General features: G+C 71.3%; 56 protein-coding genes (1 of these 56 only partly in view). 37 read left to right on the plus strand and 19 right to left on the minus strand.

Annotation, left to right across the window (positions count from 1 at the left end; all coding sequences use genetic code 11):
* Nucleotides 1-49 precede the first annotated feature (49 nt).
* The 3 genes from ACFQ58_RS13620 to ACFQ58_RS13630 all read left to right on the plus strand — a co-directional run bounded on the left by ACFQ58_RS13620 (nt 50) and on the right by ACFQ58_RS13630 (nt 3,216).
* Complete coding sequence (locus tag ACFQ58_RS13620; protein ID WP_376951688.1) at nt 50-502, plus strand: Lrp/AsnC family transcriptional regulator; 453 nt, start codon at nt 50-52, stop codon at nt 500-502.
* A 92-nt stretch (nt 503-594) separates the two neighbouring features.
* Nucleotides 595-2,586 (plus strand): acyl-CoA dehydrogenase family protein, encoded by a 1,992-nt coding sequence (locus ACFQ58_RS13625; RefSeq protein ID WP_376952026.1) that lies wholly within the window; start codon nt 595-597, stop codon nt 2,584-2,586.
* Nucleotides 2,587-2,595: 9 nt separating this feature from the next.
* Nucleotides 2,596-3,216, plus strand: a complete 621-nt coding sequence (locus tag ACFQ58_RS13630) for an HD domain-containing protein (protein WP_376951689.1) — start codon at nt 2,596-2,598, stop codon at nt 3,214-3,216.
* A gap of 10 nt (nt 3,217-3,226) precedes the next feature.
* Here ACFQ58_RS13630 and ACFQ58_RS13635 read toward each other — a convergent pair whose 3' ends face one another.
* Nucleotides 3,227-4,309 (minus strand): winged helix DNA-binding domain-containing protein, encoded by a 1,083-nt coding sequence (locus tag ACFQ58_RS13635; protein ID WP_376951690.1) that lies wholly within the window; start codon nt 4,307-4,309, stop codon nt 3,227-3,229.
* Nucleotides 4,306-4,785 carry a dehydrogenase gene (locus tag ACFQ58_RS13640; RefSeq protein ID WP_376951691.1) on the minus strand — a complete coding sequence of 160 codons (480 nt, stop codon included), beginning with the start codon at nt 4,783-4,785 and terminating at the stop codon, nt 4,306-4,308. Before ACFQ58_RS13640 ends, ACFQ58_RS13635 begins: the two co-directional genes overlap by 4 nt.
* 106 nt (nt 4,786-4,891) lie before the next feature.
* Here ACFQ58_RS13640 and ACFQ58_RS13645 point away from each other — a divergent pair, with 106 nt between their 5' ends.
* A complete protein-coding gene (locus ACFQ58_RS13645) occupies nt 4,892-5,779 on the plus strand; it encodes a CPBP family intramembrane glutamic endopeptidase (RefSeq protein ID WP_376951692.1) in 888 nt (295 codons plus the stop codon).
* Here the strand turns inward: ACFQ58_RS13645 and ACFQ58_RS13650 are convergent, their stop codons facing one another.
* The gene (locus ACFQ58_RS13650; protein WP_376951693.1) at nt 5,780-6,808 is read right to left on the minus strand and encodes an NAD(P)-dependent alcohol dehydrogenase; all 1,029 of its coding nucleotides are present in this window, start codon (nt 6,806-6,808) and stop codon (nt 5,780-5,782) included.
* A 103-nt stretch (nt 6,809-6,911) separates the two neighbouring features.
* On the opposite strand from ACFQ58_RS13650, the gene ACFQ58_RS13655 reads away from it, so the two are divergent.
* Nucleotides 6,912-7,616 (plus strand): TetR/AcrR family transcriptional regulator, encoded by a 705-nt coding sequence (locus ACFQ58_RS13655; protein WP_376951694.1) that lies wholly within the window; start codon nt 6,912-6,914, stop codon nt 7,614-7,616.
* Here the strand turns inward: ACFQ58_RS13655 and ACFQ58_RS13660 are convergent.
* Nucleotides 7,606-8,481, minus strand: coding sequence for an RNA polymerase sigma-70 factor (locus ACFQ58_RS13660; protein WP_376951695.1), 876 nt, complete (start codon nt 8,479-8,481; stop codon nt 7,606-7,608). The two genes, ACFQ58_RS13655 and ACFQ58_RS13660, sit on opposite strands and share 11 nt — an antisense overlap.
* Before the next feature lie 10 nt (nt 8,482-8,491).
* Nucleotides 8,492-9,091, minus strand: coding sequence for a carboxymuconolactone decarboxylase family protein (locus ACFQ58_RS13665; protein ID WP_376951696.1), 600 nt, complete (start codon nt 9,089-9,091; stop codon nt 8,492-8,494).
* Between the two features lie 273 nt (nt 9,092-9,364).
* Between ACFQ58_RS13665 and ACFQ58_RS13670 the strand changes: the two genes are divergently transcribed.
* The 10 genes from ACFQ58_RS13670 (at nt 9,365) to ACFQ58_RS13715 (ending at nt 18,696) form a co-directional block, all read left to right on the plus strand.
* Entirely contained in the window at nt 9,365-9,943 is a 579-nt protein-coding gene (locus tag ACFQ58_RS13670) for a dihydrofolate reductase family protein (protein WP_376951697.1), read from the plus strand.
* 12 nt (nt 9,944-9,955) lie between these two features.
* Nucleotides 9,956-10,336 (plus strand): YciI family protein, encoded by a 381-nt coding sequence (locus ACFQ58_RS13675; RefSeq protein WP_376951698.1) that lies wholly within the window; start codon nt 9,956-9,958, stop codon nt 10,334-10,336.
* Nucleotides 10,318-11,574 (plus strand): RNA polymerase sigma factor, encoded by a 1,257-nt coding sequence (locus ACFQ58_RS13680; protein WP_376951699.1) that lies wholly within the window; start codon nt 10,318-10,320, stop codon nt 11,572-11,574. Before ACFQ58_RS13675 ends, ACFQ58_RS13680 begins: the two co-directional genes overlap by 19 nt.
* A 171-nt stretch (nt 11,575-11,745) precedes the next feature.
* Nucleotides 11,746-14,034, plus strand: a complete 2,289-nt coding sequence (locus ACFQ58_RS13685; protein WP_376951700.1) for a carbon starvation CstA family protein — start codon at nt 11,746-11,748, stop codon at nt 14,032-14,034.
* A complete protein-coding gene (locus ACFQ58_RS13690; protein ID WP_376951701.1) occupies nt 14,034-14,306 on the plus strand; it encodes a YbdD/YjiX family protein in 273 nt (90 codons plus the stop codon). Before ACFQ58_RS13685 ends, ACFQ58_RS13690 begins: the two co-directional genes overlap by 1 nt.
* 18 nt (nt 14,307-14,324) lie before the next feature.
* On the plus strand, nt 14,325-15,503 hold the full coding sequence (locus tag ACFQ58_RS13695; protein ID WP_376951702.1) for a sensor histidine kinase: 1,179 nt from the start codon (nt 14,325-14,327) through the stop codon (nt 15,501-15,503).
* On the plus strand, nt 15,500-16,273 hold the full coding sequence (locus ACFQ58_RS13700; RefSeq protein ID WP_376951703.1) for a LytR/AlgR family response regulator transcription factor: 774 nt from the start codon (nt 15,500-15,502) through the stop codon (nt 16,271-16,273). The genes ACFQ58_RS13695 and ACFQ58_RS13700 overlap by 4 nt, the downstream gene beginning before the upstream one ends.
* Nucleotides 16,270-16,650, plus strand: coding sequence for a heavy metal transporter (locus ACFQ58_RS13705; RefSeq protein WP_376951704.1), 381 nt, complete (start codon nt 16,270-16,272; stop codon nt 16,648-16,650). The genes ACFQ58_RS13700 and ACFQ58_RS13705 overlap by 4 nt, the downstream gene beginning before the upstream one ends.
* On the plus strand, nt 16,647-18,149 hold the full coding sequence (locus ACFQ58_RS13710; RefSeq protein ID WP_376951705.1) for a cation acetate symporter: 1,503 nt from the start codon (nt 16,647-16,649) through the stop codon (nt 18,147-18,149). The genes ACFQ58_RS13705 and ACFQ58_RS13710 overlap by 4 nt, the downstream gene beginning before the upstream one ends.
* A gap of 79 nt (nt 18,150-18,228) precedes the next feature.
* Complete coding sequence (locus ACFQ58_RS13715; protein WP_376951706.1) at nt 18,229-18,696, plus strand: VOC family protein; 468 nt, start codon at nt 18,229-18,231, stop codon at nt 18,694-18,696.
* Nucleotides 18,697-18,720: 24 nt separating this feature from the next.
* Here the strand turns inward: ACFQ58_RS13715 and ACFQ58_RS13720 are convergent, their stop codons facing one another.
* Together ACFQ58_RS13720 and ACFQ58_RS13725 are read right to left on the minus strand one after the other, a co-directional pair.
* Nucleotides 18,721-19,038: an ArsR/SmtB family transcription factor gene (locus tag ACFQ58_RS13720; RefSeq protein ID WP_376951707.1), complete on the minus strand. Its 318-nt coding sequence runs from the start codon at nt 19,036-19,038 to the stop codon at nt 18,721-18,723.
* Nucleotides 19,035-19,520: an SRPBCC domain-containing protein gene (locus ACFQ58_RS13725; RefSeq protein WP_376951708.1), complete on the minus strand. Its 486-nt coding sequence runs from the start codon at nt 19,518-19,520 to the stop codon at nt 19,035-19,037. Before ACFQ58_RS13725 ends, ACFQ58_RS13720 begins: the two co-directional genes overlap by 4 nt.
* A gap of 145 nt (nt 19,521-19,665) precedes the next feature.
* Between ACFQ58_RS13725 and ACFQ58_RS13730 the strand changes: the two genes are divergently transcribed.
* The 3 genes from ACFQ58_RS13730 to ACFQ58_RS13740 all read left to right on the plus strand — a co-directional run bounded on the left by ACFQ58_RS13730 (nt 19,666) and on the right by ACFQ58_RS13740 (nt 21,423).
* Nucleotides 19,666-20,049: a YciI family protein gene (locus ACFQ58_RS13730; protein WP_376951709.1), complete on the plus strand. Its 384-nt coding sequence runs from the start codon at nt 19,666-19,668 to the stop codon at nt 20,047-20,049.
* 73 nt (nt 20,050-20,122) lie between these two features.
* Entirely contained in the window at nt 20,123-20,527 is a 405-nt protein-coding gene (locus tag ACFQ58_RS13735; protein ID WP_376951710.1) for a hypothetical protein, read from the plus strand.
* Nucleotides 20,528-20,598: 71 nt separating this feature from the next.
* The gene (locus ACFQ58_RS13740; protein WP_376951711.1) at nt 20,599-21,423 is read left to right on the plus strand and encodes an aminoglycoside phosphotransferase family protein; all 825 of its coding nucleotides are present in this window, start codon (nt 20,599-20,601) and stop codon (nt 21,421-21,423) included.
* Here ACFQ58_RS13740 and ACFQ58_RS13745 read toward each other — a convergent pair.
* Nucleotides 21,407-21,895 (minus strand): GNAT family N-acetyltransferase, encoded by a 489-nt coding sequence (locus ACFQ58_RS13745; RefSeq protein WP_376951712.1) that lies wholly within the window; start codon nt 21,893-21,895, stop codon nt 21,407-21,409. The two genes, ACFQ58_RS13740 and ACFQ58_RS13745, sit on opposite strands and share 17 nt — an antisense overlap.
* A gap of 88 nt (nt 21,896-21,983) precedes the next feature.
* Entirely contained in the window at nt 21,984-23,021 is a 1,038-nt protein-coding gene (locus ACFQ58_RS13750) for a DUF222 domain-containing protein (protein WP_376951713.1), read from the minus strand.
* Nucleotides 23,022-23,177: 156 nt separating this feature from the next.
* On the opposite strand from ACFQ58_RS13750, the gene ectB reads away from it, so the two are divergent.
* The 4 genes from ectB to ACFQ58_RS13770 all read left to right on the plus strand — a co-directional run bounded on the left by ectB (nt 23,178) and on the right by ACFQ58_RS13770 (nt 25,954).
* Nucleotides 23,178-24,455, plus strand: coding sequence for a diaminobutyrate--2-oxoglutarate transaminase (gene ectB, locus ACFQ58_RS13755; RefSeq protein WP_376951714.1), 1,278 nt, complete (start codon nt 23,178-23,180; stop codon nt 24,453-24,455).
* Nucleotides 24,456-24,689: 234 nt separating this feature from the next.
* The gene (locus ACFQ58_RS13760; RefSeq protein WP_376951715.1) at nt 24,690-25,196 is read left to right on the plus strand and encodes a hypothetical protein; all 507 of its coding nucleotides are present in this window, start codon (nt 24,690-24,692) and stop codon (nt 25,194-25,196) included.
* Nucleotides 25,197-25,255: 59 nt separating this feature from the next.
* A complete protein-coding gene (locus ACFQ58_RS13765; protein ID WP_376951716.1) occupies nt 25,256-25,648 on the plus strand; it encodes a cupin domain-containing protein in 393 nt (130 codons plus the stop codon).
* A 15-nt stretch (nt 25,649-25,663) separates the two neighbouring features.
* The gene (locus ACFQ58_RS13770) at nt 25,664-25,954 is read left to right on the plus strand and encodes a DUF4287 domain-containing protein (protein WP_376951717.1); all 291 of its coding nucleotides are present in this window, start codon (nt 25,664-25,666) and stop codon (nt 25,952-25,954) included.
* A 15-nt stretch (nt 25,955-25,969) separates the two neighbouring features.
* Here the strand turns inward: ACFQ58_RS13770 and ACFQ58_RS13775 are convergent, their stop codons facing one another.
* Nucleotides 25,970-26,656 (minus strand): response regulator, encoded by a 687-nt coding sequence (locus ACFQ58_RS13775; protein WP_376951718.1) that lies wholly within the window; start codon nt 26,654-26,656, stop codon nt 25,970-25,972.
* Nucleotides 26,649-28,700 carry an ATP-binding protein gene (locus ACFQ58_RS13780; protein ID WP_376951719.1) on the minus strand — a complete coding sequence of 684 codons (2,052 nt, stop codon included), beginning with the start codon at nt 28,698-28,700 and terminating at the stop codon, nt 26,649-26,651. The genes ACFQ58_RS13775 and ACFQ58_RS13780 overlap by 8 nt, the downstream gene beginning before the upstream one ends.
* A gap of 195 nt (nt 28,701-28,895) precedes the next feature.
* Between ACFQ58_RS13780 and ACFQ58_RS13785 the strand changes: the two genes are divergently transcribed.
* The 6 genes from ACFQ58_RS13785 to ACFQ58_RS13810 all read left to right on the plus strand — a co-directional run bounded on the left by ACFQ58_RS13785 (nt 28,896) and on the right by ACFQ58_RS13810 (nt 34,960).
* Nucleotides 28,896-29,366, plus strand: a complete 471-nt coding sequence (locus tag ACFQ58_RS13785) for a hypothetical protein (protein ID WP_376951720.1) — start codon at nt 28,896-28,898, stop codon at nt 29,364-29,366.
* On the plus strand, nt 29,350-30,879 hold the full coding sequence (locus ACFQ58_RS13790; protein ID WP_376951721.1) for a multicopper oxidase family protein: 1,530 nt from the start codon (nt 29,350-29,352) through the stop codon (nt 30,877-30,879). Before ACFQ58_RS13785 ends, ACFQ58_RS13790 begins: the two co-directional genes overlap by 17 nt.
* A gap of 59 nt (nt 30,880-30,938) precedes the next feature.
* A complete protein-coding gene (locus ACFQ58_RS13795; RefSeq protein WP_376951722.1) occupies nt 30,939-31,514 on the plus strand; it encodes a GNAT family N-acetyltransferase in 576 nt (191 codons plus the stop codon).
* Between the two features lie 27 nt (nt 31,515-31,541).
* A complete protein-coding gene (locus tag ACFQ58_RS13800; RefSeq protein ID WP_376951724.1) occupies nt 31,542-32,471 on the plus strand; it encodes an ROK family protein in 930 nt (309 codons plus the stop codon).
* Entirely contained in the window at nt 32,468-33,457 is a 990-nt protein-coding gene (locus ACFQ58_RS13805) for a hypothetical protein (protein ID WP_376951725.1), read from the plus strand. Before ACFQ58_RS13800 ends, ACFQ58_RS13805 begins: the two co-directional genes overlap by 4 nt.
* Nucleotides 33,458-33,637: 180 nt before the next feature.
* Complete coding sequence (locus tag ACFQ58_RS13810) at nt 33,638-34,960, plus strand: MFS transporter (RefSeq protein WP_376951726.1); 1,323 nt, start codon at nt 33,638-33,640, stop codon at nt 34,958-34,960.
* 78 nt (nt 34,961-35,038) lie between these two features.
* On the opposite strand, the gene nhaA is transcribed toward ACFQ58_RS13810, so the two are convergent.
* Both nhaA and ACFQ58_RS13820 read right to left on the minus strand, forming a co-directional pair.
* Complete coding sequence (nhaA, locus tag ACFQ58_RS13815) at nt 35,039-36,904, minus strand: Na+/H+ antiporter NhaA (protein WP_376951727.1); 1,866 nt, start codon at nt 36,902-36,904, stop codon at nt 35,039-35,041.
* 45 nt (nt 36,905-36,949) lie between these two features.
* Nucleotides 36,950-37,522: an NADPH-dependent FMN reductase gene (locus ACFQ58_RS13820; protein WP_376951728.1), complete on the minus strand. Its 573-nt coding sequence runs from the start codon at nt 37,520-37,522 to the stop codon at nt 36,950-36,952.
* 346 nt (nt 37,523-37,868) lie between these two features.
* On the opposite strand from ACFQ58_RS13820, the gene ACFQ58_RS13825 reads away from it, so the two are divergent.
* Nucleotides 37,869-38,012 (plus strand): hypothetical protein, encoded by a 144-nt coding sequence (locus tag ACFQ58_RS13825; RefSeq protein WP_376951729.1) that lies wholly within the window; start codon nt 37,869-37,871, stop codon nt 38,010-38,012.
* Nucleotides 38,013-38,057: 45 nt separating this feature from the next.
* Here the strand turns inward: ACFQ58_RS13825 and ACFQ58_RS13830 are convergent, their stop codons facing one another.
* Both ACFQ58_RS13830 and ACFQ58_RS13835 read right to left on the minus strand, forming a co-directional pair.
* A complete protein-coding gene (locus ACFQ58_RS13830; RefSeq protein ID WP_376951730.1) occupies nt 38,058-39,647 on the minus strand; it encodes a Na+/H+ antiporter in 1,590 nt (529 codons plus the stop codon).
* Between the two features lie 27 nt (nt 39,648-39,674).
* On the minus strand, nt 39,675-40,004 hold the full coding sequence (locus ACFQ58_RS13835; protein ID WP_376951731.1) for a nuclear transport factor 2 family protein: 330 nt from the start codon (nt 40,002-40,004) through the stop codon (nt 39,675-39,677).
* Nucleotides 40,005-40,084: 80 nt separating this feature from the next.
* Between ACFQ58_RS13835 and ACFQ58_RS13840 the strand changes: the two genes are divergently transcribed.
* The 3 genes from ACFQ58_RS13840 to ACFQ58_RS13850 are packed head-to-tail and all read left to right on the plus strand — an operon-like array spanning nt 40,085 to nt 42,395.
* On the plus strand, nt 40,085-40,432 hold the full coding sequence (locus ACFQ58_RS13840) for a CHY zinc finger protein (protein WP_376951732.1): 348 nt from the start codon (nt 40,085-40,087) through the stop codon (nt 40,430-40,432).
* A 23-nt stretch (nt 40,433-40,455) separates the two neighbouring features.
* Nucleotides 40,456-41,640, plus strand: a complete 1,185-nt coding sequence (locus ACFQ58_RS13845) for an adenosylhomocysteinase (RefSeq protein ID WP_376951733.1) — start codon at nt 40,456-40,458, stop codon at nt 41,638-41,640.
* Nucleotides 41,641-41,690: 50 nt separating this feature from the next.
* Nucleotides 41,691-42,395, plus strand: a complete 705-nt coding sequence (locus ACFQ58_RS13850; RefSeq protein WP_376951734.1) for an ion transporter — start codon at nt 41,691-41,693, stop codon at nt 42,393-42,395.
* 6 nt (nt 42,396-42,401) lie between these two features.
* Here the strand turns inward: ACFQ58_RS13850 and ACFQ58_RS13855 are convergent, their stop codons facing one another.
* Nucleotides 42,402-43,211, minus strand: a complete 810-nt coding sequence (locus ACFQ58_RS13855) for an alpha/beta fold hydrolase (protein ID WP_376951735.1) — start codon at nt 43,209-43,211, stop codon at nt 42,402-42,404.
* Between the two features lie 97 nt (nt 43,212-43,308).
* On the opposite strand from ACFQ58_RS13855, the gene ACFQ58_RS13860 reads away from it, so the two are divergent.
* The 5 genes from ACFQ58_RS13860 to ACFQ58_RS13880 all read left to right on the plus strand — a co-directional run bounded on the left by ACFQ58_RS13860 (nt 43,309) and on the right by ACFQ58_RS13880 (nt 51,385).
* Nucleotides 43,309-47,010: a nitrate reductase subunit alpha gene (locus ACFQ58_RS13860; protein WP_376951736.1), complete on the plus strand. Its 3,702-nt coding sequence runs from the start codon at nt 43,309-43,311 to the stop codon at nt 47,008-47,010.
* Between the two features lie 61 nt (nt 47,011-47,071).
* On the plus strand, nt 47,072-48,748 hold the full coding sequence (gene narH / locus ACFQ58_RS13865; protein WP_376951737.1) for a nitrate reductase subunit beta: 1,677 nt from the start codon (nt 47,072-47,074) through the stop codon (nt 48,746-48,748).
* A complete protein-coding gene (gene narJ, locus ACFQ58_RS13870; protein ID WP_376951738.1) occupies nt 48,745-49,377 on the plus strand; it encodes a nitrate reductase molybdenum cofactor assembly chaperone in 633 nt (210 codons plus the stop codon). The genes narH and narJ overlap by 4 nt, the downstream gene beginning before the upstream one ends.
* Complete coding sequence (gene narI, locus ACFQ58_RS13875) at nt 49,374-50,165, plus strand: respiratory nitrate reductase subunit gamma (protein ID WP_376951739.1); 792 nt, start codon at nt 49,374-49,376, stop codon at nt 50,163-50,165. Before narJ ends, narI begins: the two co-directional genes overlap by 4 nt.
* Nucleotides 50,165-51,385: a nitrate/nitrite transporter gene (locus ACFQ58_RS13880; protein ID WP_376951740.1), complete on the plus strand. Its 1,221-nt coding sequence runs from the start codon at nt 50,165-50,167 to the stop codon at nt 51,383-51,385. The genes narI and ACFQ58_RS13880 overlap by 1 nt, the downstream gene beginning before the upstream one ends.
* A gap of 2 nt (nt 51,386-51,387) precedes the next feature.
* Here the strand turns inward: ACFQ58_RS13880 and ACFQ58_RS13885 are convergent, their stop codons facing one another.
* The 3 genes from ACFQ58_RS13885 to ACFQ58_RS13895 all read right to left on the minus strand — a co-directional run.
* Nucleotides 51,388-52,311, minus strand: a complete 924-nt coding sequence (locus ACFQ58_RS13885; protein WP_376951741.1) for a potassium channel family protein — start codon at nt 52,309-52,311, stop codon at nt 51,388-51,390.
* Between the two features lie 66 nt (nt 52,312-52,377).
* Entirely contained in the window at nt 52,378-52,878 is a 501-nt protein-coding gene (locus ACFQ58_RS13890) for a bifunctional nuclease family protein (protein ID WP_376951742.1), read from the minus strand.
* A 171-nt stretch (nt 52,879-53,049) separates the two neighbouring features.
* Nucleotides 53,050-54,905: the 3' portion of a M14 family metallopeptidase gene (locus ACFQ58_RS13895; protein WP_376951743.1), read on the minus strand. 565 nt of this gene lie beyond the right edge of the window; the window shows 1,856 of its 2,421 coding nt (coding positions 566-2,421); the start codon falls outside the window, past its right edge; it ends in the stop codon at nt 53,050-53,052.

The following is a 54,905-nucleotide window of genomic DNA, read 5'->3' on the forward strand; positions in this document are numbered from 1 at the left end:
GCTTGCCAATTCATCCCGTCCGGCACGTCGCAGTGGAAGAATTCACCCCATGGATGCCACCGACCGACGAATCCTTGCCGAGCTTCAACAGGACGGGCGGCTGAGCCTCACCGACCTCGCCGATCGGGTGCAGTTGAGCATGTCGCCGACCCATCGCCGCCTGCGCGCGCTCGAGGCATCCGGCGCCATCACCGGGTACCGCGCGGTGATCGATCCCGAGGCGGTCGGACTGGGGTTCGGCGCGCTCGTCTTCGTCACGATGGACCAGGCGAATCGCGCGACCGTGCCCGCGTTCGACGCGGCGGTCGCCGAGATCCCGGACGTGATCCAGGCCCTGCGGCTGTTCGGCGACCCCGACTACCTGCTGCGCGTCGCCGTGCCCGACCTTCCCGCGTACCAGCGGCTGTGGGACGACAAGCTCTCGGCGCTGCCGGGCGTGCGGCGTGTCGAGTCGACCCTCGTGATGAAGACCATCGTCGACGACCGGCCCCTGCCGATGTGAGCAGGATGCGGCGTAGATTGGCGCTGAACGAGGAGGTTCGCGTGAGCACGACCGAGTCCACCGAGTCCACCGTCTCCGAGCCCGAGCCGCAGGTGCCCGCCGAGCACGCCGCGCCCGCCGCAGAGTCCGCGCCATCCGCATCCCCGCACGTCGACGAGCAGCAGTCACGCGCCGTCGCGGAGGCTGCACGCGAGCAGGAGTGGCGCAGGCCCAGCTTCGCCAAGGGGCTCTACCTCGGCCAGTTCGACCTCTCGCTGATCCATCCGCACCCACGGCCCACGCCCGAGCGCGTCGAACGCGGCGAGCAGTTCCTCGCCGACCTCGAGGCGTTCCTGCGCACGATCGACGCCCCCGCCATCGAGCGCGAGGCGCGCATCCCCGACGAGGTCTTCCAGGGGCTCGCCGACCTCGGATGCTTCGGCATGAAGATCCCAGTCGAGTACGGCGGGCTCGGTCTCGGCCAGTACTACTACAACCACGCGCTGAAGCTGATCGGGTCGGTCAACGCCGGCATGGTCGCGCTGCTCTCGGCGCACCAGTCGGTCGGCGTGCCCGAGCCGCTCGTGCTCGCGGGCACCGAGGAGCAGAAGCGGCGCTTCCTGCCGCGCTGCACGACCGGCGCGATCAGCGCGTTCCTGCTGACCGAGCCCGAGGTCGGCTCCGACCCGGCGCGGCTGCGCGCGACCGCGGTGCCGAGCGACGACGGATCCGAGTACGTGCTGGATGGCACCAAGCTCTGGACCACCAACGGCGTCGTCGCCGAGCTGCTCGTCGTCATGGCCCGCGTGCCACGGTCGGATGAGGATCGGGCCGACGGGCACCGCGGCGGCATCTCGGCCTTCGTCGTCGAGGCCGACTCCCCCGGCATCACCGTGCACCGCCGCAACGCCTTCATGGGCCTGCGCGGACTCGAGAACGGCCTCACGACCCTGCGCGAGGTGCGCGTGCCGGCCGAGAACCTGATCGGCCGAGAGGGCGAGGGCCTCAAGATCGCGCTCACCACGCTCAACGCGGGGCGGCTCGCGATCCCCGCCATCTGCGCAGGCGCAGGCAAGTGGAGCCTCAAGATCGCTCGGGAATGGTCGAAGGCGCGCGTGCAGTGGGGCAGGCCGGTCGGCGAGCACGCCGCCATGGCGCACAAGATCTCGTTCATCGCTGCGACGACGTTCGCGCTCGACGCGGTCGTCGACCTGTCGGGCGTGCTCGCCGACGAGGACCGCAAGGACATCCGCATCGAGGCCGCGCTCGCGAAGATGTGGGCCTCCGAGATGGGATGGCGCATCGGCGACGAGCTCGTGCAGATCCGCGGCGGTCGCGGCTTCGAGACCGCGGCATCCCTCGCCGCCCGTGGCGAGCGCGCCGTCCCCGCCGAGCAGATGCTCCGCGACCTCCGTATCAACCGCATCTTCGAGGGCTCGACCGAGATCATGCGGCTGCTCATCGCGCGCGAGGCGGTCGACGCGCACCTCAAGGCGGCGGGCGACCTCATCGACCCCGAGCAGGATCTGGCCGGCAAGCTCCGGGCCGCCGTCTCGGCGAGCGGCTTCTACGCGAAGTGGCTGCCGCAGCTCGTCGCGGGCAAGGGCGACCTGCCCACGTCGTACGACGAGTTCGGCGCCCTCGCGCCGCACCTGCGGTACGTGGAGCGAACGAGTCGCAAGCTGGCGCGCGAGACGTTCTACGGGATGGCGCGGTGGCAGGGCGGCCTCGAGAGGAAGCAGGGCTTCCTCGCCCGCATCGTCGACATCGGCGCCGAGCTGTTCGCCGTCGCGGCGTCGTGCGTGCGCGCCGCGATGATCGCCGAGGACACCCCCGAGCGCGGCAAGGCGGCGTACCAGCTCGCCGACACCTTCGCCGAGCAGTCACGTCATCGCACCGAGCGGCTGCTCGACGAGCTCTGGCGCAACACGGATGTCGCGGACGAACGCCTGGCCGAGCGCGTCCTCGACGACCGCTACACCTGGCTCGAGCAGGGCGTCCTCGACATCAGCGAGGGCACCGGCCCGTGGATCACCGAGGAGGTGCCCGACGCCGCCGAGAACGTGTCGCGTCGCGTCATCCGCCCGGCCGGCGAGGAGGCGTAGCCACCCGGCATGACTCAGGACCAACGGAAGGTCGGTGCCGCGCTGCTCGAGGTGGCGCGGCACGCGGACGTGCCGTCGCAGGCGCTGGACGACGACGGCCTGATCGACGCGATCCCCGAGCTGACGGCGCTCGGCGAAACGCCCCAGGATCGGCGCTGGCATCCCGAGGGGGACGTGCTCGTGCACTCGCTGTGGGCCGCCGACCTCGCGGCATCCCACGCCCTCGAATACGACCTCGACGGCGAACGGCGCGAGCTCCTCGTGATGGCCTCGCTCTTCCACGACGTCGGCAAGCCGCAGACCACCCGCCGCCTGAACGGGCGGATCTCCTCGCACGGGCATGCCGAGCGCGGGGGTGAGATCTTCCGCGCCACGGGTCGGCGGCTCGCGCTGCCGCGCCCCCTCGTCGACGCGGTCGTTGCCATCGTCGAGACCCACATGGCGCACCTCTCCGTGCACGGGGACCCGTCGCCCAGGGCCGTCCGTCGGCTGCAGCACCGGCTCGCGGCGGCCGGCACCTCGCTCGACGACTGGGGCATCGTCGTCCGGTGCGACGGCGAGGCGCGCGGTCCGGCGGCGCGGCCGGATGCCTCGGTGCCGTGGCGGCGCGTGGCCGCGCGGCTGCAGTGAGCGCGCCCCCTCAGCCCTCCGCGACCTTCACGCGCGGCTCGAGGTCGAGGTAGTCGCCGTAGCGATCGGCGGCGTCCCGGATCGCCCCGAGCTCGGGCTTCCGAAGGGCGCGATACGGCCGGATCTCGAAGGTGACGGCCTTCGCACTGAGCGTGCGCTTCATGCCCGCGACCAGCTGCCCCTCGACGAGCGCCATGCCGATCGCCGGCGCGCGAGCGCCACGGCCCACGAGGCCATCCGCATCGAGCACCCAGCGCGAGTCCTGGTACCCGCGGTACATCTCGTCGAGCATCTGCAGCAGGTGACCCGCCGGTTCGGCTGATGAGGGGATGTCGCGGGGTGCGTGCCAGAACGTGCGGCCGTCGTGCTCGAACGAGTCGAGGTGGTCGCCGGCCGCGGCGAGCTCGCGACCGCGCCGCGCGTCGGTCAGCGTGAGCGTCGCCCAGTACGCGAGGTCCCGGTCGGTCGCCGGCCCATGCGAGGTGAAGTACCGCAGCGCAAGCTCGGCCAGCGCCTCGTCGCGGTCGAGGCGCCGTGGGTCGGGCACCCGGTCGGCGAACAGGGCGTACGTGTGCTCGCCGTCGCGCGGCACGCCGCTGCACACGATCGCGTGCATCTCGAGGTGCGCCATCAGCAGCATGAGCTGGAAGCCGGTGAGTGCGGTCCCGCGCTCACGTTCGGCGACGATGTCGGCGAGGTCGCTGCGGGTGCGGCCGGGGTGCTCCGCAAGCGTGGTGGTGAGGAGGTCGATGAGCGGCGACATCCGCTCGCCCAGCCCTTGCACCTGTTGGTCGATGACCGGCAGCACCCGCGGCGCGGTCAGGTCGAGCAGCCACTTCGCGTCGTCGGCGTGGACGTAGTGCCACGTGGGCCGGAGGACGTGCGTGCGCAGCACGCGTCCGCTCGCGATCGCCCCGCCGAGATCATCCTGATCGGACGCCGCAGTGCGGGTGGCCACCGCCCACGCGGATTGCGACGGGTTCTCGGCCTGCACGCCCAGGAGCGTGCGGACGACCTGCTCGGCGTCCGCGACGGGCGCCGCCAGCAGCTGCGAGTGCAGCCGCCAGCGGGCGAGGTCGCGGTCGGTGGTCACACCTGCGCGTCCTCGAGGTGCGGGGCACCGTGACTGAGCACCTTCACGACGAGGTTGTGGCGGCGCAGCGTGCGGATGGTGCGGGCGACCTCGTCGGGCGTGCGGCCGAGCGCGCGCTCGTTCACGACGACGAGGACATCGCCCGCGCGGAGCGTCTCGAACAGGCGGGCGAGGCGCTGCTCCCACGACTCGGGCGCCTCGGGCGTGGGATACCGGAAGTCGAGGATCTGCACGCCGAACCGCGTCAGGTCGCCCCGCTGCTCGACGATGGGCGGCATGTCGTCGCGCGGCACCACGAGGCCCACGAGGCGCGATCCCTCGGGGCGCGCCTTCCACCAGTCGCGGTTGCGCTGCAGCTCCTCGAAGCACTCGGGGCAGCCGATCGCGTGATGGCCCGGCCCGTGGGCGCCACCCGGTGCGTCGATCATCGCCCGCCCCGCGGCATCCGTCGTCGAACCGGTCGTGTCGCTGCCCATGTCGGAACCCCTTCGTGTCGGTTCCATTCTCGCCGACGTGGGGCGGAACGACCGTGCCGCACGCCCGATACGGTGACGAGACGACATCGCGGGGCACGGGGGGATCATGGCCGAGCGGACGAACCTGGAGGCGAACGGCTGGACGGCGTTCTGGAACCGCGGCGGGTGGTGGAGGGCCGTCGGCGTCGCGGTCGCGTACCTCGCCGTGTACCAGCTGCTCCCGTTGATCGTGCAGCCGCTCTCGAACGGCGTCGTCGACCCCGAGGACCTGTTCGCGACACCGGGCAGCGTCTTCTTCGGGCTCGCGCTGCCGGTGATCCTCGGCTCGATCGTGCTCGTCGTGTTCGCCTGGTCGATCGGATGGTTCCCGCGGCCCTTGTTCTCACGCCAGCCCGTGCGGGGGAGCTGGTGGATGTGGATCGCCCCGGTGCTCGTGGTCATCCCGATCGTGCTGCGGCTCATCGGCATCGACTACGGGGCGTACTCGCCCGGCGTGATCGCGATGACATTCGTGGCCGGCGCCTTCATCGGGCTCTCGGAGGAACTGCTGACGCGCGGCATCGCCGTCACGCTGCTGCGCCGCTGCGGCTACCGGGAATGGGCCGTGGCCCTGCTCTCGACGCTGATCTTCGCGCTGCTGCACAGCACCAACCTGTTCACCGGCCAGCCGCTCACGACGGTGGGCTTCACGCTGCTCTACACGTTCGCGTTCGGCATCCTCATGTACCTGACGCTGCGTGCGACGGGGAACCTGATCTGGCCGATCATCCTGCACGCCCTCACCGACCCGACGACCTTCCTCGCGACGGGCGGGATCGACCAGGCGAGCGCCGCGGCGGAGAACCCCGCGCTCATCCTGGCGGGCCCGGCGACGTTCCTCCTCATCGCCGGGGCCCTGGTGCTGCTCATCTTCATCCGGGGCGACGCGCAGGGGCGCGCCGCGGCAGGCGAGGCGGATGAGGCAGACGACGCGCCGGCGCCACGCACGGCCTGATCACGCGATCCGCAGCACCACGCTCCCGCGCTTGCGCCCGGTGTCGACGTAGCGGTGCGCCTCGACGATGTCGTCGAGCGCATACGTGCGGTCGATGATGGGTCGCAGCGCGCCGGACTCGGCGAGCACGGCGAGGCGTGCCATCCCGTCGGCGCCCATCTCGCCGCCGCGATGGTCGACCCGGATGCCGCTGCGCCGGGTCTGCCGGCCGGCGGCGAGCATGCCGCGCAGGTCGGCGATCACCAGCAGCAGCGCGCCGCCGGGACGGATGAGGTGCGCGACCCGTTCGAACGGCGCGTTGCCGACGCAGTCCACGACCACGTCGTACCGGGCGTCGGAGCCGGCCGCGGCGAAGTCGTCGCGCGTGTAGTCGACGACGTGTGCGGCGCCGAGCGAGCGGACGAGCTCGGCGTTGCGGCCGCTCGTCACCGCGGTGACCGCCGCGCCGCGCTGGGACGCGAGCTGCACGACGGCCGAGCCGACCGCGCCCGAGGCGCCGTTCACGAGCACCTCGGTGCCCGGGCGGATCTCGACCTGGGCGAGGTAGCGGATGGCGGTGTGCCCGCCGAAGATCACGGCCGCGGCCTCGTCGAACGACAGGTTCGCGGGCTTGTGCGCGACCTCGCCGCTCTCGGCGATCGTGACGTACTCGGCGTGGCCGCCGAAGCTCGCGCCGCGCATGAGGAACACCTCGTCGCCCGGCGCGAAGCGCGTGACGTCGGCGCCGACCGCCTCGACGACGCCCGCCGCTTCCATGCCGAGGACGCGCATGCGGGGACGGAAGAACCCGATCGTCGGTCCCACGACGAGGCCGAGGCCGCGCGGCACCTCGCGGGTGCGGAGGCGGTGGTCGGCGATGCTCACGGTCGAGGCGTGCACGCGCACGAGCAGTTCGTTCGGTTCGGCCTCCGGCCTCGGCACGTCGGCGACGCGCACCACCTCGGGGGCGCCGAAGCGGTCGGCGACCGCGGCGCGCATCGTCGTCTGCCGGCGAGCGGATGTCTCGGATTCGCGGTGCGCGGTGGTCATGATCTGCTCCCTTACCTTGTAAGTCTTACGTCGTAAGATACGCCTGCGGCGCGCCCATGTCCAGAGGTGCGTCGAAATTTCCCTGACGACGTAAGGTGGAGGCATGCCGGCCTCGAGGAACGCCACGCGCACGCGGCTCAGCCGCGACGGCGTGCTGCGCACCGCGCTCGCGCTGGCCGACCGCAACGGTCTCGACGGGCTCACGATGCGGGCGCTCGCCGACGAGCTCGGCGTCGAGGCGATGTCGATCTACTACCACTTGCCGAACAAGGACGCGATCCTCGACGGCGTCGTCGAGGAGGTCTTCGCCGAGGTCGAGGCCGAGGTGGGCGGCTTCGAGGTACCCGAGGCGACGGATGGCGCGCGCTGGGCGACCGCGCTGCGGGAACGCATCCTCGGGGCGAGGCGCGTGCTGCTGCGCCATCCGTGGGCCCCGTGGATCATGAACGCGCGCGGCGCCTCGGGACCGAATGCGATGCGCCACGTCGACGGCATCGTCGGCATCATGCGCGCCGGCGGCATGTCGTACGACCTCATCCACCACGCGCTGCACGCGATCGGCAGCCGGGTCTACGGCTACGTGCAGGAGCTCAGCGACGACAAGGCCGCGCCAGCGCCGGTCGAGCTCGAGCAGCTCGCCGCCCTCGCGCCGAACCTCGCCGGCATGCTCGGCGAGGTCGCGCACGACGATCCCGACTCGACCCTCGGCTGGTGCGACGACCAGACCGAGTTCGAGTTCGGTCTCGACCTGCTGCTCGAGGGCCTCGAGCGACGGCGGGTCGCCGGGGTGCAGCCGCTCAGCGGCTGAGCGACGCCTCGGCGTCGAGCCGCGCGAGCTTGTCGGGGTTCGCGACCGAGTAGATCCGCGTGATGAGCCCGTGCTCGACGGTGACGCTCAACACCGCGGCGAGCTGCCCGTCGACCTCGACCCGGAGGCCGGGCGCGCCGTTGACCCACACGAGGCTCGCGACCGGATGCACGGCCCACTTCGCGAGTCCGCCGCGCAGGTAGGCCACCAGCTTGTCGGCACCGCGGATGGGGCGCCGGGCCGCGCCGCGCACCTTGCCGCCGCCGTCGGCGATGGCGACCACGTCGGGCGCGAGCACGTCCATGAGTTCCTGGACCTGGCCGGTGTTGAACGCGACCATGAGCCGCTCGAGCACGCGCTCCTGTTCGCTCGGCTCGACGTGGACCCGGGGCTGGCGGGCCGCGACGTGCTCCTTCGCCCGATGCCCGATCTGGCGCACGGCTGCCGGCGTCTTGCCGACGGCCTCCGCGATCTCGTCGTACGGAAGGTCGAACACCTCGCGCAGCACGAACACGGCGCGTTCGGCCGGGCCGAGCGTCTCGAGCACGGTGAGCATCGCCATCGACACCGACTCGGCGAGCGCGACGTCGTCCGCGACATCCGGGCTGGTCATCACCGGTTCGGGCAACCACTCCCCCACGTAGTCCTCGCGGCGTCGCGCCAGAGTGCGCAGGTGGTTGAGGGATTGCCGCGTGACGATGCGCACGAGGTAGGCGCGCGGCTCGCGCACCTCGGACCGGTCCACGGCCGCCCAGCGCAGCCAGGACTCCTGCAGCACGTCCTCCGCGTCGGCGGCCGAACCCAGCAGCTCGTAGGCGACCGTGAACAGCAGGTTGCGATGGGTGACGAACGGGTCGGTGGTCATCACGGCCACCCTACGCGGCACCGGCGACGCCGGCGCCGGCGGCCGAACGGGTCGCGAGTGGCGGCAGGCCACAGGCGTCCGCGAAGTGCTCCGAGCGGATGCCGAGCGCGATGTTGCCCCGCGCGGTCGCGTTCATGAGGCCCACCTTCGCGCTCAGCTCGACCATCGCGGCCGGCCCGAGCTCGGCGAGCAGCGCGTCCGACAGCTCGTCGGTGACGGCGACCGGGGTCTGGCACATCGCCTCCGCGTACTCCATCACGCGGCGCTCGAGGGGCGTGAAGGCGGATGACTCGCGCCACCGCGGCACCTCGCGCGCCTTCGCCTCGTCGAGGCCGTGGTCGTGCGCCATGAAGTAGTGGAAGTCGAGGCACCAACTGCACCCGATCGCCGCGGCCGCGGCCATCGTGGCGAACGAGCCCAGGCTCCGGTCGAGGGCGCTCCACTTCTCGGACCTGCGGCCGATGCGCATGAGGTCCATGAGCACGGGCCTGTTGTGCCACATCACGCCGACCGAGTCGGGCACGCGGCCCAGCATCCGGCGAGCGCCGAACTTCGCGAGCGCGCCGATCGGGCCGGTGAGCTCGGCGGCGGGGATTCGTGCGGTGGTCATGGTCTCCTCCAACGTCTCGGATCGTTCGTCGACATGGAGACACCGCCCGGACTGCGGTTGTGACATCCGGAGGCCTCGGCACCTCGCTCGGGCCCCACCCGGACCGGCGAGAGTATGCCATTCGCACCGTTCGCGGGGCCGTATCGGTGCGATTGGCATACTCTCGCGCCACAAGAGGGGCGGCGGATGTCGCGACGGGTGTCGATTCGGGGGCTGCTCGCTCGTTCAACAGATGTGGGGCCCGCACGGTGCAGCCCCGGAACGGAGCAGACGATGGGCACCATCACCGTGTTCGCGAGCGTCACCCTCGACGGCGTCATGCAGGCTCCGGGCCGACCCGACGAGGATCCGCGGGGCGGGTTCACGCACGGAGGCTGGGCGTTGCCGTACCAGGACGAGGTCGCCGGGCGGTTCGCGGCCGAGGGGATGTCGCAGGGCGGCGCCATCCTGTTCGGACACCGGACGTACGACGACCTCATGGGCTTCTGGACGAGCACGCCCGAGCCGAACCCGTTCACCGAGGCGCTGGTCGCCGCCGACAAGTTCGTGGCCACGCGGCGTCGCGACATCCGGCTCGATCACCCGAACTCGACCGCGCTGGTGGGCGAGGCGAGCGACACGGTCGCGCGCCTGCGCGCCGAGCGCGACGGCGGCATCACGGTGCTCGGCAGCGGCGAGCTCGTGCGTGCGCTGATCGCCGCGGGCCTCGTCGACGACCTCGTGCTGCTGCAGCATCCGCTCGTGCTCGGCACCGGCACGAAGCTGTTCGACACGACGCCGGTCGCGCTCGAGCTCCAGCGCTCGCTGACCACCACGACCGGCGTGATCATCGGCCAGTACGCTGTGCGGTGAACGGGGGTCGACATGCGGTACACCCTGCTGTTGCACTATTCCGAGCCGGCCGAGAGCGACCTCGACGACGCGGCGATCGCCGAGGGCATGCGACGGATGTCGGCGTATGCGGCCGCGCTGCACGCCGCCGGGGTGCTGCTGGCTGCCGAGGTGCTGCAGCCGTCGGAGCTCACGACCACCCTGCGACGCGAGGCGGATGCGCTGCGCGTGCAGGACGGGCCGCTCATCGACAGCAAGGAGCAGCTCGGCGGCACCCTCGTGATCGACGTGCCCGACCTCGACGCGGCGCTCGGGTGGGCGTCGCAGGCGCCGGCGCTCGAGTGGGGCGGCGCGGTCGAGATCCGGCCGGGCGCCACGCACACCATCGACGGGGTATGGACGACGGGCGGCTGAGCGACGCCGCGCAGGCCGCCGCCCGCGCCGCGGCCGCCCACGCGGCCCGCGACTCGTACGGTCGCCTGATCGCCGTGCTCGCCGCCGGCACGGGTGACCTCGCGCTCGCCGAGGACGCGCTCGGCGACGCATTCGCCGAAGCGCTCGAGCGGTGGCCGGCGAGCGGCATCCCCCAGAACCCGGAAGGCTGGCTGATCACGGTGGCCCGCAATCGGCAGCGCGATGCCTGGAAGTCGGCCGCGGCGCGGACGAGCGTGTCGCTCGAGACCGTCGACCCGGCCGGCGCCGATCCCTTCGACGGCATCGATCCACTGCGCATCCCCGACCGCCGGCTCGAGCTGTGCTTCGCGTGCGCGCACCCGGCGATCGACGCGAGCGTGCGCACACCGCTCATCCTGCAGGCGGTACTCGGATTCGAGGCGGCGCAGATCGCCGCGGCGTACGCCGTGCCGACCGCGACCATGGCGCAACGGCTCGTGCGTGCGAAGCGCCGCATCGCGCGTGCGGGCATCCCGTTCGCGATCCCCGACCGGCGCGCGATGCCCGAGCGGCTCCCCGCCGTGCTCGAGGCGGTGTACGGCTGCGCGGCGATCACGTGGCGCGACGATCGCGACTCGCTCGCGGGCGAGGCCCGCTACCTCGCGGTCACCTTGGCCGCGCTCCTCGAGCGCGAGCCCGAGGCCTGGGCGCTAGCGGCGCTCATCAGGCTCTCGCTCGCACGCCCGCGCGGCGGTCGGTACATCCCCGTCGAGGAGCAGGACCCTGCGACGTGGGATGCCCGCGCCATCGCCGAGGGCGAGTCGTACCTGCGCCGCGCGGCGGACCTGCGGGAGCGGGCGCACAAGGCCGGAACCGGAATCGCCGGCGTCGCACCGGGCCCAGGCCGCTTCGAGCTCGAGGCCGCGATCCAGGCCGTGCACCTGGACCGCCACCGCACGGGCGAGACCGGCTGGCCGGCCCTCCGCGAGCTCTACGCGGCGCTGCTGGTCGTCGCTCCGAGCCTCGGCGCCGAGGTCGCCGCCGCGGCGGTGATCGGCAGGGCGGATGGCATGGCCGCCGGCCTCGCCGCGTTGCCGGCCCCGGCACGGGGCGGGTCCTTCCAGCCGTGGTGGGCGACGCGCGCCGACCTGCTCCGCCGCGCCGGGCGCGACGCCGAGGCCGACGCCGCATACGCTCGCGCGATCGAGCTGACGCCCGACCCGGACGTCCGGGCGTTCCTCGAGCGCCGACGCGGCTGAGGAACCCTGTCCCCGGGCCCCGGTGGTCGCCGCCACGCACGCCGTTCGTCGCGGCGATCGACCGTTCGTCGCGCCGACGCACCGCCCGCCGCGACGGGCCTCCGGCGGGCAGCGCGCCAACCGTAGCGTGACCACGTCCCACGCAACGAGGCGACCCCTAGGAGGAGCACAATGACGTCGCAGCCCCCACAGTCGACGCTCGACGCCGAACCCGGCGACGAGCTCCGGCCCCACCCCGACCTTCCCCACACGGCCGTCCCCGAGGCCGAGCTCGAGCGCGAGCGCAAGTGGACCCTGCCGAAGATCCTGCTGTGGGGCGCCATCGCGCTCCTCGGCGGCGTCGCCTGGACGATGATCGCCATCATCCGCGGCGAGACGGTCAACGCGATGTGGTTCGTCTTCGCCGCCGTCTGCAGCTACCTCATCGGCTACCGGTTCTACGCGAAGGTCATCGAGCGCTACATCGTGCGCCCCGACGACCGCCGCGCGACCCCCGCCGAGACGAAGGCCGACGGCAAGGACTTCCACGCGACCGACCGCCGCGTGCTGTTCGGCCACCACTTCGCCGCGATCGCCGGCGCCGGTCCGCTCGTCGGGCCCGTGCTCGCCGCGCAGATGGGCTACCTGCCCGGCACGGTCTGGATCATCGTCGGCGTCATCCTGGCCGGCGCGGTCCAGGACTACCTGGTGCTGTTCTTCTCGATGCGGCGCGGCGGCCGCACCATCGGCCAGATGGCCCGCGACGAGCTCGGCAAGATCGGCGGCACCGCAGCGATCGTCGCCTCGCTGCTCATCATGCTGATCATCATCGCGATCCTCGCGCTGGTCGTCGTGAACGCCCTCGGCGAGAGCCCGTGGGGCGTGTTCAGCGTGTCGATGACGATCCCGATCGCGCTGCTCATGGGCGTGTACCTCCGATACATCCGGCCGGGTCGCATCACCGAAGTGTCGATCATCGGCTTCGTGCTGCTCATCGCCGCCATCGTCGCGGGCGGATGGGTCGCCTCGACGCCGGGGGGTGCGGAGATGTTCCACCTCGACCGCACCACCATCGCGTGGGGCATCATCGTCTACGGCTTCATCGCCGCGGTCCTTCCGGTCTGGCTGCTGCTCGCGCCGCGCGACTACCTGTCGACGTTCATGAAGATCGGCGTCATCGTGATGCTCGCCGGCGCGATCGTGCTGGTGCGCCCCGAGATCTCGGTGCCCGCGTTCAGCGAGTTCGCCGGCGGTGAGCTCGGCCCGGTGTTCTCGGGCGCACTGTTCCCGTTCCTGTTCGTCACCATCGCGTGCGGCGCACTGTCGGGCTTCCATGCCCTCATCGCGTCGGGCACGACGCCGAAGCTCATCGAGAAGGAGCGCCAGACGCGCTTCATCGGCTACGGCGGCATGCTCATGGAGTCGTTCGTCGCGATCATGGCGCTGGTCGCCGCGATCTCGCTCGACCGGGGCATCTACTTCGCGATGAACTCGTCGGCGGCCGCGACGGGCGGCACGATCGAGGGCGCGGTCGCGTTCGTGAACTCGCTCGGCCTCACGGGCGTGAACCTCACGCCCGACATGCTGTCGTCCACGGCCGCGGCGGTCGGCGAGGAGTCGATCGTCTCCCGCACCGGCGGTGCGCCGACGCTCGCGCTCGGACTCGCGAACATCATGCAGCAGGCCTTCGGCGGCGCCGCGATGGCCGGGTTCTGGTACCACTTCGCGATCATGTTCGAGGCGCTGTTCATCCTGACCGCGGTCGACGCGGGCACACGCGTGGCGCGGTTCATGCTGCAGGACTCGATCGGCAACGTCATCCCGAAGTTCAAGGACACCGGATGGCGCCCGGGCGTGTGGATCACGACGGCGATCATGGTCGCCGGCTGGGGCTACATCCTGATCCTCGGCGTGACCGACCCGCTCGGCGGAATCAACACGTTCTTCCCGCTGTTCGGCATCGCGAACCAGCTGCTCGCGGTCATCGCGCTCGCGGTCGTGCTCGCGATCGTCGCCAAGCGCGGGCGGAGCTACTTCAAGTGGCTCTGGATCATCGCGCTGCCGCTCGCGTTCGCGGCGGTCGTCACGATCACGGCGTCGATCTTCAAGATCTTCTCGCCGGTGCCGCAGGTGGGCTACTGGGCCAACCACATCGCGTTCCGCAACGCGCTCGACGCGGGCGAGACGTCGTTCGGCACGGCGGGAACCGTCGAGGCGATGGAGGCGGTCGTGCGCAACACCGCGGTCCAGGGCACGCTGTCGATCATCTTCGTGACGCTCGCGATCGTCGTGCTGGTGACCTCGCTGATCACGACGGCCCGGGCGCTGCGCAACGGCGGCGGTGAGAACCACGAGGACGCCCCCGTGGCATCCCGTCGCTTCGCCCCCGCGGGCGTGTTCGCCACGAAGGCCGAGAAGGCGCTCGAGCGCGAGTGGGCCGACCTGCCCGCCGAGCGGCAGCCGGAGACGGCGCGCCACTGATGGCCGACGCCACCGTGCGGCGACCCGCCCGGACCCCTGCGGTCCGGGCGGGCGCCGCCGCCTCCTTCGCGGTCGCCGCCGACGTCGTGCTCCGCGGATGCCGCGGCGTCGCGTGGTACGTCCGCGACCTCATGGGCGACAACGCGTACCGGGTCTACCTCGAGCACCACGCCGCCCATCACGGTCCCGAGCACCCGCCGTTGAGCGAGCGGGCGTTCTGGCGGCAGAGAATGGATGAGCAGGACCGCAACCCCGGGGCCCGCTGCTGCTGACGTGACGAGGGAGCGCACATGATCGACGCCGTGTGGCTCCTCGTCGCCGCGCTCGTCGGGGTCGCGTTCACGCTCCTCGCGCAGTGGGTGTGGCGGATGGCGCGTGGCGCGCGCGACCTCGGCAGCGATGCCGAGCGCGCGGCGTTCCGCACCCTCTCGCTCGCGTCGCGCGCGGCCGTGCACCTCCGCGGCGGCCTCGAGGCGGGCGACGTGCCCCGAGCGGCGCGGACGCTGCGCGCCCTGCTCGGCAGCGAGGCGATCGCGATCGCCGACCGTGAGGGGATCGTCTCGATCGACGGCCGGCTGGACCTCGGCCAGGCGGCGTGGCAGGTCGCGGAGAGCGTGCTGCAGACCGGCCAGCGTCAACTCCTGCGCGGGTCGCCCGACGCCGTCGGCGCGCCGATCGTCGTCGACGGGCGGACCGTCGGGGTCATCGTCGCGTTCGCGGCGAAGGTGCGGGCTCCGCTCGTGCGGGCCACGACCGAGGTCGCGACGTGGTGTGGCGCGCAGATCGAGCTCGGCGGGCTCGAGACATCCCGCACCGCGCTGGCCGAGGCCGAGCTGCGCGCACTGCGCGCCCAGATCAGCCCGCACTTCGTCTACAACGCGCTCAGCGTGATCGCGTCGTACATCAGCACCGACCCCGAGCGCGCGCGGGACCTGCTGCTCGACTTCGCCGACTTCATCCGGTACTCGTTCCGTCGCCAGGGCGAGTTCACGACGCTGGCCGACGAGCTGCAGAGCGTGCACTCCTACGTCGAGTTGGAGCGTGCCCGGTTCGAGGACCGGCTGAGCGTGACCCTGCGCATCGAGCCAGAGACGCTCGCCACCGTCATCCCGTTCCTCAGCCTGCAGCCGCTCGTCGAGAACGCGATCCGGCACGGGCTCGAACCGCGCGAGCGGGGCGGCACGGTCGTGATCTCGTCGCACGACGACGGCACGCACACCGAGATCACGGTCGACGACGACGGCGTGGGCATGGACCCGGCAGCCCTGCGCGAGCTGTTCGCCGAGCGCAGCCCCGCCGATCGCGTCGCGCACATCGGCCTGCGCAACGTCGACTCCCGAGTGCGCGGCATCTACGGCGACGACCACGCCCTCGTCGTCGAGACCAACCCAGGAGCGGGCACGATGGTGCGCATGCGCATTCCCAAGTCGCAGCCCTTCCACGAGACCGAGCGGGCGGTGGGCGGATGACGCGCGCCGACGCCGCCACGGGCCCCGACCGCATCGACGTGCTCATCGCCGACGACGAGCGGCCCGTGCTCGACGAGCTCGAAGCGCTGCTGCGACGGGATGAGCGCGTCCGCGACATCCGCCGCGCCTCGTCGGGTTCGGAGGCGATCCGCCTGCTCTCCGAGCACGCGGTCGATGCGGCGTTCCTCGACATCCACATGCCCGGGCTCTCGGGCTTCGACCTTGCGCGGGCGCTGTCGCGGTTCGGCAGTGCCCCGGCGATCGTGTTCGTGACGGCCGACGAGGCCGGCGCGGTCGAGGCGTTCGACTTCCAGGCGGTCGACTTCATCCTGAAGCCGATCCGGCGCGAACGGCTGCAGCGCGCGGTCTCCCGGATCCTCGCGGGGCGCGAAGCCCCGCGCGGGCACGAGGCCGACAGCGACGCGCTGCCCGACGAGAGCATCCCGGTGCGCGTGGGCAACGTCATGCGCGTGGTCCTGCGCAGCGACGTGCGCTGGGTGCAGGCGCAGGGCGACTACTCGCGCCTCGTGACCGACTCCGACAGCCACCTGATCCGCGAGCCGATCTCCGACCTCGAGGAGCGGTGGGCCGCGGCCGGATTCATCCGCGTGCACCGCTCGTACCTCGTCGACCGCGCCGCGATCACGACCGTCCGGCTCGTCGGCGCGCATCCGACGCTCACGGTCGCCGGCGAGGAGATCCCCGTGAGCCGCCGTTCGATCTCGATCGTGCGCGAGGCGATCCTGCAGCCCCGGGGCGACGCCCGATGAGCGGTCGCCCGGCGCGCGAGCGCGTGACGTCGGTCGACCGGCCGACCGGGCGCACCGAGCCGATCGCCCGTCCGGGCGGGGGCGCCGCCGCCGCACAGGTGAGCGAGGCCGAGTCGCTGTTCACGCGAGGGCTCATGCGCGCCCAGGTGCGGCTCGCGCTCGCGTTCGTCCTCGCGTTCGTCGCGGTCGTCGCCGGCCTGACGTTCGTGATCAGCCAGGTCGAGGCGCTGCACCACGTGGTCGTGGCTGGGGTGCCACTGCCGTGGCTCGTGCAGGCGTACGGCTACTACCCGATCATCGCGGCCTTCGCCGTGCTGTACACGATCGCGGCGATCCGGGCCGAGCACCGGTTCCGCGCCCTCGTGGAGCACGAATGAGCCCGCTGCTCGTCGTCGGGGCGATCGCGCTCGTCGTGCTGGTCGCCGCCGCCATCAGCGTGTACGGGCTGCGGATCTCGCGGACGACCAGCGACTTCTTCGTGGCGTCCCGGACCGTGCGCCCGATCTGGAACGCCTCCGCGATCAGCGGCGAGTACCTCTCGGCGGGCACGTTCCTCGGGCTCTCGGGGCTCGTGCTGCTGTCGGGCTCCGACGCGTTCTGGTTCCCCATCGGCTACGCGGCGGGGTACTTCCTCGTGCTGGTGTTCGCCGCCGCGCCGCTCCGCCGCAGTGGCGCGTACACGATCCCCGACTTCATCCACGCCCGGCTCGACTCGCTCGCCGCGCGACGCGTCACGAGCGTCCTGGTGATGGGGATCGGATGGCTCTACATCGTGCCGCAGTTCCAGGGCGCCGCGCTGGCGCTCAACGTCGTGGCCGACGTCCCGCCGTGGGTCGGCGCCGTGACCGTCGCGATCGTCGTCAGCGGATCGGTCGCGGCGGGCGGCATGCGCTCGATCACGTTCGTGCAGGCGTTCCTGTTCTGGCTCAAGCTCGCCGCGCTCGCGGTGCCGGTCATCTTCTTCGTCATCGCGCTCGGTCCGCACGAGCCGGCGATCGATCCCGATTTGGTCTTCCCCGCCGAGCACGGGCCGGGCGGGCTCGACATGTACGCCACGGCGTCGCTGCTGGTCGCGCTCCTGCTCGGCACGATCGGCCTGCCGCACGTGCTCGTGCGCTTCTACACGAGCCCGACCGGCACCTCCGCGCGGTGGACGACCGTGATCGTGATCGCACTCGTGAGCGTGTTCTACATGGTGTCGGGCACGATCGGCCTGGTCGCCCGAGCGACCGCCCCCGACCTCGCGCAACCCGGCGTCGCCGACACGGTCGCGCTGCTCCTGCCGTCGCGACTGATTCCCGGGGTGGCCGGCGACCTGCTGACCGCGCTCGTCATCGCGGGTGCCCTCGCGGCGTTCCTCGGCACGTCGTCGGGGCTCGTCGTGTCGCTGTCGAGCGTCGTGAGCCAGGACCTGTTCCACGGCACGGTGCGCTCGTTCCGGTGGGCGGCCGTGTTCACGACCGTCATCCCGCTGCTCGTCGCGCTCGCGACCGTGCCGCAGGCGCTGGTCTCCTCGGTCGGCAACGTGTTCGTCTTCGCCGCCTCGGCGCTGTCCCCCGTCATCGTGCTCGGCATCTGGTGGCGCCGCCTCACCGCGCGCGGCGCCATCGCGGGCATGCTCGTGGGCTCGATCCTCTGCGCGGCGGCGCTCGGCGCGTCATCCGCCCTGCGAATCTCGGGAGTCGAGGCCGGCGTCGCCTCGACGCTGCTCGCGCAACCGGGCGCCTGGACGATCCCGGCCGCGACGCTCGCCTGCATCGTCGTCTCGCTGCTCGACCGCCGCGGGCGGCCCGCGAGCACCGAGCGCATGCTCGGGCGGCTGCACACGCCCGAGCAGCGCCGAGGCGCTCCGCCCGAGCGAGTCGCGTCGGACTGATCCGCCCGGGTGGCCCCTGTCGCGCCGCTCGGCGGCGGCGTAGCGTGGGCGCGAGCGCCACCGAACGAGGGGGTTCACCATGGCCGAGCTCGCACCCATCCACCCGTGTCTCTGGTTCGACAGCCAGGCGCGCGAGGCGATGGAGTACTACGTCAGCGTCTTCCCCGACTCGCGCATCGACCGGATCGACGAGTATCCCGACGAGAAGCTCGACGAGCACTTCACCGGGATGTCGGGCAAGGTGCTGAACGGGCAGTTCACGCTGAACGGCGTGCCGTTCACCTGCCTCGACGGCGGGCCGCTGTTCACGTTCAACGAGTCGATCTCGTTCATGGTGTGGTGCGCCGACCAGGACGAGATCGACTACTACTGGTCGAAGCTCTCGCACGTGCCCGAGTCCGAGCAGTGCGGATGGTGCAAGGACCGGTTCGGACTGAGCTGGCAGGTCATCCCGGCGAACATGGGCGAGCTCACGCGCACGCCGGCCCAGGTCCAGGTGATGATGCGCCAGAAGAAGATCGTGATCGCCGAGCTCGAGAACGCCTGAGCGGCGGCGGTCGCAGCCCGGCGGTCACAGCCCCTCGGCGATCTCCTTGATCGTCGCGAGGCGGCGCTCCCACTCGGCGCCGATGGCGTCGAGGCGGCGAGCGGTGTCGCTGAGCTGCGAGCCGATCACGCGGTACCGCACCTCGCGGCCGACGCGGACCGGCTCGACGAGGCCGACCTCCTGCAGCACGGCGAGGTGCTTCGCGATCGCCTGCCGCGTGACGGGCAGCCGCCCGGCGAGGGCGGACGCCGAAGCGTCGCCCTCGCCGAGCGCGGCCAGGATGCTCCACCGCGTCTCGTCGCCGAGTGCGGCGAACACGGGAACCAGCGTCCCGGTGGTCACGCGGCGCCCTCGGCGGGGTCCGCGAAGAGCGCGACGAGCTTGTCGAGCTCGGAGACCCAGCCGTCGCGGTGCGCGGCCATGTTCGCGGCCGGGTCGGACGTGCGGTCGAAGCCGGTCTCGACGACGGTGAGCTGCGTGCCATCCGTCACGGGCTCGAGGGTGAAGGTGAACACCGTCGAAGTGCCGTCGTCGACGGTCTCCTCCAGCTCGCCGCGCGCGTCGTCGTTGCCCCAGCGGTAGGTCACCGCGTGCGGTGCGTCGATCGCCTCGACGCGGATCGGCACAGCGCCGTAGCCCTCGAAGGTCATGGTGCCGGTCGCGCCGGGACCGCTGCCGTCGAGGACGGTGCGCCCGAACCAGCGCGAGATGTGCTCGGGTTCGGTGACGGCGGCCCACACCTTCTCGATGGGGGCGGCGATGCGGATGGTGCGCCGCACCGTGAACGCGGCGTCGTCGATCACGGCTGGCTGGTGGTCGGTCATGGTCACGATGATCAGTCCTTTCGGCGGTTTGCGCAACCCTTGGGTTGCATTTCGTTTGCAACCTTATGATTGCACATCGTCGCCTTGCAATGCAACTCTTTGGTTGCAGGATGTCGCGACGCGCCCGGGCGCGTACCGTGGCGACATGGCACGCGATCCCAACGTCCCCGACGCGTTCGACGTCTACACGGTCGTGATCCTGCGGCGGCCCGCCGATGCGCCAGACCTCCCCGAGGCCGAGCTGGATGCGCTCCAGGCCCGTCACCTGGCGTACCGGGCCGAGTTGGTGCGGAACGGCGTGCTCGTCGCGAACGGGCCGTTCGACGAGCAGAGCGATCCGTCGTACCGCGGCATGTCGGTGTTCGGGTGCGACCCCGCTGAGGCGGCGCGCCTGTCCGACCAGGATCCGTCGGTCGTCGCGGGTCGCCTCGCGTACGACGTGATGGAGTGGTGGGTCAGGGCGGGCTCGCTGGCGTTCCCGTCAGCGACGGGGCCGGTCGGCGACCGCCGTTCGATGCCCGACGACTGAGCCGGGGTCGCATTCGCCGGCGGCGCTCGTTCGGGGGGTTCGGGCGGCGGGCGGACCGACTAGCATTCGGCGCATGGAACCCGATCGTCCCGAGCCTCCGGCGGCTGCGAACCGCGGCGGATGGCTCGCGCGCATCCCGCTGTGGGTGCGCATCGTCGTGCCCGTCGTCGTGCTCGGCGCGCTGGTGGTGGCGGTGATCGTCGGTGTCAGCGCGTCGTCGGGCCCGGATGATTCCGAGGCCGCCGCCGAGGCACTGTGCCGCGAGGCGGTGCTCGAGGAGATGGAGTCGACCGGCCGGACGGCAGGTGACGTCTCGGAGTCCTTCGAGGTCACGGAGGCCGGCGACGACGAGTATCGCGTGCAGGGCACCGGGACCTACGAGGATGAGGACGGGTCCACGCAGTCCGGCAACGTTCGGTGCGTGGTCCGCGAGGAGGACGACGCCCTCGAGGTCGCGAGCGTGCGGTTGGACTTCTGATCGCCTTCCCCACCATCGACGTGCGCCTCGCGCGCGAACTTGTCGATCGCCGGTTCCCGGAGTGGGCCGGGTTGCCGGTTCGACCCATCGAGCCGGGTGGCGTCGACCATCGGTCGTTCCGGCTCGGCGAGGACCTGCTGATCCGCATCCCGAGCGCCCCCGGGTACGTGCCGCAGGTCGCGAAGGAACAGGCGTGGCTGCCCGTACTGGGGCCCCGATTGCCGCTGCCGATCCCGCGGGTCGTCGGCGGCGGCGAGCCATCCGACCGCATCTCGTTCCCCTGGTCGCTGTACGGCTGGATCGACGGCGAGACGGCGATGACCGCACCGATCGACGACGAGGTCCGGTTCGCGGAGGAGCTGGCGGCGTTCCTGGTCGCCTTGCGGTGCATCGACGCGACGGATGGCCCCGGGCCCGGGCTGCACTGCGCCTACCGCGGCGCTCCGGTGTCGCAGTGGGACGACGAGGTGCACGCGTTCCTGCCTCGCATCGGGGACGCGCGTGAGCGGGCGCGCGCTGCGGCGATCTGGCGGGATGCGGTCTCGGAACCCGACCGCAGCGCGCCGGTCTGGTTCCACGGCGACGTGGCCCGGGCGAATCTGCTCGTGCGGGAGGGGCGCCTGTCGGCGGTGATCGATTTCGGATGCGCCGGTGTCGGCGATCCTGCGTGCGACACCGTCATGGCGTGGACGGCATTCAGCGGGGCATCGCGTCGCGCGTTCGTGCACGTCTACGACGTCGACGATGCGACCTGGGCACGCGGACGCGGCTGGGCCCTGTGGAAGGCCCTGATCCAGCTCGATTCGCCGGATCAGGGGTCGGTCGATCTCGCGCGTCGGACGCTCGCGGCGCTGTTCGAGGAGGGTGCTTCCGGAGGGCTCAGAGGAACAGCTTGAAGCCGACGTGCGAGGCGTCGAAGCCGAGCCGGTCGTAGAAGCGGTGCGCGTCGGCGCGCCGGGCGTCGGACGTGAGCTGCACCAGCCGCGCGCCGCGCTCACGCGCTCGATCGATCGCCCACCGGATCATCGCCGATCCCAGGCCGTTGCCTCGCTCCTCATCGGCGACCCGCACGGCCTCGATCTGCATCCGGGTCGCGCCGCCCCGGGAGAGACCTGGGATGAAGGTGAGCTGCATGGTGCCCACGATGCCGCCGTCTGCGCCTTCGACCGCGACCAGCATCTGGGCCGGATCGGCGTCGATCGCCTCGAACGCGCTCACGTAGCCGGCCTGGTCGGCTTCGCTGGATCCGAACTCGGATGCGCGCATCGAGTCGGCGGCGAGCAGCGCGACGATGTCGTGCACGTCTTCCTTGTGGGCACGCCGGACGAGGTAGGTCTCGCCGGAGAGGTCGATTCGATCCGAAGTCACGCCGCAAGGGTCTCACGCGGGGCGTGCAGCCATGGTGGGCCTTCGTGTTCGCCGGGTTCGCATGGCTCAGGCTCGGGTGGGGGCGAGGTCACCGGCGCCGATGGTCGGCTCGCACGTCGGCCGACGGGGGTGAAGGGTCGTTCTGGGATAGTGCGCAGTTCGTGTCCGGCGGGCGAGGACCGAGGGTGAGCACGGGCACGGTCACGACGATCTTGCCCGCGACCCGTCCGGTGGCGGCGGCCAGGTGCCGGTCGGCGGTGTCGAGGGTGCCGGCCAGCAGCAGGTCGCCGGCGATATCGGCGGAGCGCTGCGCTCTGGTGCGCGGGTCAGGCCGTGAGGGGTCGCCAGTGTCGGCGAGGGCGTCGAGGCGGGCCATGATCGCCACGGCCCGGTTGGCCGAGAGGAACAGGCTGAGCCACGCCATCCCATCCGGCGCCGGATCCACCGCCACCCGACGCTCCAACTCGGCACGCACGTGCCGGTCAGACAAGGGTTCGGGGTGCAGCCGCTCGCGGAGCCGGTGCAGCCGACGGCGGAACGCGGCACTGGTCCGGGACCCGGCGTCCTGCAGTGCCACCTGCTCGATCTGATCGGCGGCGTCGGGCGGGAGGGTCGAGGTGACCTCGAGCAGCGACCGGACATGCGCGCCGCTGATCTCCCCGGCGGCGAGCGCGGCCAGGGTCGCGGCGCGGGAGCCGGCGAGCCGGGTCGCGTCGGCGACCAGCCGGCCTGCGGTCGGGTCGGGCACCACCATCGTGGTGGCCAGCTCGGCCACGAATGAGCGCGTCGCGAACTCACGCTCCGTCGACGTCGACGCGCCGGTCACGCCTTCGAGCTCGGCGTGCCGCACCCGCGCGGCCTCGACGAGTCGGAACTGCTCGGCCTGTGCCCACCGGATCGTGCGCTCCAACGACACGATCCGCGCCAACTCCGCGGCCAGCCCGGCCTCGTCGGCCAGCACTGGCTTGTAGGCCAGCGCCGGCTTGTAGGGCAGCGCCGGCTCGTCGGCCGGCGACTGCGCGAACGCCGCCTCCAGCCATCCGTCGTCGACGAACGCCTCATCGATCAGCACGCCCTCGACGACCCCATCAGCCCACCCGAGCAGTGGGGTCGGGGTCGGCGTCATGCGATCAGTCAACCAGCACCCACCGACATCGCCGACCGCGAGAAATCCCAGACGAGATGCGTATTTCGGGGTTGCAGCAAGGCGCCCCACACCTCCCTCCCAACGCGAGGCCGTAGTCTCGATGCACCGCCCCCTTCCGAGAGGAGACCGCCTGCCATGAGCGGCGCCGCTGCAGCACTTGACGTCTTCGACCGCCGCGAGTCGGAGGTCCGCGGATACATCCGCGCCTTCCCGACCGTGTTCGACCGCGCGGTCGGATCGACCCTCGTCGACGCCGACGGCCGCGAGTACCTGGACTTCTTCGCCGGCGCCGGCGTGCTCAACTACGGGCACAACAACCCGGCGTTCACGCGCGCCCTGATCGAGTACCTCGAGCGCGACGGCATCATCCACGGGCTCGACATGGCGACCTCGGCGAAGAAGGCGTTCATCGAGGCCTTCGAGCGCCTCGTGCTCGAACCGCGCGGGCTCGACCACAAGCTCCAGTTCACCGGCCCGACCGGTGCGAACGCGGTCGAGGCCGCGCTCAAGGTCGCACGCCAGGCCACCGGCCGCTCGACGGTCGTCGCGTTCACGAACGCGTTCCACGGCCTGAGCATGGGCGCGCTCGCGGCGACCGGCAACAGCCACTACCGCGGCGCCGCCGGCGTCGGGCTCGACGACATCGCGCGCCTCCCGTACGACGGCTACCTCGGCCCCGACGTCGACACCCTCGACCTCTTCGAGAAGATGCTCGACGACCCGGGCTCCGGCCTCGACCTTCCGGCCGCGGTCATCGTCGAGGCGGTGCAGGGCGAGGGCGGCATCAACGTCGCCAGCGCGCCGTGGCTGCGTCGCCTCCGCGCGATCACCGAGGCCCGCGGCATCCTGCTCATCCTCGACGAGATCCAGGCGGGTATCGGCCGGACCGGCACCTTCTTCGCGTTCGAGCACGCCGGCATCGTCCCCGACATCGTGACGGTGTCGAAGTCGATCTCGGGCTCGGGCCTGCCGATGTCCCTCGTGCTGCTGCGCCCCGACGTGGATGTGTGGAAGCCCGGCGCCCACACCGGCACGTTCCGCGGCAACAACCTCGCCTTCGTGTCCGCACGCGTCGCACTCGAGACGTACTGGGCCGACGGCGCGCTCACCGACGACGTCGCCGCCAAGGGCGAGCTGCTGCGCGGCGAGCTCGAGCGCATCGCCGACGAGTACCCCGAGCTCGGCTTCGTCGTCCGCGGCCGCGGCCTCATGATGGGCATCGCCTGCGACGCCGACCCCACGCTCGCCGGCCGCATCTCGAAGGCGTCGTTCGAGCGCGGACTCGTCATCGAGACATCCGGCGCCTTCGACGAGGTGCTCAAGTTCCTGCCCGCCCTGACGATCACCGAGGACGAGCTGCGACGCGGCCTCACCATCGTTCGCGAGAGCCTCGCGGCGGTGCTCGGCCGCTGAGCCGGCGGCGCACCGAGCCGAAGACGGGAACGGGCTCACGACCGGCGATCGGGTCGGGTCGTGAGCCCACTTCGCACCCGCGGTAGGAACGGGGAACGAATGCAGCGATCGTAGGTCGCGCTTGCGTGCGAGGGAAGGCCTCCGACCGCCGAAGCGGAGATCGTTATCCGGTCGTTTCCCAACGCACCGGCATGGCCGTTGCATCCGAACGGATGCCGCTGCCAGCATATGCGCATGCCACACGCGACCGACCGGGTGACGGATGCCACGCTCTCGAGCCTGCCCGGCGCGGTGATGCTGTGGCATACGCGCCGCCTGCTCATCTGGGCGCTCGGTTCCGGCGTGGTCTACTCGATCGTCACCGGCTCGTCACGAAGCAACTGCCCGGGAGGATTCACGGGCGACGGCGGCTACCTCGACGGGTACGGCCAGCCGACGGATGTCGCGCCCACCTGCACGACCATCAGCCTCCAGCCCAGCCCGGCGGTCTTCATCGCGATCGTGGTGCTGGTGCTGCTGACCCTCACCCGCGTCCTGCAGCGAGCGAGCGCGGAGTCCGAGGCGATCCGCTCGCTGAACCGCGCCCGCATCGCGATCGTCTGGATCGTGATCGCATCGGCGGCCATCGCCCACCTCGGCTTCTGGTCGATCCCCATGACCGAGACCGGCTTCGGGAGTTCCAAGGTGCTGGTGCTCGTCGGCGGCGTCCGGACCGACACCTACCCGATCGACGGCGTCTGAGCCGCAACACCCCGATGAACCGGTGGCGGATGTCGGCGCCGGATGTTTCGATGCAGAGCATGAACGCTGCCGAGATCACCCTCACGCCCACCAGGACGTCGCCCACCGAGCCCACCATCGTTTCCGCCGCATCGCTGATCATCGGCACGGGCCGCACCCGCCGATTCATCGGCCGCGAGCACGGCGCCGGCATCTCGTACTTCTTCGTCGACAACGACCCCGGGCAGGGCCCGGGGCTCCACTGGCACCCCTACACCGAGACCTGGGTCGTGATCGAGGGCACCGCCGAGATCACGATGGGCGACCGTCAACTGGTCGCCCAGGCCGACGACACCGCCACCGTGCCCGCCGGGGTGTGGCACCGCTTCGAGAACATCGGCGAGGGGCGTCTCCGGATGCTGTGCATCCACGCGTCCGACGTGATCATCCAGACGTGGGCCGACGAGGACTGAAAGGGAGACCCCGCGATGTCGTTCCAGGCGTACCTCGACAACATCGAGACGAAGACCGGCCTGACCCCACGCCAGTTCGTCGAGCTCGCGCACGAGAAGGGTTTCGGCCCAGGCACCAAGGCGACCCCGATCCTCGAGTGGCTCGCCGCCGAGTACGGACTCGGCCGGGGTCACGCCATGGCGCTCGTGCACGTCATCACGAAGGGCCCGCAGATCAGCCAGAAGCACGTCGACAGCGGCGGCACGCACTCCGACGAGACCGACACCCTCTGGCTCGACGGCGCGGCGACGAACCCGAACCGCTGACGCGGGCGCCAGGGTTCAGGCCTCGCCGCCGTTCCCGTCTTGCAGGAACGCCAGCACCGCCGCGACCCGACGATGCACCCCGCTCTCGGGCAGCCGCAGCTTCGTGAAGATCGCGTTCACGTGCTTCTCCACGGTCGACGACGACAGGAACAGCGACTGCTCGATCCCGGCGTTCGTGCGCCCGCGCGCCATCTCGCGGAGCACCTCGAGCTCCCGGGGTGACAGCGCCGACAGCGGACTGGACGCGGCCGCACTGCGGCGCCGCACGAGCGTGTCGACGATCTGCGGGTCGATCACCGACCCGCCCGCCCGGACCTCGCGCAGCGCGTGCACGAGGTCCTCGAGGTCGCCGATCCGGTCCTTCAGCAGGTAGCCGAGCCCGGCCGATCCGTCTGCGAACAGCGCCAGCGCGTAGCTCTCGTCGGCGTGCTGCGACAGCACCACGACGCCCGTGTCGGGGTGCGCGCCACGGATGGCACGAGCGGCCTCGATGCCCTCCATGTGGTGACCGGGCGGCATCCGGATGTCGGTGAGCACGGCGTCGGGGGCGAACCGGCGCACCGCGTCGAGCAGTTCCGTCGCGTCCCCTGTGCCCGCGACGACCTCGACCTCGCCCGAATCCTCGAGCAGCCGGCGCACGCCCTCGCGCACGAGGTAGTTGTCCTCGGCGATGACGACGCGCAGCACGCCGGTGTCATCCATCGCGTTCACCGACGGGAAGGTCGACGAGGACGGTCGTGCCGGCCGCCGGAGGCTCGGCCGCCGTGACGCGCACCGTTCCGCGCAGGGCAGCGACGCGGTCGCGGATGTTCGCGAGCCCGCCGTGCGACCCAGCGGTCGCGGCCGGCTCGATGCCGCGGCCGTCGTCGGTGATCGTGATGGTGAGGTGGCCGTTGGACCGCGCGAGGCCGACCGAGGCGTGCGTGGCACGCGAGTGCTTCGCCGTGTTGGCGAGCGCCTCGCGCACGACGTAGTACGCCGTCGTCTCGACCTCCTCGGGGTAGCGTTCGGCGCGCACTGCGGCATCCGCCTCGACCGCGAGCGGGATCGGGAACCGCGCCACGCCCGACTCGACCGCCGCGACGAGCCCGTTGTCGCTGAGCACTGGCGGGTGGATGCCGCGCGCGAGCTCGCGCAGGTCCGTCAGCGTCGCCCGAGCCTGGTCCTGCAGCTCGACCAGCTCGGCCGGCTGGAGCTCACCGCGCTCGAGGCGGTTCCTCGCGAGCCGGAGCCCGGCGATCTGCGCGACGATGTCCTGCTGGATGCCGTCGTGCAGGTCGCGCTCCAGCCGGCGCCGCTCGTCGTCCTGCGCAGCGACCAGCCGCTCGCGTGAGGCGGTGAGCTCGTCGAGCTGCTCGGCGAGCTGCGCGGTCAGGCGCACGTTGGCGACGGATGCCGCGGCCTGTCCGGCGACCGTGCGCAGCAGCGTCCGCTCGGCGAGGCCGTACTCGCCCCGCCGCCGCGGACCGACCTCGATGCGGCCGAGCGTCTCGTCCGCGCGCACCAGGTCGACCGAGCGGGCGGGTTCGGCCGACTCGTCGACCTCGCCGGCGACGCCGACGGGCGCCCCGGCGAGAGCGCCGTCGGCCGACGCGAGGCGGATCCGCACCCACGTGGCATCCAGGCCGTCGCGGACCGCCTCGGCCAGCCGGGTCAGCAGGGCACGTGGCTCGCCGGCCTCCTCGAGGCGCGCCCCGAGCTCGCTGAGCAGCTCGAACTGCCGCTCGCGGTCGCCGAACAGGGCGCGGTGCAGTCGGCGCTGCATCCAGCTGCGCACGGGAAGCAGGAGGACGGCGACCACGGCCGTGAGCAGGATCGCCGGCACGGTCGTCAGCGGGGGCGAGAGCAGCACCGCGGGCGTCGCGAGGGCGGCGGCGTAGATGACGGTGATGAGCAGGTTCGACGAGCGCACCACGTCGCGCCGGCGGTCGCCCGGGGAGATGTCGAACGCACCGTAGCGCAGGATGCCGTGGATCGCCGCGACCGGAAGCGCGATGAGCGACGCGTAGACCAGGAATTGCACCGGCCAGATCTCGGGGAGCAGCCCCCACAGGATGAACGCCACCACCGCGGCCGCCACCGTCAGTGCCATCACCCGTGTCCGTGCGCGGACGGCGGGAGCTCCGAAGAGGGCGCGGTAGCCGAGCACCCCGAGTCCGATCGCGATCGCCGGCCATGACTGCACGACGAGCAGGTTCACGGCCGGGGCCGCCCACTCGAGCCATGGCACGACGAACGGGTTGGGGATCGTCTCGCCGCTGATGCCGATGTAGGGCGACATCACGACGTGCGGGGTGGTGAGCAGGGTCAGCGGGCCGGCGAGCATCGGCATCCACAGGAACGCGACCGCGATCCGCTGCCATCGCTGCTCGACGACCCCGTCGGGGAACGTCGCGAACACGATCAGGAACGACGCGGTCGCGGTCGCATCCGCCGTCAGGCCGATCACGTTGAAGAGCGGGAACCACGGCTCAGCCATGACCTCGACGTTGCGGTACATGAACGTCTCGTACGCCGAGCCGACGAGCAACGCCGTGGCCGCGAGCGCGAGCAGCAGCGCGATGCGCGACGCCGACACCGTGAGCAGCCACATTCCGAACACGAACATCGGCAGGATTCCGAGCACCGGCCAGGCGAGGCGGTGGCCGGCCTCGCCCTCGATGAACCCGAAGACGATCACGACGTACACCAGCGCGGCGACCCCGATCGGGCCGAGCGTCGCGAGGCACACCCACCTGCGGTCCACGATTCCATGGTCCTCCTCCTGCACCGCGAATGGGAGGGGGCCCTCCACGACAGCCCTTGGCGGCTGGCCTCCATCGGGAGTGCGGGAGCCCGCCACGCGACATCCGGTTCACTGCGTTCCGGCGGCCCGCGCGTGCGACGAGCCTGTGGGTCGAGCGGATGCCGCGACCGGGCGCCGCACGAGGGAGAAGGCATCATGCGCAGGCTGTACAGCGGGCTCGCCTGGACTGTCGCCGGGGCAGTCGTCATCCAGGCCGCGGCGATCGCGTTCGCGTTCGGCGGGATGCTCAACCTGATCGCCGAGGGCGGTGTGGTCGACAAGGCGCTGCTCGAGAGCTTCCAGGCGGCCGGTGTCGGCGAGGTCGGATTCCTGATCCACGGCGTCGTAGGCGGCGTGCTGATCCCGCTCATCGCGGTCGCGCTGCTCATCGTGTCATTCCTCGGCCGCACGCGCGGGGCCACGCTGTGGGCCGCGATCGTGCTCGGCCTGGTCGTGCTGCAGGTCACGCTCGGCTTCTCGATCACCGACATGCCCTACCTCGGTCTCATCCACGGCGCGAACGCGCTCGGGGTCGTGGCGACCGCGTCGTACGCGGCCCTCCGCATGCGGCGGCGCAGCGAGCAGGCGGCGCGCGAGGAGGCGACGACCGATGCCGTCACGGCGTGAGCTCGTCAGGCGGGTCGCGCTGGGCGCCGCGGTCGCGACCGCGCTCTGCGCCGGTGCGCTCGCGTGGAGCTCCACGCTGCTGGGCGAGTACTCGGTCATGGACATGGGCGCGGGAACGCCGGAGGCGGCGGGCCACGCCGGACACGCGCATGGTGTGGCCGGCGGGACCGGCGCGGCGGCGCCATCCGGTGCGCTCGACCCAGGGGCCGCCGTCGACGTCACGTCGCTGACGGCCGACCCCGACCGGCCCGCCGACGTGCGGGTCGAGCTCGTCGCCCGCCAGGAGGGATTCGACGTCCCAGGGGGCCGCCACGTCGAGGGCTACACGGTCAACGGCACCTCCCCCGGGCCCGAGGTCCGCGCGACGCAGGGCGACCTCGTCGAGGTGACGTTCGTCAACGAGTCGGTGACGGATGGCGCGACCCTCCACTGGCACGGCATCGACGTGCCGAACGCGGCCGACGGCGTCGCGGGCATCACGCAGGACGCCGTCCCGGTGGGCGGCCGCCACGTGTACCGCTTCGTCGCCGAGGACGCCGGCACGTACTGGTACCACTCGCACCAGGTGTCGCACGCGCAGGTGCTCGGCGGCCTGCTCGGCGCGATCGTCATCGACCCGGCCGAGTCGCCCGAGGTCCGCACCGACGTCGACGTGACGGCACTGCTGCACGTGTACGGCGGGCAGCACAGCCTCAATGGCCGCATCGGCGACGAGCGCGTCGAGGCGCGCCCCGGCGAGACCGTGCGCGTGCGCGTCATCAACGGCGACCAGGGCACCGCGGCAGTGTGGTCCTCCGCGCCCTACCGCGTGCTCGCGATCGACGGTCGCGACGTGCACGCGCCCGGCGAGGTCCGCGACCAGCGGCTGCTCATCCCCGCCGGCGGAAGAGCGGATGTCGCAGTGCGCGCGCCCGCGGACGGAAGCGCCCTGCGGCTCCACGTCGGCGGCGCCCGCAGCGTGGTCCTCGTCGACTCGGCGCACCCCGAGGCATCCGCCCCGCCCGCGCGCCAGCCGAAGGACAAGCTGGACCTGCTCGCGTACGGCACGCCCGCAGCACTCGACTTCGACCCGACTGCGCGCGACCGCACGTTCGAGTACGTGATCGGGCGCCGCTTCGGCGTCATCGACGGGCGCCCCGGCAACTTCTGGACCATCAACGGCCGCATGTTCCCCGACGTGCCGATGTTCCACGTGCGCGAGGGCGACGTCGTCGCGATGCGCATCGAGAACCGCTCGGGCGACGTGCATCCCATGCACCTGCACGGGCACCACGTGGTCGTGCTCTCACGCGACGGCGTCGCGACATCCGGCAGCCCCTGGATCGTCGACTCGCTCGACGTGCACCCCGGTGAGGCCTACGAGATCGGGTTCGTCGCCGACAACCCCGGCATCTGGAGCGACCACTGCCACACGCTGCCGCACGCGGTCGACGGGCTCGTCGCGCACGTCATGTACGAGGGCGTCACGACCGGGTTCACGATCGACGGCGCGGCGGGCAACCGGCCGGAGTGAGCTGGGCCGAGGTCGCGACGCGGGTCGCGGTTGTCGGTGCCCGGTGGCAGGTTGGAGGCATGGCGATCGAGGTGCGCCCGGCCACCGTCTTCAACGATGTCCGCGATGTCGTGGGTCCGAAGCGACCCGACGCGAACGTGTGCTGGTGCCTGAGCTACCGGCTCACCTCGTCGAAGGAGAACCTCGCGCTTCGCGGCCCCGCACGCGGCGAGCGCGTCGCCGAGCTCGTGAAGCTGTCCCCGCCGCCGGGCGTGCTCGCCTATGACGGCGACGAGGTCGTCGGATGGGCCGGGGTGCACCCGCGGGCCGACACGAGTTTCGCGACCAATCGCAAGATCCCGCACGTCGACGACCTCGACGTCTGGTCGGTGTGGTGCATCCGGGTGCGGCCCGGCCATCGCAAGCAGGGCATCTCGCACGCACTCCTGGCCGGAGCGGTCGACTTCGCGCGGTCGCACGGGGCTCCCGCGATCGAGGGCTACCCGGTCGACAACGACGGCGCGAAGGTCGACCTCACGATGGCCTACGTGGGCACGCGAAAGCTGTTCGAGCGGGCCGGGTTCCGCAAGGCGGCCGACACCGACTCGGTGGTCAACGGCTTCCCGCGCGTGCTCATGCGCCTCGACCTGCGCTGATGCCCGACCGCACGCGATGATCGAGGCATGAGCGAGCACGAAGCGGTCGAGGTCGCGCTGGCCGTCGACATCGGCGGCACCAAGGTCGATGCCGCACTCGTCGAGGCGGACGGCCGCATCGTCGCCGGGAGCCGCCGCCGCGCGGCCACCGGGCCCGGCCAGACGTCCGGCACCTTCTCCGCCGCGATCGCGTCGGTCTGCCGGCAGGCGACGGATGCCGCGGGGCCGGCGCTTCGCCTGGTCGGCATCGGCATCGGGGCCGCGGGCCCGCTCCGCGGCGACGGCACGCGGATCTCGCCCATCAACCTCCCGTGGATCCGCGACTTCGCGCTCACCGAGCCGGTCGCCGCCGTGGCCGGCGGCCTGCCCGTGCGAGTCGCGCTCGACGGCACCTGCATCGCGTTGGCCGAGCTCCGGTTCGGAGCGCTCCGCGGCGTCCGCAACGGACTCGCGATGGTGGTGTCGACGGGTATCGGCGGCGGCATCGTGCTCGACGGTCGCGTCATCCGCGGCGACACCGGCAACGCCGGTCACGTCGGCCAGGTGTGGGTGCGGCGGCCCGACGACGCCGACCCGGCGCGGTCGTCGGTCGAGGGTGTGGCCTCCGGTCCGGCCACCGTGCGGTGGGCGAACGCCCACGGCTGGACGGGCGCCGACGGGCTCGAGCTCGCGGCCGCGTATCAGGCGCGCGACCCGGTCGCGGTGCGCGCCGTGCGGCGATCAGCCGAGGCGGTCGGGCAGGCGATCGCCGGGTACGCCGCACTGCTCGACCTGCGCGTCGTCGCCGTCGGAGGCGGGTTCTCGCGCGTGGCCGACGACTACCTCGCGCTGGTCGAAGCGGCAGCCCGCGCCGGAGCGCTGCTGCCTGCCGCCGCCGAGCTGCGCGTGGTGCCGGCCGAGCTCGGCGACGACGCACCGCTCGTCGGCGCCGCGCTGCTCGTGCACGAGGGTGCATGACCGGGCAAGCGTCGGTGGCATCCGGAAGCATGGGGCGCATGGATGTCATCGACTGGATGCTCGACGCCGATCCCGCGATCCGCTGGCAGGTGCGCCGCGACGTGCTCGGCGAGTCCGACGCGCAGGTCGCCGACGACCGCGATCGCGTCGCGGCCGAGGGCGTCGGCGCGAGGATCCTCGCGCTGCAGTCCGACGACGGCTACTGGAACGGGCACGAGTACGGCGAGAACGGCGACCGTCGCAGCGTCATCTGGTCGCTCTCGCTCCTGCGTCGGCTGGGCGCGCGCCCCGACGACCCGCGGGTCCGCACGGCGATCGAGCGCGTGCGCGACGGGGTGACCTGGCGGTATTTCGACGATCGCCCGTTCTTCGCCGGCGAAGTCGAGGAGTGCGTCAACGGCGGCGTGCTCGCCCTCGCGACGTACTTCGGTCAGCTCGACGAGGGCACCGATGCCCTCGTGCGGCGACTGCTCGCTGAGCGGCTGCCCGACGGCGGGTGGAACTGCGAGCCGGCCGACGAGTCGCAGCGCTCGTCGTTCGATTCGACGTTGTGCGTGCTCGAGGGGCTGCTCGCGGTCGAGCGTGACGGTTCGTCCGCAGTGCCCGCGTCCGAGATCGCCGAGGCGCGCCGTGGCGGCGAGGAGTACCTCCTCGAGCGGCACCTGTTCCGGCGCCGCTCGACCGGCGAGGTCGTGAAGGATCGCTACCTCAACTTCACATTCCCGGTCTACTGGTTCTACGACGTGCTGCGGGCGCTCGACCACTTCCGTGAGGTCGGCGGAACGCCCGACGCCCGGCTCGACGAGGCGCTCGAGCTGCTCCGGTCGCGGCGCGGCGACGACGGTCGCTGGCCCGCGGGCCGCCCCTGGCCGCGTGAGGTGTACTTCGCGGTCGATGCCCCCGAGGGCGAGCCGAGCCGCTGGAACACGCTGCGTGCGCTGCGCGTGCTCCGCTGGGCCGAGGGCTCGACCGATCTCGCCGGCTGACGCGGCCGCGAGTCCGACCGTTCGTCGCGCGGCAGGCACCGTTCGTCGCGTGGGGACTACCGTTGAGCGCCCGACGTACGCTATGGTCTGATTTCCGACCGAACGATCGGTCAAGAAACCCCTCGGCGCACCACCCCCGCGCTGGATCACCCGAGTCCCTGCATGAACGACGGAGTTCACATGACCTCAACCATCCATGACGAAGCCGAGCGCACCGGGCGCATGCCGAAGGAGGAACGCAAGGTCCTCGCCGGAACGCTCGTGGGCACGTCCATCGAGTGGTACGACTTCTTCATCTACGCCCAGGCTGCCGGCCTCGTGCTCGCGCCGCTCTTCTTCGCTCCGCTCGCCGAGACGAACCCCGCACTCGCGCAGGTGCTCTCGTTCGCGACGATCGGCATCTCGTTCCTGTTCCGCCCGCTCGGCGCGATCGTCGCCGGATGGCTCGGCGACAAGCTCGGCCGCAAGAAGATGCTCGTCTTCACGCTCATCCTCATGGGCCTGTCGACCTCGCTCATCGGCTTCCTGCCGACCTACGCCGCGATCGGCATCGCCGCTCCGATCCTGCTGATCACGCTCCGCATCCTGCAGGGCTTCTCGGCGGGCGGCGAGTGGGGCGGCGCGGCACTGATGGCCGTCGAGCACGCACCCGACAAGAGGCGCGGCTTCTTCGGCGCGTTCCCGCAGATCGGCGTGCCGGTCGGCATGATCCTCGCGACCTTCACGCTGTGGATCATCACGTCGTCGATGTCGCAGGAGGCGTTCCTCGCCTGGGGCTGGCGCATTCCGTTCATCCTGTCGATCGTGCTCATCGTCGTCGGCTACGCGATCCGCCGCGCCGTCGAGGAGAGCCCCGTCTTCAAGGACCTGCAGCAGCGCCAGAAGGAGTCGTCGGCGCCGCTCGGCCAGCTGTTCCGCCACAACACCAAGAACGTGATCCTGACCGCGATCATCTTCATCGGGAACAACGCCGCCGGCTACCTGCTCATCGCGTTCTTCGCGACCTACGCGGTGACGGTGCTCGGCATGGACCGCCCGACGGTGCTGCTCGCGACCACGCTCGCATCGTTCGGCTGGCTCGGGTTCACGCTGTGGGGCGGCCGCCTCTCCGACCGGCTCGGCCGCGTGCGCACCTTCCAGATCGGCTACGGGTTCCTGGCACTGTGGGCCGTGCCGATGTGGTTCCTCATCGACACCGGCGACATCGTCTGGTACTTCGTCGCGCTGTTCGTGATGACGTTCGGCCTCGGCCTCTCGTACGGCCCGCAGGCGTCGCTCTACGCCGAGATGTTCCCGGCGAACGTGCGGTACTCGGGCGTCTCGATCGGCTACGCGCTCGGCGCGATCCTCGGCGGCGCGTTCGCGCCGATGATCGCCGAGTGGCTCATGACCTCCACCGGGAACTCCTGGACGATCGGCGTCTACATCGCGATCGCCGCGATCGTGTCGCTGATCGGCGTCTCGCTCGTGAAGGAGACGAAGGGCGTCGACCTGCGCGGCTGAGTCGCGGCTCGTGTGTGGAGGGCGGGTGCCGCGGCATCCGCCCTTCGCCATGCCCGGCGACGGCGACGGCGGCGGCGGCTATGGCGCCGGCTCGACCCGCGGCGCAGCCGACGCCTCGAGCGTGCGGATCAGCGTGCGCGAATCCCACGGGCCGATGTGCCGCTTGCCGCCGATGAAGAACGTCGGCGTCGAGTGCAGGTCCATGATCTCAGCGTCGAGCTGGTCCTCCTCGACGCGGTGCATCACCCTCGGCGAGCGCATGTCGTCGATGAAGCGGTCGACGTCGAGGTCGATCTCCTTGGCGTACCGGCAGAGGTCGTCGGCCGTGAGTGCCTCCTGGTTGGCGAACAGGATCCGCGACATCTCGAGGAACCGGCCCTGCAGCGCCGACGCCTCGTAGGCCTGCGCGGCCTCCTTCGCGTGCGAATGCACGGCCTCAAGCGGCAGGTGACGCCACACCCAGCACACGTCGTCCCCGAAGTGCTCGATGACGGCGTCGATCGAGCCCGTGGCGCGGCTGCAGAACGGGCACTCGAAGTCACCGTATTCGACGATCTGGTGGGGTGCGTCGGGCCGTCCGCGATAGTGGTCGCGTTCGGGGTCGAACGGGCGGACCAGGACCTTGCCGATCGGCTGCGGCGGCGCCATCCGGTCGGCGATCACGAAGATCGCCCAGCCGAGCGAGAAGGCGATGACGGATGCCACGAGCACGCCGACGCGCGCGAGGTCCTGCGTCTCGGGGTCGGCGATCGCGAGCGTCACGATGAACAGCGCGATCGTGAACCCGATGCCCGAGAGTGCGGCGCCGCCGGCGATGCGCGGCATGGCGAGGCCCGGCGCGAGACGCCCGAGTCCCGACATCCGGATGAGCGCGGTCGCCCCCGCGATGCCGATGAACTTGCCGATGACGAGTCCGGCCACGATGCCCCAGGTGAGCGGGGATGAGATCGCAGCGCTGACGGTCTCGGCGTCGAGGTGCACACCCGCGTTGGCGAGTGCGAACAGCGGAAGCACGAGGAACGAGATGTACGGCCCCCACGCGGCCTGCAGCCGGTCGTTGATCGAGATCGAGTTCCGCAGGCTCCGGGTCACCGCGGCCGCGTAGGCGGCGTTCGGAGACTCGCGGAAGGCCTGCGTCAGCTCGGCGGAGCGCTCGACGTCGGTGCGTCGCGGCGGGAACACCGGGATGAGCAGCGCGACCGCCACGCCCGCGAGCGTGGGGTGCACCCCGGCCGCCGCGATCGCGAACCACAGCGCGATGGCGAGCGTCGCGTACGCGATGCCGCGCCACACGGGCAGGAACCGCACCAGGGCGATCAGAACCATGAGCACTGCGGCCACCACGAGCGGCAGGACCTGGATCCCGGAGTTGTAGAAGATCGCGATGGCCAGCAGCGCGCCGATGTCGTCGACCACCGCGAGCGTGAGCAGGAACGCGCGGAGCCGGGCCGGGAACTTCGGCCCGATGATCGCGAGCGCCCCGAGCAGGAACGCCGTGTCCGTCGAGATGACGACGCCCCACGCGTGCGCCTCGCCTGTCGGCCAGGCGATGAGCACGAAGATGAGCGCGGGCACGATGAGTCCGGCCACGGCGGCCACGACGGGCACGACGGCACGCGCCCGGTCGGTGAGCTCGCCGAGGGTGAACTCGCGCTTGACCTCGAGGCCCACGACGAAGAAGAACAGCGTCATGACGGCGTCGTTGACGACGTGGTGCAGTGTCGTGACGAGGGCGAAGTCGCCGATGCCGATCTCGACCGGCGTCTCCCAGAACTGCTCGTAGCTGTCGCCCCACGGGGAGTTCGCCCAGAGGATCGCGATGACCGTGAACAGCAGCAGGAGGGCTGCCGCGGCGCGGTCACCGGTGCCGAAGCGCAGCCGCGCGTGCCACGGCCTGGAGGAGGTCGTCGTGTCGGGCGCGGGTGCAGCGGCTGCGGCGCTCATGCGCCAATGCTAGGCGGATGGCGCGCCGCGCGCCCGCGTTCCGGTCTATGCGGTCCTCGGCAGCACCGCGAGCACGCGGCGGATGTGGTCGCTGAACTCGTTCATGAACTCGCTGAGGAACGCCTCCGTGCTCTCCTTGGTGATCGAGCCGTCGTCCCGGAAGACCTCGGCGGAGAACGTGATGTACGCCTCGGGTGCGGTCATCTGGCGGGCGTTGCAGAAGCTGAGCACCGCGCGGAGGCTCTGCTGCGCGACGGCCGTGCCGATCGCGCCCGGGGACGCGCCGATCACGGCCGCCGGGATGTGGTCGAACGAGTTGCGGCCCCATGGGCGCGACGCCCAGTCGATCGCGTTCTTCAGCGCACCCGGGATGGAGCGGTTGTACTCCGGTGTCACGAAGAGCACCGCGTCGGAGCGGTCGATCGCGGCCTTGAGCTCGAGCGCCTCGGGCGGGTAGTCGTCGTCGTAGTCGGGGCTGTACAGCGGGAGGTCGCGGATCGGGATCTCGGTGAACTCGAGGTGGTTCGGGGCGACGCGGAGGAGTGCCTTCGAGAGCGTGCGATTGATCGAGGTCGAGGACAGGCTGCCGACGAAGTAGCCGACCTGGTAGGTGCGCATGGATGGGTCCTCCCGTCGCGGTACGTGCGCCCAAGCTAGGGCGCGACGGTGGCGCCCGCGAGGGGGTTGTGCCGGGCCGTCGCGGCCACCACGCACCTCAGCGCCGGCCGCCAGGATCCTCTGAGTATTCTTCACGTGTCGAAGATCACGTTGACCCGCCCACCCCGGGGCGGCTAGCCTTCCTCGGGCCGGGATCACCCAGACCTCGGCCCCGCCCCCTCCGCCCCCACGGAGCACGACCCGGCCGTCCCAGCGGCCCCCGCCCCCATGAACACCGCCGCGACCCAGCCCGCGGCCGTCGGATACGCGACCGAACGCGCGCCGACCCTCACGATCGGAGATCGAGATGAACCTCCTCGAACTCGCCGAATGCCGCGACTGCGGACACGACGACAACGAACACCTCGGCGCCTGCCGGACCGACGTCTTCACCGGCGGCGCCTGGTCCAAGTGCGCCTGCGAGTCCTTCGTCACGTCCGACGCGGCCTGACGACGAACCCCTGACCTGGAGCCCGAGGGCCGAGCCGGAGCGCGCTCAGCCCTCGGGCTCGGGCCGCAGCAGGCGGGCTTCCTCGACGTCCAGGACACCCTGCACCCGACGGAGCACGAGGTCGTCGATCTCGCCGCGATCGCGCAGCGTCAGCACGGCCTCGCGCTTGCGGTCCAGCAGTGCGAGGCGCAGCGCGCGGTACTGGTCGCCGCGACTCAGCGTCACCTGATCGTCGTCGGCCTCGCCGAGCGAGGCGCGCAGCTCGGCGAGCTGCACCTCGAGTTCCCGCGCCACACGCTCCCGCACGTCGTCGTCGACCTCGAGCTCGTCGGCCACCTGCGGCACGGCGGCGAGGGCCTCCTCGAGCGCCGTGGTCTCCGCGAGCCGCCGCTCGTCCTGCTCCTCGGCGTCGACGGCGAACCGCGCCCACCGGACGACGGGCGGCAGGATCAGCCCCTGCACCACCAGCGTGAGCACGATGACGCCCGCCGTGACGAAGATCACGACGTGGCGTTCGGGGAAGTCGGCACCCGAGGCGACCGTGGTCGGCACGGCGAGCGCCGCCGCGAGCGACACCGCGCCCCGCAGGCCCGCGACGGAGGCGACCACGCGCGCACGCGCGTCGAGGTGCCGCGCGCGCTCCTCGGGCGAGCGCATCGTGAGCCGGACGAGCGCGCCCGCGAGGAAGTGGAACGCGAACCGGACGGCGAGCAGCGTCAGCCACGCCGCGACGATCATCCCCACCGCGCGCCCCAACTCCGACGTGGGCACGCGGCGCACGTCGTTGCTCACCTCGAGTCCGATCAGCACGAACAGCGCGCCGTTGAGCATGAACGTCGCCAGCGACCAGAACGAGTCACCCTGGCTGCGCGACGCCGCCGTGCTCACGCGCGGTCCGACCTGGGTGGTGATCAGGCCCGCGACGACGACCGCGAGCACGCCGGACGCGTGGATGAGCTCGGCGGCCAGGTAGCCGACGAACGGCATGAGGATGAGCGTGACATTCTTCAGCAGCGGCTCCCGGATGTACCGCAGCGCGAGCAGCCCGAGCGCGGCCACGAGCGCGCCCGCCGCGCCACCGCCGAGGTACGAGAGCGCGAAGTCCCACGTGACGTCGAGGAGGCTCGGCCGCTCGCCGCTCACGACCACGCCGACCGCGATGCCGTACACGACGAGCGCCGTGCCGTCGTTGACGAGGCTCTCCGCCTTGAGCAGGGTCATGTTGCGCCGCGGCAGCGACCGGGCGAACGCCGCGACGGCCGTGGCATCCGTCGGCGCCAGCGCGGCGCCGATCACCCACGCGACGCCCCACGAGACGCCGAACGCGTGGGTCACGACGGCGACCGCCCCGGCGCTCAGGAACACCAGCACCGTGCTCGTGAGGACGATGCCGCGGAGGTCGCGGCGGATGCCCCGCAACGAGGTGGTGAGGCTCTCCCAGAACAGCAGCGCGGGCAGGAAGATGAACAGCACGATCTCGGGCGGGAGCCCAACGTCGTGCAGCGCGGGCAGCAGGCCGAGCAGGATGCCGCAGACGAGCAGGAGCACGGCCGGGGCGATCCGCAGCCGGCGCGCGACCAGGGTGCACGCGACGAGCGCGGCGCCCAGCACGACGACCAGCTCGAGCCCCGACATCCGCCCCCTCCCCCGGCCGGCCCGGCGCTAAGCGATGAGGAACCGCGCGATGAGTCCGTCGCGCAGGTCGAACGTGAACGTGCCGGGGCCGTTGTAGCCGCCGCCCGACACCGTCACGGTGAGCAGGTACTGCTCGGGCATGCGTCCCGCGATGATGCCGTGCACGTCGAAATGGGCCTGCCGGCCGATGTTGTCGGACTCGTTCCAGCTCGCGACACCCTCGCGACCGTGGAACTCGCGGCCCCAGTCGTTGAGGTACGCGTCCTCGGTGAATGCGGCGACGAACCCGTCGGAGTCGCCGCTGTTGGTGGTGTCGACGAACGCCCGGATGGCGGGCGGCATGCTCGTGTCGGACATGGCGTCACCCTACGCCGGGCTCGGCGGCGATGTCAGGGCGAACGACGCGGGACGCGCCATCCGCTGCGATGATGGTCGGCATGACCGAGCCCGCCATCCGCCCCGTGCGCCCGCGCGTGCTCGGCCCCGTGGTCGACGACATGACGCGGTGCGTGCACTACCGCACCGAGGTCGACATCGTCGCGATCCGGTTCGCGTGCTGCGGCGAGTACTACCCCTGCCACCTGTGCCACGGGGAGACCGCCGACCATCCGGCGCAGCAGTGGCCGCTGACCGAGCGCGACCGCGAAGCCGTGCTCTGCGGCGCCTGCGGTGCCGAGCTCACGATCGCGACCTACCTCGAGGCGAGCGAGTGCCCGGAGTGCGGCTCGCGGTTCAACGAGCGGTGCCAGCTGCACACGCACCTGTACTTCGAGACCGAGGGCTGAGCGCCCGTCGGTAGAGTGCACGGATGACCCACGCCGACCTCATCAGCACCGGCGCCGCACGCGTCGACTGGATCCGCTCCCGCATGGGGCTGCTCGCGGACGTGCGCCGCGAGTTCTCCGCAAGCCGGCCGTTCGACGGACGTCGCATCGGGATGTCGCTGCACGTCGAGCCGAAGACGGCCGTGCTCGTCGAGACCCTCGCGGCCGGCGGCGCCGAGCTCGTCGGCACGGGCAACTTCGGGTCCACGCAGGACGACGTGGTCGCGTACCTCAACACGCTGCCCGGCATCACGATCGTGGGACGCCGCGCCGATCCGCTCGAACAGCACGAGCGCAACGTCGCCACGGTGCTCGACGCGGGTCCGGACATCCTGCTCGACAACGGCGGCGACCTCGCCGCCGGCATCGTCGCTCGCGGTCTCGGCGACCGGATCGTCGGCGGGACCGAGGAGACCACGAGCGGCGGCGACCGGCTGCGCGACGAGCTGCACGGATTCGTGCCGTTCCCGGTCATCGTGATCAACGACAGCCTCCTCAAGGCCATCGGCGAGAACAAGCATGCCGTCGGGCAGTCCGCCGTCGAGAGCTTCATGCGCCTCACCAACGCGATGGTGACCGGGCGACGGTTCGTCGTCTTCGGGTACGGATGGTGCGGCCGCGGTGTCGCCCAGTACCTGCGCGCACTCGGCGGCAAGGTCGCGGTCGTCGACGTCGACGAGCTCAAGGCGTTCGAGGCGACCCTCGACGGCTTCCGCGTCGGCACCGGAGACGACTTCGCCGAATGGGGCGACGTCTTCATCACGGCCACCGGCAGGCCCGGCGTGGTCGGATTCGACCTGATCGAGCGCATGCAGGACGGCGCGATCGTCGGCAACATCGGCCACGTCCCATGGGAGATCGACGTGCCGGCGTTGCGGACGAACGCCGTCGGCCGCACGCGTGTCGTCGACGCGATCGACCGCTTCGACCTGCCGAACGGGCGCCACGTCGTGCTGCTGGCCGAGGGCCGCATGTTCAACCTCGCGGGCAGCGAGCCGAAGGGCAACTCGCTCGAGTCGATGGACCTCGGCTTCCTGCTGCAGTCGCTCTCGCTCGAACGCGTCGCGACCCGCGCGGCCGAGCTCGCGCCCGGGGCGCAGCCCGTGCCCGACGACCTCGACCGAACCATCGCCCGCCGCATGATGGCGATCCTGAACGCGGCAGCCTAGCCGCGACGTGGCGGCCCGGCCGCGCGAATGCCGTGTGCCAGAATCCACGCATGGCGAAGGTTCGCTCCGAACTGAAGAGCACCGGGTACGAGATCTTCGTCGGCGCGCTGTCGGTCCTGTCGATCGTCAACCTCGTCCTGCTGTACGCCCTCGGCGATGATGGGGCGCTGGCCACGGTGCTCGTGGTCATGAACGCCCTGTTCAGTGTGGTCTTCCTGGCCGACTTCACGTATCGGCTCGTGACCGCGCCGCACCGCGGCGCCTACTTCTTCCGCCACTACGGGTGGGCGGATCTGCTCGCGAGCCTGCCGTTCCCCCAGTTCAAGATCCTGCGACTCTTCCGGATCGTTCGCGTCATCCGCCTGATGCGCGAGATCGGACCGGGCATGGTCTGGCGCACCCTGGTCAAGGACCGGGCCGGGAGTGCGTTGTACGCGCTGCTGCTCATGGGCGTCTTCGTCCTGCAGTTCGGGAGCCTCACGGTCCTCTACCTCGAGGAGGACGCAGAAGGCGCGAACATCACGACGGCCTCGGACGCGCTGTGGTACACGATCGTCACCATCTCGACGGTCGGCTACGGCGATCAGTACCCCGTCACCAACGCCGGTCGATTCGCGGGCACGCTCATGATCGTGCTGGGCGTCGCCATCTTCGGCACGTTCACCGGGTACCTCGCGAACCTGTTCCTGGCGCCGCGGAAGGCCGAGGCGGGCGCGGCGAGCGGTCAGGAGCCGCCGTCGCCGCCGTCGCCTTGACCGCGGTCAGCTCTCCTGTCCCAGGAACTCCAGCGCCGACTGCCGGAACACCCGGGAGCCCGGCGCGTTGAAGTGGTGCCGGCCCGGGATCTCGACGAAGGTGCCGTTCGGAGCCGACTCGGCGAGGCGCCGCGACCGCTCGATGATCGGGTCGTCGGTGCCGGTCGCGAAGAGGACGGGCTGGAGCGGCGGGTCGCTCGGGTCGGGGTCGGCGTCGCCGAAGCGCATGCCCTCGGCCAGCGCGACGAGCGCACGCAGGTCGTTGCCGGGCACGCGCTCGCCCAGCTTGATGTAGTCGAGGGTCACCGGGTCCTCGACCGGGGTGCCGTGCTCGGCGTAGGCGCGCGCCTGGTCGATCCGCACGCGGCCGAGTGGGCGACCGTCGGGGATGCCGCCGAGCACCGCCCGCTCGACGTGATCGGGCATCTGGACCGCGACCTGCCATCCGACGCGCGCGCCGAGCGAGTAGCCGACGTAGCGCACCTCGTCGCAGAGGTACGTGTCGAGGACGGTGACGAGGTCGCCCACGAACGCGTCCATGCTGTAGTCGGTCGCGGCCTGCGGCTTCTCGCTCAGGCCGTGGCCGCGCTGGTCGACGCCGAGCACCCGATACCCGGCACGCGTGAGGTCGCGCACCCAGCCGGTGCTCACCCAGTTGTCGCGGCAGCTCGACGCGAAGCCGTGCACGCACAGCGCGGTCGGTGCGTCCGGCGCCTCGGCCTCCCACAGGTAGGTCGCGATCCGCAGGCCGTCGCCCACCATCACGAATTGCGGCGGCGGCATCTGGGTGAGCGAAGCGGGCGCGGTGACATCCATGCCGCCATTCTGCCCGCGCCGACGCCGCCGAGGGAGGGCCGGTCGTGGGACGGAGGTCCCTCGGCGCCGTGCGCGCGCGCCGCTATGGTTCGGTGTCATGGCCTCCAACACCGGAGTTGATGGTCCCGCGTCCGACGCCCTGCTCGAGATCGGACGCTTCTTCACGAGGCGTGATGAGACCCCCGATCACCGCGCGGTCTTCCTCGAGGGCGGCCGCCAGGGCGATGCGTTCTATCGCGACCGATGGAGCCACGACAAGGTGGTGCGCTCGACGCACGGGGTGAACTGCACGGGCTCCTGCTCGTGGAAGGTGTACGTCAAGGACGGCATCATCACGTGGGAGGCGCAGCAGACCGACTATCCGAGCGTCGGCCCCGATCGCCCCGAGTACGAACCGCGCGGATGCCCCCGCGGCGCCGCCTTCTCCTGGTACACGTACTCGCCGACCCGCGTGCGCTACCCGTACGTTCGCGGCGTGCTGCTCGAGGCGTACCGCGAGGCGAAGGCGCGGCTCGGCGACCCGGTGCTCGCGTTCGGCGAGGTGTCGACGAACCCCGAGACGCGCCGCCGCTACCAGCAGGCGCGCGGCAAGGGCGGGCTCGTGCGGGCGTCGTGGGCCGAGGCCGTCGAGCTCGTCGCCGCCGGCTACGTGCACACCATCAAGGAGTACGGGCCCGACCGGGTCGCAGGATTCTCGCCGATCCCGGCGATGTCGATGGTGTCGCACTGCGTCGGCACGCGGTTCACGCAGCTCATCGGAGGCGTGATGACCTCGTTCTACGACTGGTACGCCGACCTGCCCGTCGCGAGTCCGCAGGTGTTCGGCGACCAGACCGACGTGCCCGAGTCGGGCGACTGGTGGGATGCCACGTACCTCATGATGTGGGGCTCGAACGTGCCCGTCACCCGCACGCCCGACGCGCACTGGATGGCCGAGGTGCGCTACCGCGGCACGAAGGTCGTGACGGTCAGCCCCGACTACGCCGACAACACGAAGTTCGCCGATGAGTGGCTGCCGTGCCAGGCCGGCACCGACGCGGCGCTCGCGATGGCGATGGGCCACGTGCTGCTGAAGGAGCACTACGTCGACCGCCGCGTGCCGTTCTTCGTCGAGTTCGCGCGCACGTACACCGACCTGCCGCACCTCGTGACGCTCGTCGAGCACGCCGACGGCGGGCTCGTGCCGGGCAAGTTCCTCACCTCCGCCGACCTGGGCGGAACGGCCGCCGAGGAGGCGTGGAAGACGGTCGTCCTCGAGGCGGCCACGGGCGAGCCGGTCGTCCCGAACGGCTCGATGGGCTTCCGCTACGCCGACTCGGGCGTGGGCCGCTGGAACCTCGACCTCGGCGACACGCTCCCCGCCCTGTCGGTGCGCGACGCGAAGGTCGAGGCGGAGGACACCGAGGTGCTGCTCCCCCGGTTCGACGCGCCGGATGGCTCGGGCGCCGTGCTGCGCCGCGGCGTGCCTGCCACGCGCATCGGCGGCCGGCTCGTCACCACCGTGTTCGACCTGCTGCTCGCGCAGTACGGCGTCGCACGGGAAGGACTCCCCGGCGACTGGCCGACGGGCTACGACGACCGCGACACCCCGTACACGCCGTCGTGGCAGGAGGAGATCACCGGCGTGCCCGCCGAGGCCTGCATCCGCATCGCCCGCGAGTTCTCGCAGAACGCGATCGACTCGGGCGGGCGCTCGATGATCATCATGGGCGCCGGCATCTGCCAGTGGTTCCACGGGGATGCGACGTATCGCGCCATCCTGTCGCTGCTGATCCTGACCGGCTCGATGGGGCGAAACGGCGGGGGCTGGGCGCACTACGTGGGTCAGGAGAAGTGCCGGCCGATCACCGGATGGCTCTCGCTCGCGAACGCGCTCGATTGGTCGCGCCCGCCTCGAACGATGACCGGCACGTCGTACTGGTACATGCACACCGACCAGTGGCGCTTCGACGGCTACTCGGCCGATGCGCTCGCGTCGCCGCTCGCCGAGGGCAACCTCGACGGCATGCACACGGCCGACACGATCGCGCAGTCGGCGCGGCTGGGATGGATGCCGTTCTACCCGCAGTTCGACGAGAACCCGCTGCACCTGGCCGACCGGGCCGAGGCGGCGGTGGCCGACGGCACCGCGCCCGATGCGGCATCCTTCGTCGCCCGCTCGCTCGGCGATGGATCGCTCAAGACGGCGATCTCCGACATCGACGCGCCGACGAGCTGGCCGCGCGTCCTCACGTTGTGGCGCTCGAACCTCATGGGGTCGTCGGCGAAGGGCAACGAGTACTTCCTCAAGCACCTGCTCGGCACGCACAGCAACGTGATGGCCTCCGACGAGGCATCCGTCCGCCCGCGCGAGGTCGCGTGGCGCGACGAGATCCCCGAGGGCAAGCTCGACCTGCTGGTTTCGGCCGACTTCCGGATGACGTCGACGACCCTGCTCTCCGACGTCGTGTTCCCCGCCGCGACCTGGTACGAGAAGCACGACCTGTCGTCGACCGACATGCACCCGTTCGTGCACGCGTTCACGCCGGCGATCGACCCGCCGTGGGAGGCGAAGAGCGACTTCGACCTGTTCCACGCGATCGCGCGCGACCTGTCGCGGATGGCGCAACGCCACCTCGGAACGCGCAAGGACCTCGTCGCGGTGCCGATGCAGCACGACACCCCGGGCGAGACCGCGCAGCCCGGCGGCACCGTCCGCGATTGGGCGCGCGGCGACATCCCGCCGACACCCGGCAGGACCATGCCGGTCTACGCCGTCGTCGAGCGCGACTACACCGCGATCGCCGACAAGCTCGCGACCGTCGGCCCGCTCGCCGACACACTCGGCTTCACGATCAAGAACGTCACGTACGACGTGAGCCACGAGGTCGAGCGGCTCGCGACGGCGCACGGCGTGCTGCCCGACGGCCCGGCCGCCGGCCGCCCGGCGATCGACACCGACGTGAAGCTCGCCGAGGCGATCCTCTCGTTCTCGGGCACCACGAACGGCGAGCTCGCGGTGCAGGGCTTCAAGACCCTCGAGAAACGCGTGGGCAAGCCGCTCGCCGACCTCGCCGAGGGCTCCGAGGAGAAGCGCATCACGTTCGCGATGACGCAGGCCGCGCCCGTGCCGGTCATCACGAGTCCCGAGTGGTCGGGGTCCGAGACCGGCGGGCGCCGCTACGCGCCGTTCACCGTGAACATCGAGCGGCTGAAGCCGTTCCACACGCTCACCGGTCGCATGCACTTCTACCTCGACCACGATTGGATGCGCGACCTCGGCGAGACGATGCCGATCTACCGTCCGCCGCTCGACATGCACCGGCTGTTCGGCGAACCGAAGCTCGGCCCCGACGGGCGGCAGCAGGTCGTCGTCCGCTACCTCACGCCGCACTCGAAGTGGTCGATCCACTCCGAGTACCAGGACAACCTCTTCATGCTCTCGCTCTCGCGCGGCGGGCCGACGGTGTGGATGAGCCCGGCGGATGCCGCGGCCATCGGCGCCGCCGACAACGACTGGGTCGAGTGCGTGAACTCCAACGGCGTGCTCGTCGCCCGGGCGATCGTCTCGCACCGAATGCCCGAGGGCGTCGTGTACGTGCACCACGCGCAGGAGCGCACGATCGACGTGCCCAAGTCGGAGGCGACCGGCCGACGCGGCGGCATCCACAACTCGGTGACCCGGCTGCTCGTGAAGCCGACGCACCTCATCGGCGGGTACGCCCAGCTGTCGTACACGTTCAACTACCTCGGACCCACCGGCAACCAGCGCGACATGGTGGCGACCATCCGTCGCCGCTCGCAGGAGGTGACGTACTGATGGATGCGGTTCGGAAGCGCAGTACAGCCCCTCGGAGGAAGGCACCGGAGGTGAGCCGTTCATGCGAGTGATGGCCCAGATGGGCATGGTCATGAACCTCGACAAGTGCATCGGATGCCACACGTGCTCGGTCACGTGCAAGCAGGCGTGGACGAACCGCGCGGGCACCGAGTACATCTGGTTCAACAACGTCGAGACGCGCCCCGGGCAGGGCTACCCGCGCCGCTACGAAGACCAGGAGGCCTGGCGCGGCGGATGGCAGCTGAACGCGCGCGGACGGCTGAAGCTGCGGACCGGGAGCCGGCTCAAGCGCCTGCTCACGATCTTCTCGTCGCCGGTGCAGCCCAAGCTCGAGGACTACTACGAGCCGTGGACGTACGACTACCAGACGCTCATCGACGCGCCGCTCGGCAACGACTTCCCGGTCGCGCGGCCGAAGTCGCTCATCACCGGCGAGGACACGAAGATCACGTGGTCGGCGAACTGGGACGACGACCTCGGCGGCGCGAGCGAGCTCGGGCACCTCGACCCCGTGGTCGAGAAGGTCCGGCGCGAGTCCGAGGACGCGATCAAGTTCCAGTTCGAGCAGACGTTCATGTTCTACCTGCCGCGCATCTGCGAGCACTGCCTGAATCCCTCGTGCATGGCGTCGTGCCCGTCGGGCGCGATCTACAAGCGCGAGGAGGACGGCATCGTCCTCGTCGACCAGGACCGGTGTCGGGGATGGCGCCAGTGCATCACCGGATGCCCGTACAAGAAGATCTACTTCAACCACAAGACGGGCAAGGCCGAGAAGTGCACGCTCTGCTACCCGCGCCTCGAGGTCGGCATCCCGACCGTGTGCTCGGAGACGTGCGTCGGACGGCTGCGGTACCTCGGCCTGTTCCTCTACGACGCCGACCGGGTCACCGAGGCGGCGTCGACGCCCGACGAGAAGGACCTGTACGAGGCGCAGCTCGACCTCATGCTCGACCCCGATGACCCCGAGGTCATCGCCGCGGCGCGCGAGCAGGGCATCGCCGACGACTGGATGGACGCCGCGCGGCGGTCGCCCGTGTACGCGCTCGCCAAGAAGTACCGCGTCGCGCTGCCGCTGCATCCGGAATACCGGACGATGCCCATGGTGTGGTACATCCCGCCGCTCTCGCCCATCGTCGACCTGCTGCGCGACCAGGGGCACGACGCCGAGTCGGCCGGCACGCTGTTCGGCGCGATCGAGGCGCTGCGGATCCCCGTCGAATACCTCGCCGAGCTCTTCACGGCAGGTGACACCGACCTCGTCACCGGGGTGCTGCGCAAGCTCGCCGCAATGCGGGCGTACCTCCGCGACATCGCACTCGAGCGCGAGCGCGACGAGTCGATCGCCCAGGCGGTCGGGATGGACGGTGCGACCGTCTACGAGATGTACCGGCTGCTCGCGATCGCGAAGTACGACGAGCGGTACGTCATCCCGACCGCGCACTACGAGCGCGCGCACGAGCTCGAGGAGCTCGGCTGCTCGCTCGACTTCGACGGCGGACCGTACGAGCTCGGCTCGGGGCCCTTCGGCGAGGCGAGCGGACGCCCGGCGCCCGTGGCCGTCGAGACGTTCCAGGCGTTGCGCGATCGGCAGACCTCCGACCGCGCGGCCGGCGACGACACGCTGCGCGGGCGCGTGAACCTGCTCAACTGGGACGGCCAGGGCGCGCCGCCGGGGCTGTTCCCGAAGCGCGCCGAGGACGCGGAGGACCGACCATGAACCGGCCCGTCGTGTACCAGGCGGCGTCGATCTGCCTCAGCTATCCCGACGACGCGGTGCTCGGCACCGCCGGGCTGGTGCGCCGGGCGCTCGCGGAGTCGGCACCGGCGGCCGCGCCATCCTTCGCCCCGCTGCTCGACTGGTGGGCGGCCACGCCCGCCGCCGACGTGCAGCGGGCCTACGTCGACGTGTTCGACCTGTCGAAGCGCCACGCGCTCTACCTCTCGTACTGGACGGATGGCGACACCCGGCGCCGCGGCATGGTGCTCGTCGACTTCCGGCAGCGGTATCGCGACGCGGGCCTCGAGCTCGACGGGTCCGGCTCGCGCGAGCTGCCCGACCACCTGCCGCTCGTGCTCGAGTTCGCCCGCCACCGCCCCGAGGACGGTGCCGCACTGCTGCAGGAGTACCGGCCGAGCCTCGAGCTGATCCGCCTCGCGCTCGCGGAACGCGAATCGCCGTACGCGGGCGTCGTCGCGGCGGTGTGCGCGACGCTTCCGGGCCGGTCGCCCGCCGACCGGCAGCAGGCGATGGCGATGGCCTCCGCCGGCCCGCCGACCGAGTCGGTCGGCCTCGAGCCGTACGATCCGCGACTCCTGCCGCTCTCGACGGTCGGAGGACGCGCATGAGCGTGCTGCTCTGGGGCGTGCTGCCCTACGTCATGGTCGCGATCCTCGTCGGCGGCCTCATCTGGCGGTACCGGTACGACCAGTTCGGCTGGACCACCCGCTCGTCGCAGCTCTACGAGTCGCGGCTGCTGCGCATCGGCTCGCCCCTGTTCCACTTCGGCATCCTCGTCGTGATCGTCGGGCACGTCATCGGGCTCGTCATCCCGAAGGCGTGGACCGACGCGGTCGGCGTGAGCGAGGACCTGTACCACGTGACGGCACTCGGGCTCGGCACGGTCGCCGGCATCGCGACGCTCGTCGGCGTCGGCATCCTGATCTACCGGCGCCGCACGACCGGGCCCGTCTTCATGGCGACGACGAAGAACGACAAGGCGATGTACGTCGTGCTCGTGGCGGCGATCGTCGCGGGCCTCGCGACCACGGTCATCAGCGTGTTCGGTCCGCACGAGGAGGTCACCTACCGCGAGACCGTCTCGCCGTGGTTCCGCTCGTTGTTCGTCTTCCAGCCCGACATCGCGGCGATGTCGGAGGCCTCGCTCGCCTTCCAGCTCCACACCCTGATCGGGATGCTGCTGTTCGCGATCTGGCCGTTCACCCGGCTCGTGCACGCGTTCACCGCGCCGATCCACTACCTGTTCCGCCCGTACATCGTCTATCGCTCGCGTGACGCGCGACCCGCTCCCGGCTCCGGCATCCGCCGCCGCGGTTGGGCCCCCGTCGGCACGCCCGACCGGGCCGGCGACCGTCGGCCCGCCCGAACGCCGGACCGGACCGGAAGGGGATCGTGATGACCGAGGCCTCCGCGAAGCCGACCGCCGCCGTCACGGCACTCCCGGGCCGGGGACTCAACCTCGGCCTCGCGCTGCTCGCCTTCGCGATCACCTTCTGGGCGTGGAACATCATCGCGCCGCTCGCCGTGCGCTACGCCGACGAGCTGGACCTGGATTCCACGCAGACGTCGATCCTGATCGCGACGCCCGTGCTCGTGGGCTCGCTCGGCCGCATCCTCACGGGCGCGCTCACCGACCGGTTCGGCGGCCGGAGCATGTTCACCATCCTGACCGCGGTATCGGCGGTCCCCGTGCTGCTCGTCATGTACGCCGGCCAGATCGGCTCGTACCCGCTGCTCATCGCGTTCGGGTTCCTGCTCGGCATCGCGGGCACGACGTTCGCGGTCGGCATCCCGTTCGTGAACGCCTGGTACGACGCGTCGAAGCGCGGCTTCGCGACCGGCCTGTTCGGCGCCGGCATGGGCGGCACGGCGCTGTCGTCGTTCTTCACCCCGCGGATGGTGGCGTGGTTCGGCTACACGGCGACGCACATCATCATCGCGGTCGCCCTCCTGGTCGTGGCCGGCGTGGTCTGGATGTTCATGCGCGACGCCCCGACGTGGAAGCCGAACACCGATCGGGTGATGCCGAAGCTCGTGGCGGCCTCGAAGCTCGCGGTGACGTGGCAGATGGCGTTCCTGTACGCCGTGACGTTCGGCGGGTTCGTGGCGTTCTCGACCTACCTGCCGACGTACCTCAAGGAGGTCTACGGCTTCGACCTCGCCGACGCCGGCGCCCGCACGGCCGGCTTCGCGATCGCGGCCGTCATCTCCCGTCCCGTCGGCGGATGGCTCTCCGACCGCATCGGGCCCGCGAAGGTGCTCGGCATCTCGCTCGCCGGCGCCGCCGTGATGGCCGTGGTGATCGCGCTCAAGCCGCCGCCCGAGCTGCTCGCGGGCTCCTCGTTCGTGCTCATGGCCGTGTTCCTCGGGCTCGGCACGGGTGCGGTCTTCACGTGGGTCGCCCAGCGGGCCCCGGCCGAGCGCGTCGGCACGGTCACCGGCATCGTCGGCGCGGCCGGCGGCCTCGGCGGCTTCTTCCCGCCGCTCGTCATGGGCGCGACGTACAACGCCGAGACGCACAGCTACACGATCGGGCTGCTGCTGCTCTGCGCGACGGCGCTCGTGGCACTCGCGTTCACGTTCTTCCTGGCCCGGCGGAACCGGGCGTCGGCCTGACGTCAGGACGCCTCGGTCGCGACATCCGGAGCCTGCGGGGCCTGCCACGGCCGCTGCCGGTGCTGGCGCGCGTATTCGCGGAGGGTGCCGTCGGTGTCGCCGTCGGCGGCGACGGCCGCCGGGATGAACCGCCCGCGCAGCACGTGCGCGAAGTCGTCCACGGCCTCCTCGAGCATCTGGCCGCTGATCCGCACGGTGCGATCCGACGAACGGCGCGCGAGCCGCGCGAGGTGGAGCGCGTACGGCAGCTGTGCCGCGAGCGAGGCCTCGGGGTCGTCCTCGGTGAAGTAGTACGACTCGGCGTTGTGCCAGACGTCCACTCTCGCCTGGGCGAGGTCGGTGGTGATCCCGTCGAGCAGCGCGCTCGAGGTCGCCGACTCCATGTCGAGCAGGTGGTCGGCCGTGTCGGCCCGCCGGGCGAGCGCGATCCGCAGCGCGAGCGCGCGCCGGCGCCCGAGTCCGGGATAGAGCTCGATGAACCAGGACACCGCGGCCGTGAGCAACGCGAACCCGATCAGCGACTGCATCGGCGCGAACACGCGCAGCCACGGATCGATGGGATACACGTCGCCGAGTCCGAGCGTCGACATGTTCACGGACGAGAAGTAGAACGCCTCGAGGATGGCCGGATACGCGCCGGGGATGATCCCGGGATTGTACGAGAAGCCGTCGGGCACGTAGGGGACGTAGACGAACGTCCACCCCACGATCTGGAAGCCGGCCCATACCGTGACGACGGCGACCGCCGCGAACGGGCCCGCGAGGGTGCGGCCGCGCCGTCCGAACCGCGCCGACAACGCCCACGATGCGCTCGCCGCGTAGTGCGAGAAGCGCCCGCGCCCGGTCGGATGCAGCAGCGTGTGGAACACCTCGTTGAGGCCGATCGCGATGAGCGCGAAGCCGGCGACCGTCCAGATCCAGCCCACGTCCTCGATTGTCCTCGGATGACGCGCCCGCGGTGCCGCGCGCTCGGGGCGTGTTCGCCCCGGACCTCAGCCCTGGAAGTCCTCGGGGTCGACGTCGTCGAGGAACTTCTTGAACTCCTCGAGTTTCTCCTCCTCGGTCTCCTCATGCGGCTCGACCATCTCGGCGGGGATGCCGGCCTCGTCGAGCACCTCGTCGGCGACGAACAGCGGTGCCCCCGTCCGCGAGGCGAGCGCGACCGAGTCGGACGGACGCGCGTCGATCGTGTACTGGCCGGTCGGGCCGGTGATCGAGAGCTCGGCGTAGAAGGTGCCCTCGTCGATGCGCGTGACCTCGACGCGATCGATCCGCGAGCCGACTGCCTCGAGCAGCATCTTCATGAGGTCGTGCGACAGCGGCCGCGGCGCCTGCTCACCCTGGATCGCGATGAGGATGGAGGTCGCCTCCTGCGCGCCGATCCAGATCGGCAGCACGCGCCCCTCGCTCGCCGCCTCGCCGAGCGGCTTCAGCAGGATGATGTGCTGCCCCGACGCGTCGAGCGCGACCCCGAGGACGCGGACCTGGACCATGACCCCTCCCGTCTGGCGATCGGGTGTTTCCCCAGAGTACGCCCGGTGTCCCCGGCCCGTCGGGCCCGTTGGCCCGTCACGCCGGCCCGCCTCGGAGGGGTCCCCGCCCGAACGCACCGCGGCCGCGGCATCCGCAATGGATGCCGCGGCCGCAGCCTTTTCAGCGACGGATCACTGGGGCGCGATGACCGTCAGCTTGTTGTGGTTGTTCGCCTTGCCGTCGGGACGGTAGTTCTTCTCGACGTTGCCGGCCGAGTCGACCGAGAACCAGTGCACCTTCGTGCCCACGGGCACGGTGACCGTCTCGCCGCCCTCGCGGATGCCCGCGGTGGCGTACATCGTCGACTCGAAGGTCGGCTTCGACCCATCGAGCGTGTAGAAGACGGCGGCCGGTTCGGTCGTGGTGAACTTCAGGTCGACCATCCCGGGCTCGCTGCTCGTCGAGACCGTGACGGTGCTCTCCGGGCGCTGCGAGTCCTTGTCGAAGTCGTAGGCGACGCGGATGAGCTCCATGAGCCCGTTGGCGTACTCCTGCGACTCGGCATGCGCCGACGCTCCGTTGGGGTTCGCGTTCGAGAACGGCGGCTGGAACTGCGTGCCGACCTCGAAGTTCCAGGCGTAGATCCCGTGCTTGTACCAGAGCATGTCGCCGGAGTTGCCGGCCGCAGAGTAGAGCACGTCCGAGATCGGGCCCGTGCGGGCGGGCGTCACCGACATCCCCCGGTACTGCTTGATCTCGGTGAGGATCCGAGCCGAGGCGCCCCAGAAGTACGACTCCTCCTCGAGCGTCGGACGCGGCGCCGAGATGCGACCGGGCGTGATGTACGCGCCGGGCGACCACATGAAGTAGTTGCCCGAGCTGTGCAGGTTCATCGCGAACTTGATGTTGTCGTTCTCGCTCGCGATCCAGTCGATGTTCGCGCTCTCCGGCTCGCTCAGCTCGGCAGGACCGGCGTACACGTCGTTCGTGCACGAGGCCGACGCGCCGTTGTACCCGTCGAAGAGGCTGTACGTGTCGTAGTTGCGGTTGACGTCGACGCCCCAGGCGGTGCGGGCCAGGAAGTCCGCGTTGCCGGTGGTCGGGCAGTGGTTGGTCATGTTCCGGCGCTGCGACGCGAAGTCGTAGAACGAGAAGTGACCGCCGTCGGGGTTCACGGACGGCACGATCCAGATGTCGAGGTTGTTGACCAGCTGCTTGGTCGGACCGTCGAGCTCGTAGTTGCGCAGCAGCCGCTCGGCCGTCTCGATCGTGACCAGCGGCGGCACCCACTCGCGCGCGTGCTCCTGGGCGTAGGCGAGCACGCCGGGCTTCGAACCGTCCCGCACCTTGCCGATGCGGATGGCGTACACGGTCTGCGGGTCGCGCGAGACCGAGGCCGGAGCGCTGAGCCCGTCGCTGAGGTTGGTGAACCCGACCGGCGCGACCACGCCCGTGCCCGCGTTGCCGCGGTAGGTGTAGGCGGTGACCAGGTCGGATGCCGCGGGGTCGGCGTTGAGCGCGGCGACGACCTCGGCCGCCGTGCTGGTCACCGCGCCGCTCGCGTTCGTGGCGAGCGAGACCGTGATGTCGTCACCGGCGACCGCGACCGACAGCGGGGAGTCCGCCGCGCCGGGGTTCGTCAGGGCGACCCGGAGGTCGTTGCCGCCCTCGTGGCCCCACGCGATGGAGTCGATGCCGACCCGGCTGGCGTTCGCGGTGCCGAGCACGGCCTGGGCGAGGCGCCGGTACCCGTTCGTCTGGTTCGGCAGTTCGACGATCTCAGCGATCTGCGGGTATTCCGCGGCGAGCGCGTGGATCCGGTCGTAGAGCTCGGTCGGGGTGAGGTACGAGGTGATGAAGTCCGACTGGTAGTCGGGGCTCACCTCGGGCTCGCCCTCGATCGGCAGCCAGTCGGTCACCTTCGCGGTCGCGACGTCGCCGGTGGGGCTGGTGATCTGGACGGTGTCGGGGCGGGTCGAGACGACGGACGCACCGCGGTGGTAGAGGTACACACCGGCGTCCACGAAGCGCGTGATGTTCTGGCTGC

Origin of the sequence: Agromyces sp. NPDC056523 (genome assembly GCF_042794545.1) — a bacterium.
GTDB lineage: Bacteria > Actinomycetota > Actinomycetes > Actinomycetales > Microbacteriaceae > Agromyces.

Bases quoted from the DNA above. Each gene is read 5' to 3' on its own strand.
- ACFQ58_RS13760 (WP_376951715.1), top strand. From the start codon at position 24,690: ATGCCACACGCGACCGACCGGGTGACGGATGCCACGCTCTCGAGCCTG.
- ACFQ58_RS13775 (WP_376951718.1), bottom strand. From the start codon at position 26,656: ATGGATGACACCGGCGTGCTGCGCGTCGTCATCGCCGAGGACAACTAC.
- ACFQ58_RS13820 (WP_376951728.1), bottom strand. From the start codon at position 37,522: ATGCGCACCTACCAGGTCGGCTACTTCGTCGGCAGCCTGTCCTCGACC.
- ACFQ58_RS13790 (WP_376951721.1), top strand. From the start codon at position 29,350: ATGCCGTCACGGCGTGAGCTCGTCAGGCGGGTCGCGCTGGGCGCCGCG.
- narJ (WP_376951738.1), top strand. From the start codon at position 48,745: ATGAACCGGCCCGTCGTGTACCAGGCGGCGTCGATCTGCCTCAGCTAT.
- ACFQ58_RS13715 (WP_376951706.1), top strand. From the start codon at position 18,229: ATGGCCGAGCTCGCACCCATCCACCCGTGTCTCTGGTTCGACAGCCAG.
- ACFQ58_RS13770 (WP_376951717.1), top strand. From the start codon at position 25,664: ATGTCGTTCCAGGCGTACCTCGACAACATCGAGACGAAGACCGGCCTG.
- ACFQ58_RS13845 (WP_376951733.1), top strand. From the start codon at position 40,456: ATGACCCACGCCGACCTCATCAGCACCGGCGCCGCACGCGTCGACTGG.
- ACFQ58_RS13795 (WP_376951722.1), top strand. From the start codon at position 30,939: ATGGCGATCGAGGTGCGCCCGGCCACCGTCTTCAACGATGTCCGCGAT.
- ACFQ58_RS13705 (WP_376951704.1), top strand. From the start codon at position 16,270: ATGAGCGGTCGCCCGGCGCGCGAGCGCGTGACGTCGGTCGACCGGCCG.
- ACFQ58_RS13785 (WP_376951720.1), top strand. From the start codon at position 28,896: ATGCGCAGGCTGTACAGCGGGCTCGCCTGGACTGTCGCCGGGGCAGTC.
- ACFQ58_RS13660 (WP_376951695.1), bottom strand. From the start codon at position 8,481: ATGACCACCGACCCGTTCGTCACCCATCGCAACCTGCTGTTCACGGTC.
- ACFQ58_RS13685 (WP_376951700.1), top strand. From the start codon at position 11,746: ATGACGTCGCAGCCCCCACAGTCGACGCTCGACGCCGAACCCGGCGAC.
- ACFQ58_RS13750 (WP_376951713.1), bottom strand. From the start codon at position 23,021: ATGACGCCGACCCCGACCCCACTGCTCGGGTGGGCTGATGGGGTCGTC.
- ACFQ58_RS13730 (WP_376951709.1), top strand. From the start codon at position 19,666: ATGGCACGCGATCCCAACGTCCCCGACGCGTTCGACGTCTACACGGTC.
- narI (WP_376951739.1), top strand. From the start codon at position 49,374: ATGAGCGTGCTGCTCTGGGGCGTGCTGCCCTACGTCATGGTCGCGATC.
- ACFQ58_RS13800 (WP_376951724.1), top strand. From the start codon at position 31,542: ATGAGCGAGCACGAAGCGGTCGAGGTCGCGCTGGCCGTCGACATCGGC.
- ectB (WP_376951714.1), top strand. From the start codon at position 23,178: ATGAGCGGCGCCGCTGCAGCACTTGACGTCTTCGACCGCCGCGAGTCG.
- ACFQ58_RS13665 (WP_376951696.1), bottom strand. From the start codon at position 9,091: ATGACCACCGCACGAATCCCCGCCGCCGAGCTCACCGGCCCGATCGGC.
- ACFQ58_RS13735 (WP_376951710.1), top strand. From the start codon at position 20,123: ATGGAACCCGATCGTCCCGAGCCTCCGGCGGCTGCGAACCGCGGCGGA.
- ACFQ58_RS13805 (WP_376951725.1), top strand. From the start codon at position 32,468: ATGACCGGGCAAGCGTCGGTGGCATCCGGAAGCATGGGGCGCATGGAT.
- ACFQ58_RS13825 (WP_376951729.1), top strand. From the start codon at position 37,869: ATGAACCTCCTCGAACTCGCCGAATGCCGCGACTGCGGACACGACGAC.
- ACFQ58_RS13810 (WP_376951726.1), top strand. From the start codon at position 33,638: ATGACCTCAACCATCCATGACGAAGCCGAGCGCACCGGGCGCATGCCG.
- nhaA (WP_376951727.1), bottom strand. From the start codon at position 36,904: ATGAGCGCCGCAGCCGCTGCACCCGCGCCCGACACGACGACCTCCTCC.
- ACFQ58_RS13675 (WP_376951698.1), top strand. From the start codon at position 9,956: ATGCGGTACACCCTGCTGTTGCACTATTCCGAGCCGGCCGAGAGCGAC.
- ACFQ58_RS13880 (WP_376951740.1), top strand. From the start codon at position 50,165: ATGACCGAGGCCTCCGCGAAGCCGACCGCCGCCGTCACGGCACTCCCG.
- ACFQ58_RS13650 (WP_376951693.1), bottom strand. From the start codon at position 6,808: ATGACCACCGCGCACCGCGAATCCGAGACATCCGCTCGCCGGCAGACG.
- ACFQ58_RS13690 (WP_376951701.1), top strand. From the start codon at position 14,034: ATGGCCGACGCCACCGTGCGGCGACCCGCCCGGACCCCTGCGGTCCGG.
- ACFQ58_RS13655 (WP_376951694.1), top strand. From the start codon at position 6,912: ATGCCGGCCTCGAGGAACGCCACGCGCACGCGGCTCAGCCGCGACGGC.
- ACFQ58_RS13700 (WP_376951703.1), top strand. From the start codon at position 15,500: ATGACGCGCGCCGACGCCGCCACGGGCCCCGACCGCATCGACGTGCTC.
- ACFQ58_RS13855 (WP_376951735.1), bottom strand. From the start codon at position 43,211: ATGGATGTCACCGCGCCCGCTTCGCTCACCCAGATGCCGCCGCCGCAA.
- ACFQ58_RS13640 (WP_376951691.1), bottom strand. From the start codon at position 4,785: ATGGGCAGCGACACGACCGGTTCGACGACGGATGCCGCGGGGCGGGCG.
- ACFQ58_RS13860 (WP_376951736.1), top strand. From the start codon at position 43,309: ATGGCCTCCAACACCGGAGTTGATGGTCCCGCGTCCGACGCCCTGCTC.
- ACFQ58_RS13710 (WP_376951705.1), top strand. From the start codon at position 16,647: ATGAGCCCGCTGCTCGTCGTCGGGGCGATCGCGCTCGTCGTGCTGGTC.
- ACFQ58_RS13630 (WP_376951689.1), top strand. From the start codon at position 2,596: ATGACTCAGGACCAACGGAAGGTCGGTGCCGCGCTGCTCGAGGTGGCG.
- ACFQ58_RS13850 (WP_376951734.1), top strand. From the start codon at position 41,691: ATGGCGAAGGTTCGCTCCGAACTGAAGAGCACCGGGTACGAGATCTTC.
- narH (WP_376951737.1), top strand. From the start codon at position 47,072: ATGCGAGTGATGGCCCAGATGGGCATGGTCATGAACCTCGACAAGTGC.
- ACFQ58_RS13765 (WP_376951716.1), top strand. From the start codon at position 25,256: ATGAACGCTGCCGAGATCACCCTCACGCCCACCAGGACGTCGCCCACC.
- ACFQ58_RS13725 (WP_376951708.1), bottom strand. From the start codon at position 19,520: ATGACCGACCACCAGCCAGCCGTGATCGACGACGCCGCGTTCACGGTG.
- ACFQ58_RS13890 (WP_376951742.1), bottom strand. From the start codon at position 52,878: ATGGTCCAGGTCCGCGTCCTCGGGGTCGCGCTCGACGCGTCGGGGCAG.
- ACFQ58_RS13840 (WP_376951732.1), top strand. From the start codon at position 40,085: ATGACCGAGCCCGCCATCCGCCCCGTGCGCCCGCGCGTGCTCGGCCCC.
- ACFQ58_RS13670 (WP_376951697.1), top strand. From the start codon at position 9,365: ATGGGCACCATCACCGTGTTCGCGAGCGTCACCCTCGACGGCGTCATG.
- ACFQ58_RS13830 (WP_376951730.1), bottom strand. From the start codon at position 39,647: ATGTCGGGGCTCGAGCTGGTCGTCGTGCTGGGCGCCGCGCTCGTCGCG.
- ACFQ58_RS13695 (WP_376951702.1), top strand. From the start codon at position 14,325: ATGATCGACGCCGTGTGGCTCCTCGTCGCCGCGCTCGTCGGGGTCGCG.
- ACFQ58_RS13680 (WP_376951699.1), top strand. From the start codon at position 10,318: ATGGACGACGGGCGGCTGAGCGACGCCGCGCAGGCCGCCGCCCGCGCC.
- ACFQ58_RS13645 (WP_376951692.1), top strand. From the start codon at position 4,892: ATGGCCGAGCGGACGAACCTGGAGGCGAACGGCTGGACGGCGTTCTGG.
- ACFQ58_RS13835 (WP_376951731.1), bottom strand. From the start codon at position 40,004: ATGTCCGACACGAGCATGCCGCCCGCCATCCGGGCGTTCGTCGACACC.
- ACFQ58_RS13620 (WP_376951688.1), top strand. From the start codon at position 50: ATGGATGCCACCGACCGACGAATCCTTGCCGAGCTTCAACAGGACGGG.